This is a genomic window from Oceanobacillus sp. FSL K6-0251 (assembly GCF_038004725.1).
Lineage (GTDB): Bacteria > Bacillota > Bacilli > Bacillales > Amphibacillaceae > Oceanobacillus > Oceanobacillus oncorhynchi.
Genome location: NZ_JBBORS010000001.1, coordinates 1,180,072 through 1,233,260, shown reverse-complemented (window position 1 = coordinate 1,233,260; position 53,189 = coordinate 1,180,072). Strand labels below are relative to the sequence as shown.

The following is a 53,189-nucleotide window of genomic DNA, read 5'->3' as shown; positions in this document are numbered from 1 at the left end:
TGCTTCATAACTTCTGCATGAAGCTTATCACGATACGTTACCGTATTATTAGATACGCCTCCATTATAAATATAGTCCTCATAGCCCGTACCGCCTCCAGCATTAATGTGGATGGATACAAAGTAATCAGCACCCCAGCTGTTTGCATCATTGGTGCGTTGTGCAAGACTACGAGTTATGTCGCTTGTCCTACTCATACGAATGGTATGCCCTTCATAATCACGATTTAAAATGTCTCGTGTTTTTAGTGCGATTTTTAAAGTAAGCACCTTCTCCTGCAAGCCATTTGCAACTGCACCTGGATCTGTTCCGCCGTGTCCTGGATCTAAATAAATTTTTGACATAATTAAATTCCTCCTAAAATAATTTTTTATATAGAAAAAGAGCAGCTGTAGCTACTCTTTACTTGGTTAAATAATTTTTTTGCAATACTTCCTTCTGCTGCTTGCCTTTCCATGTAATATAGTTATTTTTAAACCATGTCCAGACCGTAACTGCACCAGCTAATACTTCTGCAATAATATCCTCGCTAACAACCGGAATTGGCTGTAACCCATAATTAGATAACAGCATGTTTACCCAAACAATTACTAATGCAACTGTTCTTATGATTGTTCCTTTGTCCATCTGTGTCACCTCCTTATATAAAAAATCAGCCCTTGTCTGGACTGATTGCATCAATTCTCTTATGCGCTTGTTTACTTGACTCTTCTACCCTAGTTACCCGTTCACCTAATGCGCCAATTTCTCTCGCATTGGCTCGCAAATCGATCCTTATGTTTTCAACGCCATTACCGATATTATCTAGCTTTGTTTCAATAACTGCCTCTCTCGTAGCATCATTTTTCACATTTTTTTGATGCTCTGTTTGTTGCTTTTGCTTATTTAATTGATATCCTAAAAAAGCAATAATAATTGATGCTATTGATATTAAAATACTGAATTCGACTGTCATGCTCGACCCCCTGTTTTCAGACATAAAAAAGAAGCTAGCACAGTGCTAACCTCTTTAAAAACACCAGATTATACTTTGAATTGGTGCTCAATAAATATTTATTTTTTAAGTTGTTTTTCGATTTCTCTCTCTGCTATCTCCATTAATTCCATTTCTGATGTTGAACTAATATTTTTTAAACCATGTAGATCATGTACTCCATCATATTTCATTACTGCAACTTGAAAAGGAATATCGGTTGCTGTAGTAAATGTTTCCATAACTACTAAATAATTATCTTTGTCAGTTATTTCTAAATCAATAATCTCGGAAACTATCAATTTAATCTTCATGCATTCCTTTCCTCTTTTTGTTCTTTGTTATAATTCGACAAAAAAGACGGAAATCCTGCATAAAAAATAACGCTTATTCAGCGTCGTTGTTTTCTTCCTCTTCATTTTCCTGTTCTCTGGCTGTCAATCGTTCCAGCACCTTTTCTTTAATCAATTCTGGCAAGTCACCATTCATTCCAGCTTGGAAATAATCCATCATTGGGACGATGATCGCACCGTCAATATTAAGACGCTCCCTGTCTCCACTGTCGTCCCTCGGTTCAGTACCGCGGAAATTAATTAATCTGACCTGTTCGCCATCGACTTCAATGTTGCGTGAGCTTGATTCAGTAAATTCGTAATTATTCATCACTATCATTCTCCTCCTCTTTGGTTTGCTCCTCTGCATTTTCAAAAGCATCTACTAAAGTAAAATGCGCAATAGCATCTTCGCCAACCAGCTCCTTCCCATAATCATTGACAAGCTTTTTGACGGTATTTAACGCTGATTGAAGGTTCTTATCATCAAGGACAAAATCCTCTTCTAACAGAGCAACTTGCGCCTTGTTGAAGGCACGCTTATCCTTAATGGCAGGCTGTCCATCATCAAGATAAACAACCTCACCCTCATCGTCCAGCTTGGCAAACTCTTTCATCAATTCGTTGGATTCTTCTGCCACCTGCTTTTGCTTTTCTTCCAGTGCCTTCACAACACGCATCCGATGAATTGACTTCTCCTTTTTCGGATTGAGTGATTGTACTAAAAAATTATTGATAATGCGGATATCTCCATAAGTTAATTTGATTGTCATGCTGATTCCTCCAATTGTGCTACTCTTTGCTTGAGCGCTTTGTTTTCTTTTTTTAATTTGGTTACCTCATTATTGATATATTGATACTCGATCCGTTGCCAGTTTAGTTCCTCGTCTATGCTATCTAAACGTCTTAAATTATCTTGGATAACATGCTGATGCATAAACAGGATATTATCTTTTTTGATCGTTTCCTCATCGTTTTTTACAAGATAGTCGTTCCGCATTTTCAAATCATCGATAATAAACCCGACTTGCCTGTCGTACATGGTCTGTGGATTGTCTTTGTTAAATTTCATCCTCTCATCCCGGCGCCAGTCAAAGGTCACTATCTTGGCATTACGGATAAATTCTAAGCTATCCGCTAAATCCATCGTGCCTTCGTTCTTTTTAAATTTACGGGCAGAGTTACCTTGCAATGCGCCATGCAGGTAGTTAGCACGCACAGAATTTACGTAAACATAGGTCAAATAATTAGATGACCTTCCAAGATTGTAGTTGTAACTTCCGGAGTTTAATCCAGTAATAAATAGATTTTCACCACTGTTCCAATCTGTGGAAAATGACCAACCACCCAGCCCATAAGCATCGCGTATTTGAACTGTGCTGTTACCTCTGATTACATTTACATACAGTTGATTAAATCTGTTAGCCGGTGTGCCTAAATCATAATTATACGCACCGCCATTGATTGGCCGGATAGTCGGTGAACCGTTAAAGTCGATGTCAATACCTTTATCAAAGTTGACTGCCTCGGCTCTAAACTGGAATCGATAACCACTGATACTATTTTCCCCGCCATCAGCGATTGCTCTAGTCGTATTCCAAATAGCGCCACTATAGTAAGGTGATAGCGTATCTAAGTTCGATGCCCCCGTTGTACCTGAATAAGCAAATGGATATCCTGACAATGATTTACCCACACCAAAACCAGAAGAACGAGTAACTCCGCCTTCTGTATCAGCGTACTGAATCCTGTTAGATACGTTTGTAAAATCAATTCTCGCCCCGCTGCCAAGCGTAAAATGTGCGTTACGCATGGTGAGGTTACCTGTATTAAGGTTTAAATCCATATTGTTATTATTGGATAGCAATCTGCCGGAACGAAGCGTACCCATGTTACCAGTAATCGCAGATAAACTAGCCGCGTTAACTTTATCGGCATTAACACTTGCAATTTTTGCGCTTGTAACGGCTAAATCATCTATCTGCGCTGTGCCTATGATGGCTCTTTCTAACTTAGCTCTCTCAATCGTGCCATCGGCTATATGGGCATTTTGGATAATTGCTTCATCGATAAGTGATAATCCGTTTAGGTGGATTAATGCGCCGGATAATCGTATGCCTTCACGATTGATGTTGATTTCAGATACAATTTCATCGACGTTTACTTTTAATAAAATGTCATCTTCAAGTTGACGTATGGTTGATTCTGCGACAACCATTCTACTATCCATATCTTTGTAATTTGGACTATAATCAGATACCTTATTGCCTTTTTCTATTTGGGCTCCCCAAACAAAACATCTCAACCAAAAATTAGCATGGTGTGTTCGAAATTGTATCTGAATTAGATTTCCATCATTTTTCTTACCTGTAAATACAATTCTTTTGGCTTCGTTACCATCCAATTCAAAAACAGGAATATTGTTGTCTTTATCAATCATCCCGTTAAATCTAACAGATATAGGATGTTCTCTATCATTTTTTACATAAATAGAAACAGTGTATTCCTCTCCTGAAACCATTCCTAAATCCCAAGCATCCCATTGAAAAAAAGCTTTTAAAGTATAAATTGAATTACCGGCATTGGAATAAACCTGTGTAGCATCACCAACATTCCATTCAGACACTTCTATATCTTGAGTTAAAGAAGGTGATGTTCCTGCTTCAGGATAACCCCGTATCTCCGTTATTGGATTAGTATTTGTTAATAAATTTCTCCCGCCAATCTCAATACTAGAAACCGCCTGCTCTATCCCCCACGCATACACTCCAACTTCAGCTATAGAATCCCTTAAAAACCGTGACTCTTCATTAAATTCTGTTTCAGTTACCCGGTTTATAATTTCGCGTTCGTTCTGTCGGATAAGACTTTCTTGATGTTCTAGATCTTTTACTATGCCTTCTTTATCCGTTTCATAAGTTGTGATGCTAACTGTATTTTCAAACATGTCATCGATATTTTCGATAGTATAAACATCACCAATATTGACCTTATCTACAAGTTGACCATCTATAAATTCCAAGTCATCTGCTATTTCACTGATATCTCGCATCACATCTTCTCGAGTAATCTGTATTTCCTCGTCTGTATAGATACGTGCCTGCTGATTAATTAAGTCTTTGGCTTCCTGCGATATTTGGTAAAAGTCTACGCCGTTTTCACCGATGATATCGCTGATACGGTGTAATTCTCGCATTCTTTCAGCAAGTTCTGGACCCCACATGATATCCTCTGTCAATACCCTGTGAGTTGCCGCTCGAACCTGTACAGACCAATCAGACGGTCTTCCGTGGTAATTGACCGCTCTCACGCGATAATACCAGACTTCATCTGTGCCAACCGTATGCGCAAAGGCGCTGACATCACCGCGCCATAAAAGATGCTGTGTATCTGGCACAAAGTCCTCGGTACGACTGCCATAGACCTCGTAATGCTTGATAAACATTTCATCAGCATACTGCCAGTAGAGCTGAATAACTTCCATACCACCATAGGCTTCCAAGTTAACAGGCATGGAGGGTTTTCGGTCTGGATAGCTACCTTCAGTAATCTGTTGCTTCGGAGGATTATTTTTTATATCCTCTATTTTCTTATTGAGGTCGTTAAAATCGTCTCCTAAATCAAGAAACTGTCCCATCTCAACAACCATTGTGCCTTCGATATCCATTAGGTCATATTCCATTGCAATAACACGCGCTTGAACTTCGATAGGTCTAGCAAACTTTCTATCTATCGCCTGGCATGTATCTCCTAGGCTGACTTTTTCGTCAACTAATTCAACGGATAATCGGTAATTAACTTCTGGTCTTTTGGCATCTTGCAAAGCCTCCCATGTTGCTTTTAATAGGTCTTCCGGGTCTTCATAGTCTTGATTGCTAAACTCTCCATCACGATGCCTTTTTACTCCATTTTCAAGTATTCCGTATTTATCTAGTGCTTCCGGGTCTCCTACCCATTTTTGACCTAACGGCTTATTAACAGGGTCTCCTCGAGTTGTACGCCATTCCACATCGCCAAAATCAATATACCTAGTATTGCCTCCGCCTTCTGTTTCAAGGCTAGCCCCGCGTCCATATAATGCTGTTTTGGGATAACTAAGCACTGTACGACCTATTTCAGTAGTATTATGGTCAATTTCCAAGCGCTGTCCTTGCTCCCTGCCTAAACGTTGAATAACCTTAACGTAGCACCCTTTTATATCATTGGTTATCTCGTCAAACTCAACTACATCTTTAAATTCTCCGCCCCAAGTATCTAAAGTTTCCCAAATCGCTTCTGCGCTGGATATATAATAAAAGTTGGTTGTAGCTCTGCCAAGCTCGACTTCAACACTTGATTGCCAACGTGTGCCATCAACTGCAGCAGTTAATGCAACATCCGCTGTTTGGTCAACAAAACGACGTTCTACTACGATATGGTCATTTAATTCAGCTATAAATGTTGGCTCGCAGGTTGCTATGGTAGTTGGTCCGTTGCTATCGTTACTGTCGTCAACTTCTTTAATTGTCATCAAACGCCAGTCGCCTTCGTGGTCCTTGAACACTACTTTATTTTCTTCTTTGACGTGTTTCGCTATCGGCTGATCAGATTCAATTTCAAAAGTAAAAGGCTCATCTGGTACACTGTTTACCTCTATACGGTAATGTGTTTCGATAAGCCCTGTAGATTCGGATATGACTGTTAAAGGTGTCTCATGCTGACTAAAAATATATAATTCTGCCATTGGTTTCCTCCTTTCTTGCAGGAATTTGAATTTTTGTGTCGAATCTATATAATCGGAGGTGCTTAGTTATGACACAAGAATTAAACATAGAATTTGATTACAAAGGAATTGATGAATCGGGTAGACCAGAGCAGATTCTTAAAAATCTAAATCAAGTTGAGGACAAATCGAGAAATATTTATCTCGAAAGATTACAGACGTTTAATAAAGAGACTCTTGAACAGAACCCTGAACCATTTAGATTTTTAAGGAAAGATAATTGCTCTATAATTGCTACCATTCTTCCTTATGAATTTGATATGAGTCAAGCAATACAAACATACATATTATCAACACCTGGACACAGAGAAGAAAAAAGTATTATTTTAAAACAAACTGACCTGCAGGATTTAGATAGTTATCAATACTCGTTTCAATTTTTACGTGAAAAGATTTTAGTTGCTAATGGATTTGATAAATCTCAAATCATGTTCGAAATGAGAGACTATTATACTGATATAGAAAGAAATCACAGTTTAGTCAGCAAACAGTTTGACTTAAAAAACTATATTCACATACAAAATCTCACAAGATTAGCATTTGACTTAATTAAGAACGAAATCACTCAATTCAAAACTGTAAACGAAACAAAGCTAAGCTATTTTGCAAAAGATGCTTATAAATTCCCTTTCTCTTTACTGGATTTAAAACCGTTAATAGCATTGGTTGACGATGACGATTTTTCATACCAACTAGACCAAGCCATGGCTGCGTATCACCAAAATCTCTTTTTACCATGCGCTGCCACTCTAGGAGTCGTTTTAGAGACTCTTTGTATTAAAATACTTGAAGAAAACCTAGTAAAAAAAGTAAAGGCTGGTGATACACAATTAGGTGTCTTGAAAGAAAAATTACACCAAGAAGGTATAACTTCCAGACGCGATAACACTCGACTAGAGGTTGCATATAAAATGAGAAACATGGCTTCTCATGCTAGTCCTGGAGTTGCATTAAAGGAAGATTGTCACTTCATGCTCAATGTTATAAATACTATTGCATTTGAATATTTAAAGGAAAATTAATATTTTCCCTCTTCTTCCATCGTGTTTAGAAATTTGTCTAGCTTCCTCTCTATTCGGTCTAATTGATCTAATTGAAAGGAAGCTTCCAAGTTTTTAAAACAAGTATCACCTTCTTCATTTACTGTATAATACTGTACCCTCGAATTTTCCTCCATTTCATCACTCCTCCTAATAAAATCTTTCATCATATTTCAATTCACATGCATGACTTGCTCTTATCTTGATTTCTCCTGGCTCCAACAACTCGTAATTTGACGCCAGTCTGATAGAGTGTCTTAAATCCCTATCATCATTCAGCCAGACCTCACGCCCCTCGTATTTAATGGTCAAGCGGTCGCCTTCGATAAACTCAAACCCAAGTAAAATATATAACCCTGAATTCGTCTCTAATTCAAATTTGTTTGTTTTCGCGGTAAATCTTAGTGATATTTCCCACGGTGCATTATCTTGTCCGGTGATGGTGTGAGTGGCATTAGAAGTTGTTACGTTGATTGTTTTCTCTACTCCCACCTTATCTAATACAAGAAAATCAACAGTGCATCGAGAAAAAGAAACCACTTCATCGACATCTATGCCACCATCAAGTAAGGCTATATAACTTCGATTCATTTCATCGCTGAATTGCAACGGTTTTTCATTTTTAGTGATAAGCCATGTTCCAATTTCTTCTGCTTTTTTCAACAAATCTTCTTTGCTATTTCCATCGATCAATATCTCAACAGGGATGGTCACCGCTTCATTTTCAGTTTTCACAAGTCTTTTTCTACCATTAGGCATTACCTGTACCTCACGACTAAAAGGCGCCCAGTAAGGACGCCCTTTTGACAATACAGTTACATAATCTTTGGTTACACCATCGAAATATAATTTAGTCATCGGCGGCCTCCTTTCTTGGGATTATTTTTCCGTTTTTGACGCTCTGTAATTAGTGGCTCTAGGATTCGTGCAGTGTCTCTATCTTGAAACACCAGATTCAAGTCACGTCCGGTTTCCACTGCATCAGCAATACGCATGAGCAACGATATAACCTCTTTTCCTGTCTTGTCATCTGATTTATCAATGAATCCAAGTTCACGTCCAGTTCGCTCCCATATGCCACGCTGACTTAATCGCTTGGAAGGGTCATGACTAATAATTGATTCAGCCCAACCTCCCGATTCAATCCACGATAAGCGCTTTTCAATCGCATCTATCCAGTCATTGACTTTGGACGGTTTGTTATATTCCGCTGGGATGACAGCTTCTCCTTTGTGCAGATACGCCGGCCCATCTTCTGGTACGTAGTTTGTACCCTGTTTATATTTACGTCCGCCTCTTGGACCCCAGCCACGGCGACCATATGGCAAATCACGGCGCCAAGTCCGGTTGTTAAAGAAGGCTAATAATTGATCATAACCGGAATAAATATTCTCGTGTCCTCTAACCTTGTATGCGTTAAAGGTTTGCGGTATATATTGAAGCAATCCACGTGCTGGATTCCCTGCAGCAGTATTAACATCCCATACAGCAGATGATTGCACGATACGCTGATTACCACCAGATTCACGGTTAATTTGAGCTAAAATACCGTTTATTTCTGTAGGTGACACTGTTTCACCCATTTGTGCTGCTGCACGTTGGATTTGTGACCGCCAATTACCTGCAGCACCAACTAATCCCATACCGCCACTAACGCCTTCGGGACCACCCATATTGAGTTGCTCTTTTGCCCACTCAATCGCTTTGTCCTTGATGGTTTTAAAAGCACCTTTAGCAAGGTCAATCATAGCTCCAACGCCATCAGGCATTATCGCACCAACTTTTTCAAGGGCGATATCGACTAACTTGTCCGGGTTACTAACATAATCCCATACGTTCCCAGTCCATTCACCGATTTTCTTTCCTGCTGCAATTGTGGTGTCTTTTGCATAGTTATAACCCGTTGATATTTTGTCACTTGTCCAACTTATTCCGTCGCCCACTACATCTACAGCTTTACCAAAGGCATCACCAAGTGCATATTTAGGTACGTCCATCAATTCCTTGGTTTTATTTGCCGGAATAACGGCAGTTCCTTTTGGTAAATTAGGGTATAAGGTCGGTTTATCAGCACTTAAGAATGATTGTCCGTTTGGTAATATGGTCAACTCTCTTCCGGCATTGCTGCCTTTTCCATCTCCTAAAACTGCATGTCCACCGGGGTGCGAGCCAGTACCTTTTGCATACCAATTAAGGCTGTCAGCCGGAACCCATTTACCGACAATATCATCCATTCCTAATTTTCCAGCAACCCAGTTTACTGCTGAACCAACACCATTTACAGCTAAGGCAATTCCGTCAACCATTTTCCTGCCAATAGCTTTAAAACCCTCTTTAACCTTCCCTGCTCCTTCAACGATTTTTTTCTTCATTTCACCAGGCATGTCTTTGACTTTTTGGACCATATCTGAAATCCAGCTAGTCACATCATCATAAATATTTTTAAAGGTTGTGCCAACGCTAGATTTAAAATCATTAAACTTCGTAATCGCCCAGTTCACGCCGTCTTTTACAGGATTTATAATATTATCCTTGATTTTATTCCAGATTGAGCGTGCTGTGTCACGTATCGACCCAAAAATATTTGATGTTGTATCACGTATATTCCTAAAGCTATTTCGAACAAAATTGTAAATGTTCGTTATAATCGGCTTCAGTATACTTCCCCAAATGAAGTTCCAAATTCTCGAAAGCACGTTTTGGATTGCGGTTGTAATGGAACTTATCGTATTTTGCATTGCGGCAAAACGATTTTTAACAAAATCAACAATCCATTTTATAACAGTTGAAAAGATATTTTTTATATTAGTCCACATGGTAGATAGGGAACCGGCAAAGCTTTTAACGAACACTAATCCACCTTTGATGATTTTCCCAAAGAAGGATAACTGGATGAAATTCCAGATAAACTGTACGGCGCCAGATAGGACTTGTTTTATTCCCTCCCACATACCAGACCAGTCGCCAGTAAAGAGACTAGAAAATGTCTTGACTAATCCCATAATGACATCTAGTGCACCGTTTATGACGCCTTGGATGTTACCCCATATCATTTTTACGATTCCAAAAGCAACATTTAGCGCTGTACCAATTATTGTTTTGATATAAGGGAAAGCCCATTGGATTAAGCTAACAATGCCGTTCAGAATCGGTTGCACTACCGACCAGATTCCGGAAAATACATTTTGAAATGCTTGGAGAATTTGCGCTCCATTTGTATCCCAAAATGACTTGATTTCAGCAAATTTCCCTTTTATAAAAGTTACAATGTCACTGATAAGTTTTTCGACATCGCTTCGAAAAACTACAAGTTTAACTGCGATATCATCTAAGACAGCAATGGTTTTATCAGATATACCTAAGCTGCTTAATATGTCTCTTCCGCCTTGTCCATCGTCTTTGAATAAGCCTTTTATGCCATCGATAAAATTAGCTACATTATTTTTAAATATCGCCAGTTTTTCAGCAACACCATCCACTTTTTCGATGAATTTATCAGAGAAACCAAGACTCGCTAATATATCCCTTCCGGATTGTCCGTCGTCTTGAAACAGGCCTTTGATACCTTCAACAAATTCCTCGATGTTTCCAAAAGCGATCTTAACCGCATCTATAATTTCATTTACGCCATTACGAAAGTTTTCAGATTTTTTGTAAGCTAAAGTAAAGATGCTTGCCAGTGTAGTAATAATCCCAATAACTATACCAACAGGTCCAAGCAAGAATGAAAATCTACTAGCTAAGGTTTTGATGCCACCTCCAAGGAATTTAGCAATGCCGCCTGCGTCTTTAACTCTTGCAATAAACGGAGCGAATAAACCAATCAGATTACCAATCCAACCAGCAAACATTCCTAAAACCATTAAAACAGGTCCTATGGCTGCGGCCATTGCGCCGAGGATGACAATCCATTTTTGATTTTGTTCAGAGATGGAGCCAAACCAGTTTGAAAGTTTCTCGATAGCTTGTTCAACCTTAGGCATGATAGCTTCGGCAAAATCTAGCATGATCTTGCCTATCGGTTCCATAGCCACTTGCACACGATTTTTCATTTCCATTATGCGCTCGCCCATTGTCTTGGTACGCTCGTTCTCGCGATCAATGAGTCCGGCGTTTCCTTCCAATGTTTCTCCTAATTCTTCAAGGCTCGGAAGTGTGCCATTTCTGACTGCTGTGGTAATACGTTGCGCGCCTTGGGAACCAAAAGCTTCAGACGCAATGTTTAATGCTTCGGTCTCCGTTTCAGCATTTTGCATCTGGGTAATCACATTTCCAAATTCCTCGCGAACGTTCTTACCTTCATCTGCCCATTTACGAAAACCTTGGTTTAAACCAGGCATAACACGCGTTACTTGGATTCCATTAGCTTCAAGTCTGGACATAAACTCCGCTGACTCGCCCATAGAAAACCCTGCGTTATTCATTACAGGACCAAATTTCCCTAGATATCCAGTCAGTGAATCTAAACCAATACCGTAATCTTGTGTCATCCGAAATAAGTTTTCTAACTCTGCCACGCCATCTTCTGCGGGTATCTGGAACTGTTCTAACGCTTTAGAGAAAGCCATAGAGTTAGCCACACCGTCCTCGCCAAGCATCCTGCTGACATCTAATATATTGACGGTTAAATCCTCTAATACATCGCCTGTGGCGCCTGTAATGGTATTAATATTAGAAATAGCATTAGATACCTCATCTGCACTGTTAGGCACTTCTTTCATGGCGTTTTTTAGCGTGTCTTTGAGTCCTTCCAGCGCTTCACCGGTAGCGCCTGTGCCGACAATGATATTGTTGTAAGCCTTGTCCATATCATACGCTGCAGTAAATGCCACTCCGCCTAATGCCATCAATGGTAGAGTGACGCCTTTAAACATGGTTTTTCCTTTTTTCTTTAATCCATCTCCGAAATCGGTGAACTTTTGGCTCATGTTTTTTGTAGCGTCTTTCGTTTTTTTATCCAAATCATCCATTTCCGATTTCATTCCAGAAACGGAAGATTTAAAACCTTGATATGAGCCCTCAAACTTAGCTAGCAGCTCCCTAACAGTTGCCATTGCTCAACCTCCCTTCATTAAGTATTTTGTTGCTCTATTAATTCCTGTGGGTCAAAGTCCCACTCGTATGTCTTATTTGTTTCTTTTCTTTCCTTTTGTGGGTTCAACATCTTCTCAAATTCTTTTCTGTCGCGTTCAAACTGCGGGTTTTTCCCTTCTTGCTTTTGGGAGTAAACATTTGATAGATACTGGATATACATTTTCGCCCGCTCATGCTCTGCCTCTGATTCTTCTTTCTCGAGCGCCATATCCATAAATTTGAGTATTTCATCGACTGGACTATCGACAACTTCTTTTCTGCCGCCTAACGATTTTCCCAGTTTGAAAATAAATGCTTCGGCTATGCTTGTTTCTGTGCTGTCGCTTCTACTCGTTTCCTCATAAACTTCGTCGCTTTCTTGGTGGCGGCGAAAGACTTTTTTGCTCGTTCTACGATTTTTTCAATGTCGTTTACCTCAAGAACTGCATCATAAATATCAAATACATCCTCCACTTTTTGTTCCATCAGTGTTTTCTTTTCGAGACCCGATAGCGTTGCAAGCAACTCAAAACCTTCATCCGGGATATTAATTAATACAGCTTCAAAAGCTCCAGCTGCCCTAGCTATAACGTATGTTACAGACAGCTCCTCATCTTGATTCTCCGCTGCAAACATATCTGTAAATGTTTGTTTTAAAGCTTCATCCTCATTGATGATTCCGATAATGTTTTTAATTCCTTTTAAAGTCTTTTGAAACTGAAATACATTGATGGATTGAACCTCATGCTGAATTGTCTCCACTGTGTTATCTTGCTTGACTTTAATATTTACTTTCATTGTCTAAAACCTCCTGATATAAATAAAAGAAGAGCAGGGAATCCTACTCTTCTGTACCTGGTTCTTGGCTTGGCCAAGGAATGTCTATTGTGTTTCCATTTGATAATTCGAATGTGATGTTTGTTCCATCAGATGTAGCATCAACTACGCTGACACCATCTGTACCGTCTTCTCCGTCACTGCCAGGAGATCCATCACTTCCAGGCGCCCCATCTTGACCAGGTTCACCTTGGTCTCCTTTTGGACCTTTTAATGATGCAAGCCATTCTTCTTCCGTTCCTTCAAACCCATTAACTACAGCAATTTCATAAGCTGATTTCCCATCAACGCCGCCTTGTATTCGCACCGGTAATGGATTTTGAGTTGAGATAACAACAGGGTTATCATCCTCATCATAATACTGTGGTAATCCTACCTTTGCGCCATAGACTTCGGTATATAAAACTTCCTTGTCTGATTTTGGCATACTATTCCTCCTTAGATTTATCGCCACTCAACTAAAAAAACTAGCTAATGATGGTTGTTGAATGGCGTTTATTGGTTTGGGGTTTCACCGTCGTTTCCGCTGTCTTCTTCGGCGTTAGGGTCAACAGCACCGCGATAGAAAAAGTTACCTGGTTTAGATGCATTGAAACCGTCACGTGGCATAGCTGTAAGATTGATTGTGATGCTTCCTTGTTCTGCACCGTAATTTCTCTCGAATCCTTCAGTAGAAGCCGCCTTATAAATAACCCAATCTCTTTCTTTAATAGAATCAGGTAACTCACGAGGATGAATACGCACCCTTCTTCCTTTCGGACTAGAACCGATAGGAGCATCCATTGCCCCGGATTCTCCACCGTCTGTGTTCGTGATAGGTGTTGTTGAGGCGAGCGCAACATCTAAAATTTTGGCGTCTTCCTGTGCTGCTGTAACGGAAATTTGTACGTCCCACCCTGTTAATCGGTTGTCGATAGGCGTTTCCCCGAAATCAATTACGTTAATAGGCGTATATTGAGGTGTGATTGTCAACGTACCACCTTCGGCTTGCAAATAATTTTCCCCATCAAAAGCCACTTGGTCTTCACCTTCGCCGATTATGATATCAGCTGGTCCAAACATGTATTCTTTATTGTCTGCCATTTATAATTCCTCCTTATTTTCAACTAACGTCACATCAAAATTGACGCTGTAATCCATCTTGTCGTTTGCCACTCCTAACGGCAGTGGCTCCGACGCTGCTTTCACTAAAAAAACGCGATAGCTTTTTGTCGCTACCACGTTTTCATCTTTCATAAATTCAACTGTTATAGGCTCATTAAATATTTTGTGTAATGTGTCATGTACTATCTGAGCCGCATACTTTGCAAAGTCCCAGTCAGATGATGATATATAAACCATATAGCGTGGATGTCTGATTGGTACGTCATAAATGCCAGGAGACCCGCCACCTTCATAATAAACGGTGCCTGTATTGTCATCAGCTGTCTTATAATCTACCGTCCACTCTAAGTCGGGAAGTACATTCTGTAACTTCTGCATTAAATGATATTGAATCAATTACTCCCCTCCCAACGTTTTTTCTAAGGCTTTTGCCATGATTTTCTCGAAATCGTCCTCCGTGATAGCGACGGCTCTTTCAAGATACTTTCTTCCAGGTTGTTCACCGCGCCATGAAGGTTTTTGGAGTGTTCGTAGCCCTTTTCCATCAGTGTAGTATTTAACTACCATCAATCCGTTATCATATTTATCACCGAATCCGGAACCATAAGGTTTTTCGTGTTGACGCAATGCATAAGCAAGATTGGAGCCACCTTCTGAAACAACTTTGTCCCCTTGGATGGTAGGCGGCTTGAACTGGATTGATTCTTCTAAATCACCAGAATCTCTAGGAGCAAGTGCTTTCGCTCCTTCTTCTGCCAGCATAATATATTCCTTCATGGCATCTAATAGATTCTTTTCCATCTGCTTGTCCATCTTGCCGAGTTCATCGCTAAATTCTTTGAACCCTTCCCATACGACTTGCACTTCATCTTTAGCCATCGCAATACACCGTCCTGTAGTAGACTTTGGTGCCCGACAGGTTAATAGCTTCATATTTCGAGATAAGCGTTCCAGTGGTGGTATTTCCGCCGTTGTCGGTGTATTTGTATCCGGCTCCTACTTCTGGATTGAATGACGTCGGTAAATCAACTTCGACGGAAGTACGCCTTTCCTCGCCTTTAGCATCTTTAACGATATTCGCTTTGAATTGCACTCGGGCTTTAGATTCTTTTGGTTCGGTTTTCGTTTTTCCGTATCTGTCCTTTATCGGATTCCCTTCACTGTCGTAGACCGGATAATCGAACCACACCTTTTGTCGCATTGGTGGCTTCATATTAATCTACCTACCTTCGCGCTTTTGGTTCTCGGTTCCCCTAAGATAGCGATGACAGAGGATGCGATTTCTCCACCTTCAAAAGTTACAGAGACTCCCTTCACAGAGTACGATTTAATGCCGTGTCGCTTGAGTTTGGCATACTCTTCATCTTCACCCTCAACAGAATATAAAACTTGCAGAGCGACTGCTCTATCAGTTATATCCGTATCCTTGTAGTGGTCTTTGAGTAATTCATGCGATGAAAAGATGATTTTATCCTGTTCGGCATCTTCTAAATCAAGCAAGGTATCACTACCTGGCATCTTCTTGAGATACGCTTTAATAGATTCAGTTGTAATCATGTGATCACTTCGTTTCTTTTTGTTCTTCTTTCTTTGCAGCTGTTTTAGAAGCAGCCCTTTTCACCTCAGTCACTTTATCACCAAGAAAATCAGCTTGTTTTGCAGTTAATTCAAGTTCCTCCCCTGGTTTAACAATTTTTCCTTTATGAGATAAATAAGCTTGTGCTGTATACTTCGGCATGGTGTGCCCTCCTTTTTGTAAATAAAAAGAGCGCCTGTACTAGACGCTCAATGTTACGATTGCTTTTTTGCGTTTCAATGCCGGGAATGCAGTTTCACCAACTCTAACTGATTGTTCTGGCGGATTCTTTTTAATTTCTGTGTCAGCAAATTTACCTGGCATATAGTTATTTTCTTCTGTTGGACCAATCATTGTTTTACCTAAATCAGTTCCCAATAAAACAACCTTGTTATCATCCAGTAATTGTTTTTCCTCATCATCAACAAGGACGACATCATCATTAATTTGGTAAGGTGGTAATCCCAAAGCGCTAAACACATTTTGGATATCCGATTTAGTTAGCAAACGTTTCCCGTTATCCGTTCCGTAAATTTGCGTGCGGATTTGTTCGTTATTCAGTAGTAAAGCTTCTGTAGCGCTGGTCATGTGCATAACAACAGGTTTTTGCTTTTGATTGCTTTTCTTATATTGTTCTACCGCAGCCTGAATGTCAGTTAGTGGAGTTGCTCCTTCATTACTCCATTGAGTAGTAGCAGTAATCTTATTTTCATTGGGGATCTTGAAATCAATATTTAAATGAACGTTATTTTTATTATCGTTATAGATAAGTTGTCCGTTATAAATAACTTGCGCGCGAAGGTATTCTTTAATATCTTCTACACCTTGCACTAGCTCATCAGTAGAAGTATAAATCCCCTCAATGACAGCATTGGCTTCTTGTTCTGCACGCGGGCGATTATATTGTAATAGCTGTGTTTCGTCTAAACGGAAACCATGTTGTAATTTTGCTACTTGACCAAAAGCGCGCTCTTGTTCTGCTGTGTCACGTAAAGGAGCACTTGCGTTCCATCCAGTGATAGATGCAGCTTGTGCGTATCTCCCGTTAATTACGTTATAAGCAAATTGGGTGTCATAAACAGGTTCTTCCGGCATGAAACTAGCAAGTAAATATTCTCTAGCAGGGGGTACGTTCTGAACGTATCCGGTTAATTGTGGTTGTTGAAATTCATTTAAATGTAATGGCATGTATTATTCCTCCTTCATTTACTTACGCATCAAAGCGTAAGTATCCTTTTACTTCTGCTTTAAATCCTTCTGTTACTCCTGTGCATTTGCCTTCTAATGGGTGTCCTGCTACAAGTATTCCGGAAATTGGTTTAGTACCTTTAACAAATTTAATATCATGAGATATCAAACCAGCACCTTCACGCGCCTCTGCATTTCCATCTTCATCTGTAGATGGGTCTTTCCATGGTACGTAAAAACCTTCTTCCCCAATATAGGTGGCAGTACCAGCTTTGATATAACCGTTTTCTGCTATTTCTTCGAATGCATCTGCGTCCAATGTCGCACCACCTGTTTTATATTCCGTTCCAACGTTGTTACGTAAAAATTCTTTTTGACCAAAAATCTTTTGGTAGGTTGGTTGTAAATTCATTTATTCTTCCTCCTTCTTATGTCGTTCTAATGCTTTTTGGCGCCCTGCAACATAAGGGTCAACTTCTTTGGGATTATTCGTTTTTTGAGTAGAGCCTGGTTTGAAATTAGAATTAGATGGCGGTGCTCCTTCTTCACTGGAAAAGAGATAGCTATCGCTTTCTTTCAGACCTTCCAGTTGCTCTGATAATCCTTTAATTTTGCCATCTTCATCAAGTTTGATTACCTCTGTGTCAAGCAATGCCCGAACAGCAACAGGGTTTCTTGCTTGAGCAGTCATAAGCTCCCTGTCCAATTCATAATTAAACTTCTGTTCTTTCAATTGCTTCTCATAAGATTCTTTGGCTTGCGTATTAGCTTCTTTAAGTGAATCAATAGTAGCTTGTAATTCTTCGTTGCCTTGAGCCTTACCTCGTAAATCTTCAAGTTGCGTATCACGTTCGGACAGTTGTTCTTTTAACGAATCTCGTTCTGACTGTGCACTGGTCAGCTCGTCCTTCGTTTGATTTACTGTCTTTCCATGTTCAGCCATGATTTTATCGATTGCTTCATCTTCTAACCCAATTTCTTTTAAAAATTCTCTATTCATCTTTCATTCCTCCTACATTTGATAACGTGGTATTGTCCACGATGGATTAGCACAATAACGCTGTGCGAGCGAATGATTGAATATGCACCTTGCTTATAGAAGGGTAGTAACACATACCACTTATCAATGAATGCTGTGTGACCTATCCATAAGGCTTACAGGAATGCATAATAAAAAGCCTTTTAATGACATGCTTAGGTCAATCTTCTGTTTCGATTACTTCATATTCATCTTTCAATATGACGTCATCATCAGATATGGAAGCAATTAATTCTCTGGTTTCTTTGTCAACGATGTTAATTATTTTAGACATGTTTTCACCTCACAATAAAAGCACCTAATGCTTGTCGGATAGTGCATGTTACTCCACTTCTAAATAAACTAAAGAATCAACTGGAGAACTGAATAATACTGCACCGTTTTTATCAGATAAAATGTATACTCCATCTTCAACTTTGACGTCAGTTACTTCTGTTACTTTTCTTTCAGTTTTCCAATCCCCGTCTGCTACTATTACTGAGTAGTTCACTTAACCACCTCCACCAATCTGTTGGGAAATACTGCGATACTCTGACTGCAATTCTTGAAATTTAACAGTGTCCTGTCTTTTCATACTCCTAAATGCACCTAAATTTTTGGGTGCATCATCGCCCATAACACCTTTCCAACGAGCGTACTGTTTCTTTTCCTCATTGGCACGCCTTCTAGCTTCTTGTTCCTTCTCGTAAGCTTTCTTCTGTTCCTCGGTGCGTGGGTCTTCTCCCTCTTCATATTCATCATTTCTTGCTATTGCTTGTTCTACTTCTTTACTACTTTTAAAGTCGATAGCATAAGGGGAAATTGTCCCTCTACAATTCGGATGATAAGGTGGGAGTTCTATTTCATCTATCGTCGGAAAACCTTCTGTCTCGCCAGTTAGACTAACTACTAATCTGTTGTGGTTAGCACAAACCGCACAGGAATCATCATTCTCAATGATTTGCACTAAATCCTGTTCATTCTCTTTATACCTTTGGACATTCCCTTGTACGGAAGCGTGGCGCATTTTAGATCGTGTCACTGTCATTGCATAAAAGTCCAGTGGGAGCTTTTTACCATCAGAAGTTATAAAAGCAGTCAATCCCTCTGCCTCAAACGACTTTGCCACATGTTGCTGAATAACCTTTCTTGGCTCACCTGTAATCAATCCTTTAGCAATATCACCTTGAACACTTTCCGTCGCATTTGTAACGGTAGAAATAGCACTCGCTTTAGCTGTTCTAATCGCTGCTTGCATGTCAATCAGTGTGTCATCCATTATTTCCTCGACTGCATTTTGGTGGATAACTCTACTAATCGGTTTGGGTTTGCTACCAATATCCTTCAATGCTTTTGTCGCTTCATCCACACCACCGAAATAATGATTTAAAACAGCCTCTGGCAAGACTTCATCTACTTGCAAACTGTATTGGTCTAATATGTGTCCAATCTCGCCTAGTAGCTTTTCTGCGCCTTTTTCTTTGGTTAGGTCAGCGATGGCAATTCTCCCAAGGATATTGGTGCTGATTTCACGAACATACTTTAAGAGTTGTTCTTCGTTCATTTTTCATCACATCCAGTATCCTTTAATACCGTTTCGGCGTAGGGATTACTTGCTCTATATCAGTCCTATATTCCACGGTTATTGTCAGTCTTGCCGTTCCATCTTCGCGGTAGTAATTCTTATCAATGCCAACACTTTCAACACCAATAATGTTCTCCGTTACGCTATCCAGCGCTTTTCTTGCTTGGGTAACTGTTTCGTGTTTATCATTCATCATCTTGTCCTCCATCATCGCCAACCTCCTTATTTGCTTTTATTTCCTTTCTTCCGATTAGTAGTCCGAGAAACAGCACGCAGATTCTTGCTTCCATTACCTCCACCTTTTGACAATGGCTTTATGTGATCCACTTCTCTTTTATCGCCGGGTTTTAATCCCGCCTTAAGTCTCGCTTGGTTACGCATAGAACGATTTTTGCGCTGTTCTGGCTTACCATGATAGTCGCGATACTCCTTTTTATAATCGCGTTTCTTCGTCGCCATCACCGTCTCCTCCTAATCTATTATCAAAGAAATTGTTCAACGTCTGCCTACCACGTAATAAAGAGGTGGTATCATCTGGTGTAGATTCCTCTTGAATTCTTGCTATCTCTTCCTGTATCCACTCTTCCGATGCATGAGGATTATTCCTTCTGACAGTCACTTCAAGCGATTGTGCGCCATTTGTGTAAGCCATATTATTCTCTTCGATTAGTTCCTTGCGAGAAATCGGAATCATAGCTTTCAGCTGTATCTCTGGCTGTTCGATAAGGATATTCGGGTCGTTCTCGTGCGCCAACCACAATGCTGATTCAAGCAGTTGCTTTAGAAAATAAATATATTCTTTTTGAAGTTGCTCAGCTTTAAGCAACGATGTAAATAAATCATAAAACTTTGCTACTCCAGATTGCGCAGAAGTCGAACCTCCATCCATGTAAAAGTCAACCGCTTTCTCTGATGTCTTGGTTTCCATCAGCATAAGTTTCATTAAGTCTTTAACCCATGAGATATCGCCTATCTTAGTAATATCAATCTGGATAATTTCCATGGCTTTTCCCTGTTCATTGAATGCTGTGATTTCTAAGTCTCTATGGTCAATTCGTGAAGCATCGCCATATCGTTCTCTTGCTCTTTCTTCCAATGCGTTCAGAATCTCTTGAGACACAGCGATTCTAGGCTTTCCGTTCCTTTCAAAGGTCAGCGCATTCCGTGTCAAAGTCCAGTTAATTTCATCTTGCTTGCCTTCCTGGTTCTTCAAGCAACTAACACCCATTGGATTCATAAACGTTTTCTCATTTGGCCAATACACAATAAAAAACCTTTCACGATTAGGGTAAAAGGTTTCTAACTCTTTCATATTCAATAATTTCTTTGTTTCTTCATCACTCAATGCCGTTGTCTTGCCAGTTTGATTCTGACTAAAAAGCATATGCGTTGCTCTCAGTCCACCTTTTTCTAGTCGCTCTCGATACACCTGTAAATAATCTTCATCATTAATCTCAACGGTATACGCAAGGTCTACACCCATTCCATCGGGATGGGGATAATAAACGTCTCTAGCCTTGAATTCTAGTCGTAATCCTCTGTCATCCAGCCAAGGTACACCAACCAGTCCACCGTCTACCTGCTGCTGCACGATATTTCCCCAATGTTCAAATTCAAGATGCGAATTAGATTCAATATCCCGGATAGCTTCTTGCTGCGTTGTAAGATTATCATAATTCTCGTCCTCTGCCCTGGTGTTGTCTTCTGAATCATAATCCTTTGACGACAAAGAAGTCTGTATATTCCCGATAGAACGACTTACAAGCATGGCAGGGATTTCCGGTATTAGCTTTGATACATTGGCTACAATGTAAGGTGTCTGTACGTTCTGACTTTCCTTTGTTCCGTATATAATTTCATCTACAATCTCGCCTTTTTCAATTAATCTCTTGGCACGAGAAAATAATTGCGAGTGATTACCTTCGTATAAATCACGATAGGAATGTACTTTTCCATGCGTTTTCGTTATTGTTTCCTCGTTAAACTCTTTCCAGTTTATTGTCATTGAACCCCTCCTTTACCATGCGCTAGCACCACTGATTCCTGCCTTTGGTGCAAATACAATTGTATTTATGAAGTATCTGTCGCCATCCATATGGTGATCATTTTCTTTAATTGGTTTATCTTCTCCACGTTTAGCTGCCTTTTCATCCCAAATATAAGAAGAAAACTCTCTGAACGTTTCTTCGCAGCAATCATTGTATTTAATCAATTCATCATTTAATGCAGTAGATACATTACGAATACCATCCAACACATCATTTTTCGCTTTAATAACATAGAATCTATTATTTTTCAGCAATGCGATAAATGATGCTGCAGACGGGTCAACAATAACCCCATTTAACCGAATGCCTTTCACAAAGTCCTGCAAGTCCTCTAAATATTCTTGGTCTGTCTTTTGTTTTGACTGTTCTCGACCACTGTAATGGTATTCCTTGACCTTATACCATGTATCACGATAAAAACCCCACAATCCAAAGGTTGTCGGGTTCTGCGTGCCATAGTCAATAGACACATAATATTTTGAGTATCGCCTTTGTTCTGGTGGAACAACATGTTTGTCTTTACTAAACATGTCATAGATAACGCCTTCTGCTAGCACCCACAGACCTAAAATGAAACGCTGATAAAATATACCGCTATACATTCTCCTGTATCTTTCTTTAATCTTTTCGGATAGAGAAAGATTATCATCCATTGTGAAATGGAGATGCAGCATGTTCTTTTCTTCTAAGTTATCCAGGTACTCTGTTTTGAACCAATGGTGTGGGCCTTCCGGATTGCAGTTGAACCACAGTTTTGACCCGTCCACAGAACAACGTGCAGTAGCTTGGTTGACGAATGATTCAGGCATTAAAGCTACTTCATCAAAAAACATACCGGCTAGTGTAATCCCTTGAATGAGGTCTTGAGAACCTTCATCTTTACCACCAAATACATAGAAATAATTAGTTGTACCGTTTTTAGTTACTTCTAACATGTTATCGGCACGGTGATCTTTTACTTTATATTTACGGGATCGCAGCATCCTTTTTAACGGCTTAACTACATTACGGCGAAAAGAACCGATTGTTTTACCAGCCATTCCGAGGTTTTCGTCTTCAAAAGTTTCCATCGCCCACATAACATAGGACAATGACATTACAACCGTCTTACCAGCACGAACAGAACCATCGCAAATAATTCCGTCTTTATCTTTATGCGGAGAATCTTCTGTCCACCAATTAAGGACCTTCAACTGCTTTTTAGAGAATGGTTTGAATTTGAACAGCGCCGGCTTTTTACTCATCGTCATCATCCCATATGCTTGTTGTTGATTTTATCGCATCCATGAATCCGTCATCTTCATATTCGGTGCCATCTTCGCCTTTTATTTTAGCTGTTTCGGCTTTTGCTTTATCGATAGCAACCTGCATTTTCTCAACTTCTAACAAACGGTAGTCATCTGCATGAGCCATTTCAATGAATTGTTTTAACATACTTCTTAACTCGCCCATGGCACGACTTTGCGATTTTAAAAAATTCGCCTGTTTATCCCAAGCGAATTGTATTTCGTATTCAGTTGATTCGAATCCGTCACCGCTGGCAGTTTTTTTTACTTCTTCTGTAGTATCGTATCTATCTTGAACAAACATAATCTGTTGCGCTCTCATGATAGAAGCAAACTGCATTTTGATATTCATCCATAGGATTTCTATGGGTGAGATAGAATCCATGCTATTAACTATTTCCAGTGTTTCTTCTGGTAAATACTTTGCAAACAATCCATGCGTTACAGCATTGCTATTTCCCTTCGGTGCTGCGCCGCCTTTGTTTCCCAGCGCATTTTTACTGCCTTTTGGCGCACCTCGTTTTTTTGTGTGCACACTTTCTTTTTCGGGTGCACCCTTATTTCTAATCCAACCATGACGTTGTTTCCAAGACTTGACCGTGTTTAAAGATACGCCATGCTTTTCTGCAATTTCTTTGTATTTCATGCCTTTTATATAATCTTTCTCGGCAAGCTTATGTTTTTCTGCCACTACATCATCACCCACCCCCGTTTGTAATTAAGTTTGTTTTGGACATAAGAAAAAGCACCCAGAAGGATGCTTTGAAAATTTTATTATTTATTTGGATTTCTTTACTAATTCACCAATAGTCTTGTCTTTGTCTTTCTCTGGTAAAGAATCGAAAAATGATTTATGCTTTTCATAACTCGCTTTTGCTTCTTTGCTAATCATCATTTTCCTGTTAATTAATGAAAAGTTTATAGATATTATACTTTCCCAAACAGATAAAACATAATTACTCTTCATAATATCCTCATCGCTTTTTAGTCTTTCCAATCTCTCATAAGCAGAAGTTGGGACTTCCATTCCCTCTTTTTCGTACTCTTTAATTACTTTTTCCTCTCTGACAATATTTTCCCCTCGTTCTGCGTTATAATTCTTAAGGCGTTCAGTTACGACGTTTATCAGTGAATCAATTAAAAACTGTTCATCTATGGAAACTTCATCTACTAGATATCTTATTCTTTCTTCCAAGTAGTCAAGTGTCCACTCTTCAACCTCGTATTTCATTTCTGCTCCAATTGTCATCCCGATCCAAGCTACAATATCATTAATTGTATGCTTCTTATCAGGCGTTTCTTCATCCCATTGTTTTAGTGAGTCCAAAAACTCTTTAGTCCAGCTCATATTATCCCCTCCTAATTATTTCATTCGCCAAAAGGAGACAATATTCCTGCTTATTACATAATATTTTTAGTGCTTAATCTGTATAGACCTTACGGTCTTTATATATAATTACAAATCTTAATTAGTGCTCTATCTAAAAAACCTCTTCTAACAATGCGGACTTCGTATGACAAATCGTATGACAAGCCATTATGAAGCTACCGCCAGAACCTTTTCTTTCGCCCGTTTGATATACATCTGAACAGAACTTTTTTTAATACCTAAACGGTCGGCTATCTTCTGCATTGAAAGCTGTTCGGCTTCATACATGATGTAACACTGTCTTTCACGATCGGAAAAATTACGGAATAATTTCAACAACTGATATCGCTGCTCTTGACTCATATACAAAGGCTCTCGCTCAATTTGCTCTGTAATATCCGGAATGATTTCCATTTCATCATACTGCATCGTTCGATAAGCATTTTTTCTGTCAACACCACGATATAAATCAGGCTGCCGTCCTTTTTCCATCCAATCAATGGAATATGTCATGCTGCCAATCATGCTATTAATCTGCTTTTTATCCTCTGATAATTCTGGTTCAAAATGCTTTAATTCTCTACGGCCCTCTTTATATTCACCCAGTAATTCATCCGCCCAATTCTCAATCTGTTCGCTTGTCATCATCATTACCGACTCCCCTCAAATAAAAAAGGACAGACTGGATTCCCTCAAATCCAAATCTGCCCTGATTGTTTCAGTAGCTTGTTATTTAATTAAAATTTGTATATCCTTGAACCTTCCACACAACTAGATATTTAAAGAAACCTACTTTTTGAATTGTTACTAATTCAACACTCGGATTTTCATACTCCGCCCTTTCTCTCGCTGACCTTTCAGCATCAAGTATAAATTCTGGTAAATTTCTTTTAAAAATACACGGGAAAATAGTATAAACGTGTCTAAATCCTAAGTCTTTGATAGTTTTCGCCCTCCTATTTCATCGTATAACTAACCTTTTTGGCGTGAATCTTCCCATTCTGCCATGTGATGCTTGTTTCCCCAAAACCACTATCAGGCTTAGGAATCCGTTGCACTTCCCCATTTTTAACTACAATTACTGCATCTTCCCTCAGATTGATTTCTACTTTGCTTGTTTCCACACAATCACCCTTGTTCCTTAGTTTTGACTGACACAGTTGACTCAAATTCTCCTACTACTTTGCAAATACGAATGTCGTTAGCTTTGATATTAGTGTTTTCGATAATTTCTCGGCACCTTGTTTCTGCTTTTGTGAAATTATCGAACTCATCTCCAGTTGCCCACTCTGGTTCGATTAAATTCCCACCTTCTCTTTGCCATATAGTTCTTGTCTGAATAAAGTACTTACTCATATAACCCCTCCTTACCAAATAAATGTCACACACGTTGCAGCAATTGCTATGCAACAAACCATCGCGCTGTTTTGTTTAGTGGATTTATCCTCCTTTGAATCAACCATCTTATTGACCATCATCATAATAATCATTATTAATACTATTTGAAATACTATTATCACTTCGTCACCCCTTCGCTTTTAACTGGTGGATTACGAATCAAATCCGAATCACTTTCTATTGCCTTTAACTCGTATTTCCCTATTCTCATATAGAATTTAGCTTGGTTTAGAAGAGTGTCTATATAATCCAACGGAACACCCCTCTTAGTCTGAATAACATCCACATTAACCACAAACCAGTCATATGGGATGCTTTTTCTTCCTCCTTGGGTTTGCCCCTCCCACCACTCAATAAACTTGTCTATCGGCATTACATAAGCTTCTTGGTGCTTTTCGAAATAGATGATGAAGAATGATATGCCGCCTTGGTCTTGGTGCTTAGTTAGATAATCCACTTGATGCTGCTCAACATTTGATAAAGGGAATCGTGTGCGCTCTTTGGTATTCTTGGCATCGAATGCGATTGATCGCCCATGACTAACTCCTACAAAGTCCACAGTGCCTTTCTTTTGTGGGAATGCCCTGGCTACTCTGCCGTTCTTCTTGTTGTAGCTAACACTCCATGGCGTAGGTACTTTATCAATAAGAGCGATACCCTTGTTTTTATAAATTTTATTGGAATACTCAATCATGTTTTCTAACGCCATTCCTCGCTTGCCTTGATTCACTTAACCACCTCTTTTACATAAACAGCCTCATACCAGCTAAAATTGTGCTGCATAGGCTTCACACAGATAAACCCCTCATCTTCCTTGTTCCTGCACATTTCCAGACATTTGACTTTGTCGACGTGTTTAACAATGCTAATTGCTCTCAATATCAATCACTCCTCGCTGAGTAATCTACCTTCCTTGCACTTAACGTCTATATAATTCCACAGGACAGTATAAAAACTGCAATCCTCTAGCTTTCTACCATCGCTAGTATGAAAGATTCCAAGGCGCCGAAGCCCTTTGATAAGTTCTGATTTGCGTTGCTGTACTTCGATGTCGCTCATGTCAACCCTCCATATCATCCTCATATTTCATAATTAATTTATCTAGCATGTGCAATGCCCCTCTTGCTAAATCTGTACCTAATCTCCCTTCTTTTGCTTTGCATAATATTATCTGTCTTTCGTCTTTTAAATCTTGTATAATTTTATCGTAACTAATCATGCTTTATCTCCTCCTGTACACTTAACCCCAGTCGAACCATATCCATTCACTCCACGATCTGATTCAGAAAGCTTGTCCACTTCTTCAAATTCTGTTCTAGCTACTGGAGCAAGTATCCCTTGTGCTATTCGGTCACCTTTATGAATAATATAAGTACCTGGCAGGATATCTTCTCCTCCATGCGTATCTGAAAATCCACCATCTATAGAGTTATAATATCCAATTCCACGTACATAAATTTTCTCTTCTGTATTATCCACTATCACTCCAACCTCACCACGATAATTGGAATCAATCGTGCCAAGTTGCACTCTCAATTTTGTTTTCAAAGTAATGCCGGATCGTGGTCTTACCTGTATTTCAAAACCATCCGGAATATCAAACGCCAACCCTGTTTTGATTAATTTAGTTTCTCCTGTTTCGATAACCACATCTTCCACAGCAACTAAATCAAATCCTGAATCGCCTTGTTGTGCGTATTTAGGTAATACCGCATCTGGATGCATCTTTTTGATTTTCATTGATTGACCTCCTTATTTTCCCGTAATAGATTCGACTGTTGACTACCTTCTCCAAATTTCTTTACCTTTTTCCATTCCTTTCTTGTAGCCGTGTTGCATACCGTTAGTGAATCCTACAAACCCTCCAAGAACAACTCCTAACAGATAAATCCATGTATGAAATTCCATCCTCATCCCCCCTATTTAAAAATCACATAATCATAATCCCTTACCTTGCTGTGATACGTTTTTACAACAATCAATACATCCTCATCGTGCGTTTTCTTGGTGGTTTCTTTGACATAGATTTTGCGCATCAATCAACCTCCTTGTCTAAATCGAATATTATCAACTTATCTCCGCCGTCCCTCTTAGCATTTGCCGGAGACATATAAAAAGTGAAGGTTCTTTTATTAATTCCTAGCTTTTGTATGATGTTCTCCCTAGTGTCGATGAATAAAAACTCTTCACCTTTATAAACTGCGTATTCAGGTGGTTTATCTATCTCAATCACATTGAACCCCTCATCATTACCGGCGATAGCTTTTCTTTTCCAGTAATAGAACCTGCTTTTCGTTATACCTAATTTATTAATAATTTGTGGCGCAGTACCCTCTGCAATCAGATCCGTTCCGTCATATGCTTCGTAGTGTTTCATAACTTACCACCAACTTTGCTCCGGAGCCTGCACTACTTTTCTTTCAAGATCCTTATCAAAACACTTATCACATAAGCTACTGCTATTGTTCCGTACTTCGTTTACTTTGCAATCAATGCATTTTTTCATGTAGATTCTCCTCTCAATGCTCGGCGTGCTTTCCCTCCGTTATCGTGATAAATCGGAGGTTCATATTCAAAATCTTCAATGCTGTCGCCGTGATTATTTGCATCCGCATAAAACTCCAAAGTCTTTTTATAGCGCAGGTTTTCTTTCTCCAGCTCCTTTACTCGTTCATATTGTTTTTGATACTGCATATATGCGTTTGCAAGGCTGTTATCTGTACGTTCAATTTCTTCTTCCAATTCCTGTGCCTTGTTTTCAAGATTCCTCGTATATTCCAATAAATCCGGAACAAACTTCGTATAGCCTTCCGACCATAATTGTTCATATTCTTTTATCCGTTCATCCATCACGATTCCTCCTTCGATTAATCCCTCGAACATTTATAAAGTTAGATGTTTAATGCTAATCGGCACCCTGTTTTCTTTCTAACTGATTATTCAACTGCCAATAAGCATCCAAAGCATTTTCTAAATCGATTTCCAGATTGATTTTATCTAGCAGCAAATCTGCGTTCTCTTGCTTTAATTGTTCATTCTCTGCATGTACTTCTTTGACTTCGTTAGCCATAACAAACATTGCAATAACAGCACTAACCAATAAAACAGCTAACCCAGCATCTAATATCTTTTGTTTCATGCTATCCCTCCAATGCATCCAGTACCTTTTGGTTTGATCCCTCTACCTGTTTTAAGTAGCTATTAAGTCGCTCACTGCATTTTCGTCAATCAGCCACTCTTTATTTAAGATTCCATACAACGCTTGTCTGATAGAGGCATAATAGCCTTTAACTCTCCATCTGTACTTTTCTTCTTTTGTGCGTGGGTCTTTTGTTAATTCGTTCCTCTCGACCAGTACATTTCTTTCGTCATATCCAACAACACGACAGTTATCAATCTGCATAAAAACATGTGATTCTCTCTTTTCTTTGGTTGTCATGAAATAACCCTCCATTTGGTTAATTTGAGACGTTTTAACATCTTTGTATATATTTAGTCTCGAATCTATTAATCTCTTTAAATAAGGTATCTCTCGTTGCTAATTTGGCGATCTAAACGCAAAAGGTCTTTTAAAAACCCTTCGCCTTGCTAAATGGATTAATCCAAGTAAAATTTCTAATTCCGGGCGACGCTCTTTTTCTGCGATATCTCCCCACTCATAGCCTGCTTCCCAAAGAAATGCTATGCGGTCCAGCTGTTTCTTGGTGAAGGTTAGTTCCAAATCCTCAAATGCGTACACATAATCTAATCCCGGCTTAAGATGCAACTCTCGTTTATCCGTTGGAATCATTTCAGCGCTCATTGGTTGCACCTTCTTGACAGTTTTCACAATAGACCCTACCTGCTCTTATTAGATATTTCTTCTCTTCTGTGACAATGTCTGAACAGTCGAAGCATTCATGCCACCAACCATTCTGGATCGATGCTTCAATAACTTCATCAGAATTATTTTCTAATCCATCTGCGTATTTAGCTCGTCTAGCTCTTACGTTTGTCCATTCACCTTCAAGTGAGTATGCTTCGCTTTGATTTATCGCCTCACTGCGTTTTTCCGCAAATACTATTTCTTGATGCTCACCTTGTGTATCTTGAACATGCCAGGCTTTCATCACGCATACCTCCTAAGATATTCTTGAGTCTCTTTTGCAAATCTGTTCATTGATCAAAACCTCCTAATTCGCTCAATCGTCTTTCGAGATAAATTTCTCCCCTTGAATGACCCGCGCTGTGACCTAACATGAATGACTTTTTCAACGCCTGTCTTAGTTGTATTTCCGTAAGTGCTTCTTGCCTAAATTCATTTGTGACCACTTCAACCAAGACATCAAATTCCTCTTCTTTATGCTCTGCGTGCCCGATTAAATTACCCATATGCAACCTCCTCATAGTTTCTAGCTAAACTCACAAACTCCCCATATTCCTTCAAGAAAGCTAATTCCACTGTTCCGGTCGGCCCTTGTCTTTGCTTGGATATGATAATTTCAATGATGTTCTGTTTCTCTGATTCCTTATCGTAGTAATCGTCCCTGTACAGAAAACCGATTAAATCCGCATCCTGCTCAATATTTCCGGATTCCCTAAGGTCTGACATCATTGGTCGCTTGTCTTGCCTTTGTTCAACGCCTCTGGAAAGCTGTGATAGTAAAATGATTGGTATATTCAGTTCTTGTGCTAACAGTTTTAAATCTCTGGTCATCGCTCCGACTTCAAGGTCCCGGCGCTCGTGTTTCCCTGTTGAAGCTATCAGCTGCAGGTAATCAATGATGACAAGATGTTTTTCATTCGGATTGTCTTGTACAGCTTTACGGATAGATGCTTTGATCTGATTGATTGTGTTTGTCTGCTTATAAATTTCTAGCTTCCAGTTAGATATAACACCAATAGCTGTCATCGCCTTGTCGTAATCCTCTTGAGAAAAAACCATTGACTGCCATTTTTGAATGTCCACACGGCCCTCAGTTGAAATCATCCGTTTCAAAAGTGCTGCCGGTCCCATTTCCAAACTGTATATGTGTGACATGCCGCCGTTTTTGCAGTGTCCAGAGCCAATATTCAAAGCAAATGCGGTCTTTCCAACGCTTGGTCGCGCAGCGATGATAATTAAGTCTCCCGATTGCGTGCCGCCTGTCATTTCATCCAAATCTTTATAACCTGTTGGATGCCCTTTACTTTGCGATTCATCCGGATGCATCAATTCTTCTGCAATCTCCATGAGATAGTCTTTCACTGTCTTTTCGTCAGTTTGGATGCCTTCATCCTTCACTTTGTCTAAATCCACCATGAGTTTATGAAGTGATTCCTCGCTAGGTGATTTCATGTACTCAGAGGCTAATTTCTGACTTTCTCGCAATCGATAATCCTCATAAATACTAGATTCATAGTTTTTGATTGGCGCAGTGCTTGGTACGGATTCAGCCAACTCAGTGAGGTAAGTTACACCGCCAACCTCGCTTATTGAATCACCTAATTCCGTTACGACAGTGACAACATTAATCTCAATCCCTTTAGCATCTACCTTCTGCATCGCTTCATAGATGCGTTTATGTCTCGCTGAATAGAAATGTTTTGATTCAATGGTTAAATTTCCAATCAGGCTGCCTTCCAGAAGTAAAGAGCCTATTACTGATTGTTCTGCTGTTTCGTTATAATTCATTTACTTTTATCCTCAACCAGTTTTTTTACAGCTTCATAGAATTCACGTTTTTTTGATTCCGGGACCTGCGCAGCTTCACGTTTCCATCTTTCGAACTTCTCTAGGTGTTCATTCTTTTCTGGTGCATAAGCTGATATTTCTGCGATAGTCGGCGGAAACTTATTCGTTGTTACGTGTTCCTTTGCCCTCGCCATCACTCTGTCGAAATCCATGCCTTTCATAACATCTGCCCACATATCGATTTTTTCTTGTGTTACTTCAAAATTTGGATATATGGACTTGATTAGTTTAAAAAGTTCTAATACCTCTGCTTTAGTCACTGATATCAAATCCTCCCCAATCAACGCCATTGGCTTTCTTCTTAGATGAAAAATCTACAATATTACTTGTGCGTTTGTTTTTTTCTTTCACATAAATCCTGGCCTCTTCTACTGTTTTTATATTGTGCTGAACCCATTCTTTGAAAATATCTTCCACGTATTTATAAGAACGGGCGTTATACTTAGCGCCTAACTTTATAGCTGCAATTACCAGGTCATCACCAAGATCTTCACACCAGTCAATCAAAGAATCTCTGTTTAATGGATTCAGCATGCAGATATTTTCTTCAAAAAGTTTGAACGGGCTCACCTCTTCTTCTTTCTTTACATTCTTATCATTCTTTACATTCTTGTTTGTGTTCATCTGTTGTTCATTTGATGTTCTTTTGTTGTTCATCTGTTGTTCATTTATTTGGTAGTCTCCCCATTTAGTTATTGTTACTACGCTGTATTTGTTTGTTTTTTTGATGTTCAACATTTCCTGTTTTTCGAGGTTGTTCAGATACCTCCACCATGAAATCTCACTTTGCCTAAATTTAGGTTTCATACCCTTATTGAGATCTTCTGCTAGAGATTTTCTTCCAGTAATGAATTGTCCAGGTTCAAGGGTGATGACTTGGTTTCCAATTAAAACTTCTCTTTCTTTATGCGTTGCTTTCATTAAACAAAACATCCAAAGTTTTAAATAATTTGGGTCATCCCAAACTGGACTATCCATGACTTTCCTATACAGTTTTATATAACCTTCCAATATCATCACCCTTTACCTGTATTGCTTAAATTACTTATCTAGATATCTCGCACACTGCAAATCTACCTTTAACCTCTAAAATGGTATATCCGGGATACCTACGCATATAATTTAGGATGCGCTGTTTTAGCTCCTGTTCGTTTTTAGATAGCTCCCAGATATGCTCCGGGAGCCTTACGTTTGATTTATTGTGCATAATAAGCTTCCAACTCTAATTTCTTTTGCATTCGCCATTCTCTGCCAGCTCTTGTATAATCAGCGAAGTTATGGCAAGTTCCTGTATTTACAGATGGTCCACAGAGTAAAACTAGATTGACAGGAACACTACCGGGCCCACCTTGTGAAGCTTGTACTAAATGACTGATTTCAAAGGCGTATGCTCTTGTTCTTCCGCACCTCTCACATTTACCTTCTGACCTTCTCAAAACCTCGTCACGTGCTTTATTTGTAATTCTGGTAATTTCTTTTTGGGTAGGCACTCTTCTTTTGTGTTTCGGCTTTGGAACTGCTGGCATATTATGCTCCTTTCTTTTCTTCTAATCTTTTGCAAATAGCATCATATTCTTGCTTGGTAAGTTGGTATGGGTCTGTTTTATTGAATAATTGATTAATAGCGCTTTTGACATCATTAGCTGCCACACTTGCGCTTTTAGCTATTGCGTACAATCGTTTAACTTGGTTTTCAGTTAAATTCCCTTTGGATTGAGAATTTTGATTGCGATTGAAGTTTTGTTGTTGATTATTTTGGTTGTTGCCACTTGATTCATTTGCATCATCGTCCTGGTCACTTGTGATGCCGAATACCGCCGATAAGCTATATCTTTTTAAATAAGTGATTAATGAACCTGCGCCTTGTGGTGTTTGTTTCTCAGCGTTTATAAACACCGGGTCAAACTCTATAAATTCACCAGATTCATGCATCAGCATAGTAGCTACGCCAACACGCCCGTTTTCATCATTTAAAGCCCACTGAACGAATGACAATCCATGATTAGGAGCAATACTGCTGATAGCTTCAACAACGTTCTCTAATGGAACATATTTGCTTTTAAAGAAAGGATTGTCCGCATCTTTTAGAGGCTGCTTTACCTCACCCTGAAATTTAGCTAATGCTTTGCTAATTTCGACAATGGATTCAGATTTATTCATCCCTTATTCACCTCATCTTTTTTATAGGTTTTAACCTCCCCGGATAATTCTTCACACAGTTTGTCAAATTCTTCTGATTCCATTGATTCATAATCGTTTTCTAATCTGACATGCACTTTATGGTTTTTGTAATTTTCTTCTGATTCTTCCCAATGATTCATGCCTGTTCCGACATAATGTCCTCCTAAATTACTTCGTGCCCCTCTCATTCCTTATCCACCTCGACTTTAAATTCATCTTCAAGGTGCTCTATTGTGACGCCGTCTACTACTTCGCCAGTGTCTGGATCAATAAGCTTGTCCTCATTGATAACAAATGCTTTTTTTATTTCTGCTTTTTTAGGTTCTTTGGTAACTTTTAATAAGTCCTCACGTTCTAATTCTTCAAGAAATTTCACTACTGATTCATCTTTATAGTTAAATTTAGGTTGCTTCTTAACAAACTTAATGCGGCCATTCGGTAATTTCTGAGACTTAAACTTGGGGTCTTTCTCTCTTTTTTTCACAGCATAATGTGCAAGCATCCCTTGGAAATAATCAATGTCTCTCTGTGCTTTTTCTCTTTCAGATTGATACCAAGCTTCAATCTTGTCTTGCTCTTCCGTTGCTAAGGCGTTAGCTTCGATTTGTTTCTGTTGCGCTTGCTTTATTTTCCTTAATGCCCAATTGGCTTTTTCATCGGTATCTACAACAAAAGACTCACGTTCTGTCTGCTCCTGCTCTTCTAAATACTGGTTCAAGCTAGACTGTAGCTCGTTCATTGAACATCTCTCCTAACTCTTTGATAATTTGGTCAAAATCTGCTCGTACATCATTCATATGAGCTATCTCTAATTCTTGTAAATCGTCAATAGTTCCGCCTTTCCAAGCGATTTTGCTAACAGTACGATTGAATGCTTCATCATCAGATAAACCTGATGCCATGTAATTCTTGTATATTTGGACAAAACGATTCATTGCCAAATCCTCCTTAGTGCCGTATAATAGGCACGTAAATAGTTTTCCACTATGATTGTTTAAAGCGCCTTTGCAGAGGTGCTTTTTTTATATCTCTCTTCAATATCCTTCATCCATTTAATCGGATCCCAATAATCTCCGGGCTTGTCCTCTAATCGTTTTTGTAGTGTTGGATATCCAGTGCGTAAGGTATTTTCAATATCTGGATGGTCCATATTAAGCACCCTTTCTTTGCGTTTTGTCATACCAAATTTGTATAAGAATCTCTTTGTGGCTGTCTTTAAGCGACTGCCAATTACCAGCTCTGATTTTCATTTCATTCCCTCCTATACGTTAATCATCATGTAATAAAGAAACGTCATTGCCCCTACAAAACCCAATCCATAGAACCACTTGATAAAACGTTCGCTTCTCATATCCGGGACCTCAATACTTCTCCATGTGACTTACTGATATTATTCAGCAATGCTTTAACAGCACGGTTCTTGCTTTCTTCTCCAATGTTTCTTAATGCGTTTAAAGATTTTTGAGCGTCTAGATAAAACTGGTCAGACTTCTCAAATTCTCCTTTTTCAATGGCTTGCATCCCTAACTTGCAGCAATCAATAAAACACTGACTTTGTTTTTCCAATCTTTCGATAATATCCATCGCATGTACCCCCCTAAATTTGCGTAATGATAATGAATAAAGCTAAAATAATTCCGATATAAGCAAGTCCGCTATCGCCTTTTTCTTTCACCAAATCCCTCCTAAAGCCATCAATATTGTTCCGACGCTGTTTATCGTGTCCGTGACGTTTGAAATTAGATCAGCTGCAATTGTCAAATCGATGTTACAAGCAATCGCTATTAGTACATCTTGCGAATTAGTCACCTTCGCCCATCGGAAATAATCTTCTGTTCGAATTGAAACTAGCCCTCGCTCAATTTTTGATAAATTTACTCTGGACATATGCAGCTTGGGAGCAAGTTGTTCTTGGCTCAATCCTCTCCTTTTACGCATGAATTTCAGTGATTCTTCAACATTCAATTTTTCTCACCTCCTCCGAATGTTCATGACGTGAACATGTTCAAAGGGAGACCAGTATTCATAGATTGATAGAGTTATAATGTAATTACCGACAACCCTCAGTTGGTTTCTAGTTTGCTTGTTTTAATAGGTTTACACGCTCGATGTTTTCGGACGCATTAGCCCACTTGATCACCTCGTCTCTTGGGTATCTTGCGTTCACAATTTTCGATTTTGGGAAACCACTCATACGAATGATGTTTTCCACAGACGCTTTAGAGACTTGGAAATAGTCTGCGACATCTTCTTTTTTAAACATTGGAGGATAAGATTGATTAGTACGTGCATCATCAAGACCTTGGTTGTAGGCTCGTCTGCATAGTTCTTTCAATCTTTCCTCGAATAATCTGGCTTCGAGTTCTTGGATTTCTTGAGACATTTAGATCACTCCTTTAAATTAATGTGATAATGCAGTAAGTCTCTTCGTCATTCTTTGAAGAAAACACCACAGAATCATTAGAAAGATTGGTATTGTAAATTTGACTGGAAAAATCAACGTTTGTTCCGTCAGCAAATCTTATACCGATAAAATTTTCTGTTTCGAAATCAAGAAATGAGACATATTCGGCTACGTTCAAGACAGATACAGATGGTTCCGACGGAACATCATGATGGTAATATTCAGCTAATACCTTTTGATTGGTGAAACCTTTTAATCTATTGAAACTAACCGGAAAACTGTTGAACTGTTTGATTTCAGCCATTAAATCACCGCCAATTCCGGCAATAATTTGTTTACAAAATAAATTTGACCTTTTCCTGTAACTTTAGTTGTCCTGGTTTGACGTATAGCGCCGCCGGTTCCAGTTCTTACGCCTTTCTTTATTGCCAATATTCCTAAATCGAGAGAACGCTGCGTCGGCAAGTTGTACATGTCTCCTGCTTTTCTGCAGACATAACCGTTATCTCTTAACCATGTATAAAATCGTATTTCTCCAGTTTCAAGGCCTTTTTGTTTCAGTAGATTTGCCATTTCTTTAACGGTGATTAGGTCATTAGAAACTTCATAGGCATCAGCGAAGACAACTTTTGGCTTTTGGGTTTCAATAGTAGTTACTAATTTTTGATTTTCATTCACTAAATACTTATTTTGTTCAAGTGTTGAAGCAACTGCATGTTTAGAATTCTCATCTAGTTGTGGTAACCAGGAATTAACAAAATCTATTGCTCTGTTTTCTTGAACGTACCCACCAGTTTTTCTAATTGAGGGTATGACATCAATTGCTAACCAGTCTTGAAATCTTTCAGCAATTTCGTTTTTAGCTTTGAATGCTAATTTGTAAACCAGTGGTTCTGGGATAAAATCACCTTTCGCCACTTGTGGCAAATTGTCAGGTAGATAAGAATTGACTCTTGACCACCGAATTGTTTCGTTGCCACTTCTGGCAACGGTAGTAAATCCTAGCGACCGAGCCACCTGTTCAACATCGAATGATGGTTCACCATTAATTATTTTTGCAGTAACCTTAAACAATTCATTTTCGAATACTTGTAATTGATTCATTTTGGTTCCTCCTGTATTTTTATTTCCATCCTTTTCTAGTAAACTGGTACTAGAAGGGAGGGATATATCATGAGTGAAAAATCAGCAGATGAAATTGCTGCAGAATTAACGATTGCTTTATTGGAACATAATTCAAAGTTAGTAAGAGCTAATGGGCAATCTACTAACGGGTTAGACAACGCTACTGGTGTGGCAAAAGATTTTTACTTCCTTCGCGAAGTTGTTCGCGGTAATGTAAATCCGTATCAAGAGAAGAAACAGAAATCAGATTAGATAATGCATTAACTAGCTCCGGTAAGAGTTGCAGCTCTTCGCTGGAGCTACTTTCAATAATTTTTTGAATATAGTTGGATAAAACAGTTATCGTTTCGTTTATTTGGTCCATATGTTTCACTCCTTAGAAGGTTTTCCCTCACTTCCTGTCGAATATTGCCGTTGGGGGGGGCAATTTTAGGAAGTAGGGGTTAATTGAGTAAAATTAATTTAGATTCATTAATTGGCGACGAAAAGGTCGATATGAATTGTCCGGGGTGTGGACATAAATTCAAAGTGAAATTTAAAAATATATCTAAATCTGGTAGCAAGGTTAAATGCCCAAAATGCCGAAGTAACATCACAGTAGAACAAGATAACAAAACAAAGAGAGACTTCCGGGAGACAAATAAAATACTGAAAAAATTCTAGTGAGTAATAATTAAATCAGTTGCCCCCTCCCATTTTTCTAAAATCTTCTTTTAAATCTTCCTTAAGCTCTGTTAGTCGCTCGACTTCTTTTGTTAATTTGCGAACCTCTTTTCGCAGTTGCTTTGCTTCTGCGTATAATTCGGTAATATCATCTTTCATTTTAGATATAGCGACGCTCATTTGTTGTTGGATTCTTGATACTGTATTTTTTCTTTTATGAAACATTGGTTAGCCTCATTTCTGTGTTTTTTTAGGGTGTTGGTTGATATATTGTTTCTGGAAATTTTCGTATAACATTTTTCTCACTAGATCATAGACTGTCTTGTATTTGACCAAAATCTGCATGAATGTTTATTAATAAAGTCATTTGATTTTTCGAGTTATCGATGCTGTAGTTTTCTATTCCGGCTAAAACATCTGGTTTTTCTGTTGGCATTTGTTGACCTCCCTCTATATACTTAAAATATCTCCGAAATGCTCTTGTTTTCTTAGAATTTCTTAAACATCCAATTTGGGGTTGGATAGTGGGGGTGGAGCGTTTGTCAGAATACAGAATATTCTAATGCACTCCTAGCCATCCTAACGACCAAACAGGTAGTATTTGGTAAAAAATGGTGTAACCATGCTTGGTAACTCCACACTTCTTATGGTCGCTCACCCTCCCATGTATCACGGGATTGGTATCCATACATTCCCTCGTCCTGCGTATCCACAAGGTGGAGGTCGGAATAAGCTCCTATGCTGGGTCTAGCCCGAATGGAAAAAATAAGCTCCGACTCCGCATTATTGGTGTTTGTGTATTCTAAGTTCCCAAGGTCATTTGTTGCTATTTCTTTCTTCTACAGCTTAAGCTGCCTGTAAAGTTTCTATCTGAGGTAAACCTTTCAATAACTTGCTTCCATCAAATTCACACTGTTTTTGACCAATGACAAACAAGGCACGTAATAATTTCCCACACAACGCAATCAATGATTGTTGTTTCTTTAATGGATTTTCCGGGCGGGTCGTGTAATACCTATGCAAGGTTTGAAACGTCGGATTATTCGCTACGAGCGGTCGTATCGCTAAATAAATCGCCTTTCGCAGTTTCTTCCGTCCGCGTTTCGTTATTTTCGTTTCCCCTTTGAATTTCCCGGAACTGTGCTCCCGCAACGATAAGCCGGCCAGATTCACGAGTTGTTGCGGATGATGATAATTTGATATATCTCCTACTTCCGCGAAAAAGGTAGCTACGGTTGTTACTCCCAGTCCTTTGATAGCCAGCATTTCTTTTGCTCCTGGTATCTCTCCTAAGAGCGCCTCTATTTCCAAATCCAGCTCTTTCAATTGTTCTGCATACAGCTCATATTGGTCTAATAAGCTGTGTAGCTCTTGTCTGGCAAAGCGTAAGCCGATTTCTATGCCAACACTCTTCTTCGCTTTGTCTACCAGTTTGGTTGCTCGTTTGATACCAACACCACGTTTAACGACCGTTTGCCATTCCTCCAGTACGTCTTCTGGCGTTTTATCACGAATATCAGATGGAAATGGAAATGCCCGTAACGTATATAATGCGGCCTTTCCATTCCATTGTTTAAATACATCCTGAAACTCTGGAAAATAGCGCTGCATGTTATTTTGTATACGTCCTTCCGTAACTGTCTGCTGTTTGATGAGTTGATCTCGTAGTTTCATGGCTTCTCTTAACTCGGCATAGATGCCGTCGAGAAGGTTTGGTATAGAGTATCTCCCATCCTTCACCAGCTGGGCAATCACGCGCGCATCTTTGGTATCATTTTTCGTTGGCGAGTTATCATCCAGTTCTTTTGCTTTCTTGACATGCATCGGATTAACCAATACAAAATCCGTATCCTTGCTGATCAGATAATAACCTAAACTCATCCAATAGTGACCTGTTGGCTCAGCTCCTATGATGACATGGTTTTTATCGTGTTCTTTCTGGAGCTTTGAAATCCATTCCAGTAGGATTTCAAAGCCTTCTATTCGGTTTTCAAAGATCAATCTTTTCCCAAATTCATAGCCTCTGTCGTCCTGTGCTCGTGCCACATGTTTGTCTTTGGCAATGTCTATTCCCACTACAAGTGTAGATGGTGTGATTTGCGATATTTTGTGATTTTGATTATAATTCATGGATGAGTCCTCCTTGGTATTTTTTAATTTCGGGGTCATTGCAATGACACCCTGTACTATACCAAGAGGGCTCTTTTTTGTTCAAACCTCAAATTTCTTCATTACAGGAATGCTCCTATAGGGTTTGTTAGAAACAATGTGTTCTAAAATAATTAATAGATATTCACTATTAGTGAATTAATTGGTATAATATTTTTGTTCAATACCTTAAACAGAGGGAGTGGTTTTTTTGTCCACATTTTTGAACAAAACTGTGATTCTATAAGCTGGTAATTCCGCTTGGTGATCGCCAGTTGTCACCCTTCGATGAGTCAGCATCGTAAAAATGATTATGAATTTTTATCTCACTAAAATCTTTACAACCGAGATAAAAATTCTAGACTGTAGGAATTAGAGTTTATACTCCTTGCAGTGCTGGGGACGATACCAGTGAAGTTGTGGTAGTTGCCCTTATCAGCTAGAATCTCTAAAAATTTCCGTGGCACTTTTCTAATAAGGGTAGAAAAGTGTCTTACTCAAAAAAGTTATTCATATCTACTTTTGAACCAAAAGATGCTTTTAATTTCTTTAAGAATTGGTAACTCGGCTCTTTGAAATCACCTTCAATTTTTGAATAATAGGAAATCGATACACCGATTTTTTCAGCCATCTCAGTTTGAGATAATTGCAAGTCATTGCGTAGTTGCTTCAGTTTTTTTATTGAAATCACCTCCTATACGATTTGTTTTTGTTTGTTGGACGAAACGTCCAAATCTTGATTAAAAAAAAGATCATCTACTGTAGAAGATAGAATGTCAGCTATCTTTTTAGCTAAATCAACATTCGGTCTTCTAATACCTTGCTCAATTTTGTAATAATAAGATGCAGAAATATCCAGTTTTTCGGCGAATAACTCAACATCTTTATAGCCTTTTTCAATCCTGGTAACTCTTAAATTTTTTCTCATTTTTCTCACCGCCTTTCTGGACGTTTTGTCTTATAAATTAATAATAATGGACAATACGTCTAATGTCAATAAGTTTTTATCCATTTCGTCCAATTTTATTTATTTATTGGACATATAGTGTAAAATAGAAGTTAATTGGAGGATAAAAATTATGAAATTTAGTGATAGATTAAAACAATTAAGAAATGAAAAGAAACTGTCTAGAAAGGACATGGCCAAAAAAATTGGAGTCTCTTACTCAGCTATTGCAAAATACGAAACGGGCATTAGAGAGCCTGACTATGACACATTAATTAAATTTTCCAGGTTTTTCGATGTGACTTCGGACTATTTGTTAGGACGAACAAACGACCCTGATTTAACCGCTGTAGATGAGAAAGACATCGCTAAAAGAATGGCGATAATAAAAAAAGATTTAGAAGAAGGAACTGGAGAAGATGGATTGAATTTTATGGGCGAACCAATGAGTGAAGATGCAAAAGAATCTTTATTGGAAGCACTTGAATACGCTGAGAGACAAGCTACTAGAATCAATAAAAAATACGCCCCAAACAAACACAAAAAGAAACAGTAACTTACCAGGGGGTCTATAAATGTGGATTAAGGAAACTGTAGAGAACATAACAAAAAAGTATAAAACTAACAATCCATTCGAAATAATTGCTGCAAAAAACATAATTCTCGTCGAAAGAGATATGGACGAAGAAATTTATGGTTTTTATAAGTATATAAGAAGGAATAAGTTTATTTTTCTCAATTCCAAATTGAACAATCCTACCAAAAGGTTTACCAGTGCGCATGAATTGGCACATGTGGAATTGCACACTAAGACTAACACACCCTTTCTACGCAGAAACACTCTGCTTTCTGTTGATAGAATAGAGCAAGAAGCGAACAGGTTTGCTGTAGAATTACTATTGCCGGATGAATCAATTTATCGATATAAGGATACGAATTTGTCTATAAAAGAAATCGGTGGCATATACAGTGTTCCAGAAGAAGTGACTCACCTTAAAAAATTTTAGTATTAAAATAGGTATATATAACTCGAAGCCTGCGTTCTTAGTTCTGTTGTATTTAAAAATACGATAATACATACATAGCCATTGGCATTAATATAGATAAAAATTAATTGAGGGGTCGATTGAGTTGGAAAACGAATCAAAAAAGATGATTAATTTAACAAAACTCGCTAAAAATCATCTAATGGAAGATGAAAGTATTAAACATAAGATTCTTGGGATGCTTGATGGGAATGTTAAAGAAAAGAAGGTTGCTATTAACGGAATCTTCCTTGCAACGAATATGAGATTGTTTTTTTGCAATAAGAAAGAAAGCGTATCGTTTGAATACAACAAAATAAGCGCTGTTGAACTCGTTGAAAAGAAGTTGACTAGTCCTACCATAAGTTTTTTATACAATGGTGATAAAACAGGAATTAAATTCGCTGAGCAAGGAGATATCGACGGATTCGTTCAATTTCTTGAGATTCCTAAGATTGATAAAATGATAGATTTTTCTCAATTGGAGACTGAACAAAAAAATGAGAAAAAAACGTCTACCACAAAGCAAATTAAAGAGACTAAATGCACCTGTTCAGCGTGCGGAAAAGTATGGTATTACGGGAAAGAGGAATCTATCAAAAACTATGGAGAAAAATTAGAAAGCTTTGGCGCCTCGATGAGCAATGCCGGTAAAGATATGATGTGCTGTACAGGGTGTTTGCCAGCTCTTTTTATGCCTCAAAAACAGGAAAAAGAGGTAAAAGACTTGGATAAATGCCCCGATTGTGGTTCAAAAGCCGTAAACAAAGAATTGGTTGTTCACAATGTTGAGTAAGATATTGATATCATTTGTAAGATTTTATCAATTGTTTATTTCGCCTATTAAACCAAAAAGAGTTAAATGCAGATTTTATCCAACGTGCTCCAAATACGCTATATTATCAATTCAGAAATATGGAGCGATTAAGGGAGTTAAAAATACTATAAATAGATTAAAACGCTGTCGCCCGGATAATACAGAAAGCTGTATAGATTATCCGTGAAATAGATAAAAAGAAATTACTGAAAGAGGTCGATAGTTTGAAGAAATTATTTTTTGTTTTTGCACTTATTTTATTACTCGCTGCATGTGGTGGTGAATCAGAAAGAGAAAAACAAGTAGCATTAGACAGAGATGGAGACGGAAGCACGGAAACCGCTGATGAAGACAACGGCGCAGAAGAATTTGATGAAAATGATAGGGATGGCGATGGAAAGACGAATTCTGCAGAAGAAGAAATTTCAACTAAAGTAGAATTGGAATCAAATGCTGAAATTGATGGGAATTCAATTGTTATAGAAGGTGAAACAAACCTTCCTGATGATACATTGATTGCTTATGAGGTTACGCATGAAGAAGACTTTGAATATTTTGTTGATGGAGAAATGAAAGTCTCGGATGGAATTTACACAGAAGAAATAGATGTCAATGATTGGCCAGAGGGCGAATTAAGGGTGTGGACTTCATTTCAAACAATTCTAGGAACTTCCGTTGAACAACCTGAGGAAATAATAGAAGTTTTCGGGGAATCTGGAGAAAATATTGAAGGTGATAATGTAACCGAAGGCGAAATAATAAATAGCGTTGAATCTATCCAAACATTAAATAAAAATTAAATAATCAACTGAGGGCGTATTTAGGTACGTCTTCAATTATACCCCGAAATAGAACATACATTCTAAATAAAGCACTTTATAAAGGATGAAGGTGATTTATAATGGCGAGCTTTAAAAAGTACAAAACTAAAAATGGCGAAAAGTGGTTGTTTAAACTCAGAACTGTTCATGATCCGATAACAGGCAAAAAGAAACAAACTACAAGGAGAGGTTTTGATACCAAACCAGAGGCGGAAAGAGCTGCAAGAGCATTGTTAAGCGACCTCGATTTAGGAAAAATGGTATATGATAACCCCATTACTTTTAATGAGTTTGCGGAAAAGTGGCTGGATATCTATGAAAAAGAACGAAGTGTTAAACCAGGAACAATACGTATAAGGCAGCACGAAATCAATAATCTTAATAAGCATTTGGGAAATATTCGTATGATTGATATTGCATGGAATATATATCAAAAAGCATTACATGATTTACAAGAAAAATTCTCTTACAAAACGGTACAAGGTATCCATACTACCGGAAAAATGATATTTAAAAAGGCGATACAATTAGAAGTAATTAAGAAAAACCCTACAGAATACGCCTATTTATCAAAGAAAAAGAAAACCGTTGAAGAATTAGAAACAACGAATGACTTACCTAAATACATGGAAAAAGGGAAACTGGCAGATTTTTTACTAACTGCTAAAAAGGAAGGTATCGATCTTGATTATCAAGTATTTTTAACATTAGCCTATTCAGGGCTGCGCGTTGGAGAAATGTGCGCTTTAAAAGAAACAGATTTAATAAATGAACATGACCATCATTTTATAAAAATAACTAAGACTTATTACAACCCTAAAAATAATATTATTGATTATCAGCTGGTAACACCTAAAACGGAAAGCTCTGTGAGGACTATCGATATTGACCCAAAAGTAGCCAATGTACTCCTCGAAACAATCGAATTGAATCATCAGTTAAAAGAGGAAGTTGGAGAAACCTATCACGACGAGAAATTTATATTCGTTAATCGAAATAACTATTATGGATATCCTATCTATCCTAAATTGATTGACTCACGAATGAAACGGCTTTTGAAGAAAACAAAGGAATTGAATCAAGATTTATCTCCGCATTCGTTGAGACACACACATACCTCTTTGCTGGCAGAAGCTGGTGTTGCTTTAGAGAGAATCATGGAGAGATTAGGTCATTCTGATGATAAAACAACAACTAACATTTATTTGCATACAACAGAAGAAGTAAGAAAAAGAGACTCCGAAAAATTCGGAAGTCTCATGAATAATTTGCTTGATTTTTAATGAAATGTGGTCAAAATGCGGTCATTTATATTACTAGACCGTTCAAACCATTGCTGTATCAGCGTTCAGCGAATGACTTACATCATCCCAGGCATACCGCCCATGCCGCCCATATCAGGCATTCCGCCGCCTTCATTTTCATCCGGCTTATCTGCTACGACAGCTTCTGTAGTTAAGAACATTGCTGCAACAGATGCTGCGTTTTGAAGCGCGTAACGAGTTACTTTCGTTGGGTCTACGATTCCAGCCTCAACCATGTTTACCCATTCGTCTGTTGCTGCATTGTAGCCGATGCCTACTTTTTCGCCTTTTAGACGCTCTACAATGATAGAACCTTCCAGTCCAGCATTATGAACGATTTGACGAACCGGCTCTTCTAGTGCACGAAGTACGATGCTCGCACCAGTTGCTTCGTCGCCTTCTAAGCTAAGTTCGCTTACTTTTCCGTGGATGTTCACAAGGGCAGTACCGCCACCAGGAACCATTCCTTCTTCTACACCTGCACGCGTAGAGTTCAGTGCATCCTCAATGCGAAGTTTACGTTCTTTCAATTCTGTTTCTGTAGCTGCACCAACTTTAACGACAGCAACACCGCCAGCTAATTTTGCCAGGCGCTCTTGTAATTTTTCTTTATCGAAATCAGAAGTTGTTTCTTCTGCTTGTGCACGGATTTGTGCCACACGGCTGGAGATTGTTTCTGGGTCTCCTGAGCCTTCTACGATTGTTGTATCATCTTTGGTTACGACAACTTTAGAAGCACGTCCTAATTGCTCAATGCTTGTTGATTTAAGATCCAGTCCAAGGTCTTCTGTAATTACTTCTGCACCAGTCAGTACAGCGATATCCTCAAGCATTGCTTTACGGCGGTCACCGAATCCTGGAGCTTTCACAGCTACCGCGTTGAATGTACCGCGTAATTTGTTTACTACTAAGGTAGCAAGTGCTTCGCCTTCAACATCTTCTGCAATCATAAGAAGCGGTTTGCCTTGTTGAACAACTTGTTCTAACACTGGCAGTACTTCCTGGATATTTCCAATTTTCTTATCTGTAATCAAGATATATGGATCTTCTAGTACAGCTTCCATTTTATCTTGGTCAGTAACCATATAAGGAGAAGAGTATCCGCGATCGAATTGCATCCCTTCTACTACTTCAAGCTCTGTGTTGAAGCCTTTTGATTCTTCAATGGTGATAACACCGTCATTGCCTACACGTTCCATTGCTTCTGCAATCAATTGACCTACTTCGCCGTCGCCTGAAGAAACAGCTGCAATTTGGGAAATTGCTTCTTTGCTTTCGATTGGCTGAGAAATGCCTTTTAATTCTTGCACTGCCAGCTCAACTGCTTTTTCGATACCGCGGCGGATTCCAACTGGATTTGCACCGGAAGTTACGTTTTTAAGTCCTTCACGAATCATTGCTTGAGCAAGTACAGTTGCTGTAGTTGTACCGTCACCTGCAACGTCATTTGTTTTAGATGCTACTTCGGATACAAGCTGCGCACCCATGTTTTCAAATGCATCTTCTAATTCGATTTCTTTTGCAATGGTTACGCCATCATTTGTAATTAATGGAGAACCGAATTTTTTATCTAAAACCACGTTGCGGCCTTTTGGTCCTAAGGTTACTTTTACTGCATCTGCTAAGGTGTCCACACCACGCAGCATTGCGCGTCGTGCGTCTTCACTAAATTTAATGTCTTTAGCCATGTTAATCTTCCTCCTTCAAATTGATTCACGGTTTCATTAAAGATTCATCGTATATTTTTGATTAGCCTACAATCGCTAAAATATCATTCTCACGAAGAATTAAGTATTCTGTACCTTCATATTTCACTTCGGTACCAGCAAATTTAGAGAAAATAATGCGGTCTCCTTCAGAAACTTCCAGTGCCACTTTTTTCCCATCTTCCACACGTCCAGATCCTACTGCAACTACTTCACCTTCTTGCGGTTTTTCCTTTGCAGAGTCTGGAAGTACGATTCCGCTTGCTGTTGTTTCTTCTTGTTCAACAAGTTTGATAACAACACGATCTCCTAATGGTTTAATCATGTAGAATTGCCTCCTTAATCCCAAATCATTTTATTTTTTATTAGCACTCTATACACTTGAGTGCTAACTCCAATTATTATAATAATTAATTCTTGGAAAAAATGCAAGCACGATGATGATGAATTTTTAGAAAAACTTGTATTCGCTTGTTCTTCAGCGAATCCTTCGTTTTTCTTATACTGCTCCATCGTGTTAGAAAAACTTAGATTCGATTGCTTTTCAGTGAATCCTCAGTTTTTTTATACTGTTCCATCGTGTTAGAAAAACTTGTATTCGTTTACTTTTTGAAGATAACTTCTACTTTTCACTTTCTGCTTTCTTATTTTAACCCTTGTTTATTTTCTTTTTCAATGTTTCATGCATGATTTGATGTACTTTTGATTATAATTTTCAGTAACAGTTGTGTTAGAATATATCCTATGGCGATAATAGTTGAAGGAGCGTTTTTATGACTCGAAGATATACATATGTCATTCTCACATATATCATTATGCAATTTTCTGTTTTACTTATGGCCCCGCTGATTACATCCATATTTGGTGTAAACCTTGCGCTTGCCAGTATTTATTGGTCTGTCTTTAGTTTCACTCTTGGCCTTGTTATTGTTCTCTGGCTCTTAAAGCCTGATATGCAGGTCCGGGCTCATCCAGATGCTGTCGGGATCGGCGGTATTATTGTCTGGTCTGTTCTGGGAATTATTATGGCCCTTCTTTCACAAGGGCTGGCTGCCACCATTGAAATGGAGCTATTTGGAATCGATCCCGGTTCAGAGAATACCCAAGGCATTATGAACATGGCACGGGCTGTGCCAATTTTTATTGTTCTTCCGGCAATTTTAGCGCCTATTTTAGAAGAAATCATTTTCCGGAAAATTATATTTGGTTCGCTGTATAAAAAAATGAACTTTTTCTTTGCGGCTTTAATTTCTTCTCTTATTTTTGCCGTGATTCATACAGATTTTCTGCATATACTAGTATATGCTGCGATGGGCTTTGTTTTTGCATTCCTTTATGTACAAACAAAACGAATTCTTGTACCTATCATCGTACATGCCGGGATGAACACCCTTGTCGTGCTGGCTCAGCTTTCCTTAGATCCAGAAGAAATTCAAAAACGACTTGACCAATTACAACTCATATTCTTTGGAGGTTAACATGCATCAGCCTTATTTAATAAAAGCCATTCTTTATGTTTTATTCGGTGTTTTATTTATTTATGTCGGGGTTCTCAGCAAGGGAGAATCCGTCTGGGATACAGTTCCCCTTATATTCGCCGGATTTGCAGCTTTAACCTTCTATGCCGGCTTCCGGATGCTGCGATTCTATTTTAAAGTAAAGAATAAAAAATAAAAAACTAGCTCTTAGGCAGGAAGCTTCTTAAATTTAGAAGTTCTGTAAAGAGCTAGTTTTTTGCAATTAGAAAGCAGAAGATTGGTTAAGAAAACATTATGGAGCTTCTGTGCATATCCTACTCCTCTTCTAAGGAATAATGCTTCAAAAAGTATACAAGTGATTGCAATTCTACTGTTAAATCAATGTGATGGACACGAATATAGTTTGGAACGGTAATACGTGCCGGCGTGAAATTAAGAATACCTTTAATACCGAGCTCCACAAGGCGGTTCGCAGCGGCATCTGCTTCTTCTGCAGGTATTGTTAAAATAGCAACTTCAATTCCGCTTATTTTATCCTCTAATTCATTCACATGATACACGGGAACACCGCCAACTTCCGTGCCTACCTTGGAATCATCCGTATCAAACGCCATCGTGATACGAATATTATTGTTCTTTAAAAAGTTATAATGCAAAAATGCAGTTCCCAGGTTTCCAACACCAATTAAAGCAACATTCGTTATCTCATGCTGGTCCAGTGTACTTTTAAAGAACCCTAATAGATACTCCACATTATATCCGTATCCTTTTTTCCCAAGTGCACCAAAATAGGAAAAGTCTCTGCGGATCGTTGCAGAATCTACTTTAACAGCCTCACTTAACTCTTTGGAAGATACACGCATCTTCCCTTGCTGATATAAATTATTTAAAAATCGGTAATATAAAGGCAAACGCTTTGCTGTTGCCTGCGGGATTTTATTTTGTTCCATTTGAAACGGCCTCTCTTCAATTACTAATGTATAGGAAAACTTACATGTTAAATTATTTCATTTTTTGTACATGGATACTGCCATAATTTTACACGTTCGCTTTCATTATGTTGTAAATAACGCATTTATTCAATAGTACACACTCTATTATATAATTTTAACAGAAATACAGCCAACATAGCGAACTTTATTATAATTTTATTGTAGCTTCTATTTGGATACGTTACACTGATAGAAGGTATTACTTTCCTTTTACAGGATGGTTCAAGAAGACAGGATAAGCAATAACATGCTCGTCACCTTATTTTCATGTGCTTTTTGAACAGCTTTTTTTACGAGTCAGAAAGGATGGCAACGATGATTTTAATGCAACTAAATGGAATCTCTAAATCCTTTGGAGCAGAAGAGATTCTAGCTAATATAAAAATGGAAATAAAAGATAATGAACGGATTGCAATAGTCGGCCGCAATGGAGCCGGAAAGTCAACACTTCTCAAAATCATGGCAGGAGAAATGCCTTATGACGGCGGTGAGATCTTCCAGCCGAAAGACCTGACATTCGGCTATCTCTCACAGCATATGACGTTAGAGTCCGGAAAAACCATCTGGCAAGAGATGCTGGATGTATTTTCGCCTCTGCTTGCCATGGAGAAAAAATTACGTGAACTGGAAGCACAGATGGCAGACGCCTCCAATATGGAAGCATCTGATTATCAACAGCTGCTCGAAAGATATGATACGCTTCAAAATGAATATCAATCAAATGGCGGATATACGTATCAAGCGGAAATAAAATCTGTGCTCACCGGGTTGTCCTTTGGTGATTATGATTACGATACATTAATTACCGATTTAAGCGGCGGACAGAAAACAAGACTTGCCCTCGGTAAGCTTCTACTGCAAAAACCGCAGCTGCTTATTCTCGATGAACCGACGAACCACTTAGATATTGACACACTTACATGGCTCGAAGGCTATTTAGTAAGCTATCCAGGTGCTATCATTATTGTTTCCCATGACCGCTACTTTTTAGACAAAACTGTATCAATTGTTTATGAAATTTCCAGACATCATTCTAAAAAGTTCCACGGAACATACAGTAACTACTTAGCTCAAAAAGCGCTTGATTATGAGCAGGAGAAAAAAGAATTTGAAAAACAGCAGACAGAAATTAAACGGATGGAAGATTTTATTCAGCGTAACTTAGCACGCGCTTCTACGACGAAACGTGCCCAGAGCAGACGGAAAAAGCTTGAAAAAATAGATCGTCTTGATCACCCAGCCGGTGATGAATCCTCCGCATCAATTTCCTTCCAAGTGAACCGGCAGAGCGGAAATGATGTATTAAAAATAAAAGATTTAACCTTTCAATATCCTGATACGGATCAGCCGATTTTCAAAAACATCACGCTGCATGCTAACCGGGGCGACCGTATCGCATTGGTAGGCCCAAACGGTGTCGGCAAAACCACCTTATTAAAAAATATTGTCGGCAAGTATCTGGCAAATCAAGGTGAGATCCAGCTCGGGACCAATGTTCAAATCGGCTACTACGATCAGGAGCAGGCAAACCTTCACTCAAATAAAACTGTTCTGCAGGAGCTGTGGGATGATTATCCATTGATTAATGAGAAAGACATTCGTACAATCCTCGGGAATTTTCTATTCTCTGGCGAGGATGTCTTAAAACCTGTGTCCGCCTTAAGCGGCGGTGAGAAATCAAGGCTTGCTCTGGCAAAATTAAAAATGCAAAAAGCAAATTTGCTTATCCTTGATGAGCCGACCAACCATTTGGATATCGACAGCAAAGAAGTATTAGAAAGTGCTTTAATTGATTTTCCAGGAACTATTCTTTTTGTTTCTCATGACCGTTATTTTATTAACCGGATTGCCGATCAAGTTGCAGAAATGCAGGCAAGCAGTGTAAAAATATATCTTGGTGACTATGATTATTATTTAGAGAAAAAAGCAGAGGAAGAGGAACGAAGGCTGTTACAGCTGCAAAATCAGCAGAAGGTAACAGAAGAACCGGCAGCTTCAGCAAAAAAACGCAGCTTTCAGGAAGAAAAACAGCGTCAGCGGGAGGAACGCAAACGCAAGCGCCGTATTGAAGAGCTGGAAACAAGCATTGAACAGCAGGAAGAAACCATTGCAGCCATTGAACTGGAGATGACCAAGCCAGACGTCTTTGATGACCATAAAAAGACAATGGAACTAACCAATAAATTATCGGCTTTAAAAGAAGAGTTGGATCAGTTCATGGAGGAATGGGCAGAATTAGAAGAGAATTAAGCAATTGATATAATTTTCAGATTGTTGTATACTGAAAACAGGCAGAACCAATGCCTGTTTTTTTACTTAAATCAACATAGTAAACTATTCAATTCGATAAACGGAGGTTGTTATCCCGTGGCGATACCCATCGTTACTTTTTTAGTTTTCATTCTTGCCAGTTTGATGTACTATGCTATCAAAGAAACAATGCTGTCTCAATCAACCGCAGCAGAAGTACGTTCCCATTCCTTTCTTCGTTTCCTTCGTTTTGCCGTGATATTTATCGGCCTTTTCAGCAGTGTATGGCTTACTGCGGCTGTCACTCTTCCGCTTGGTCAGGCTTTCTTTCACTCGGTTTTACCTTTTTCACAAAATCTAAATGAGTTTATGATTCTTTTTGGCTCCAGTCTGCTTTTATTTGGCTTGTGGGTCAGCTTAGGACATCTTTTGCCTAAATGGCTGGCAAATCATCATTCTCAGTTTATTGCACAAGGATTATCTCGGCTGATTCCCCATACCTTTACGAATAAAATGAGTGAGGAAGCAACATGGTCAGATAATCATCAGGAAGCTCAAAATATTATCGAATTCAGCGGCAAGGATGTAGGTGAAATTGCAACGCATCGTACGGATTTAACCGTTCTGCAAATAGATGCAACCATGGAAGAAGTATTTGCTGCTGTGCAAGAAACCGAATTTACAAGAATACCAGTTTATGATGAAGATATTGACGAAATCGCTGGGATATTACATGTAAAAGATTTCTTTCGAAGTATGAAATCAGGTGGATCTCCTGCTTTCTTTACTCTTCATCATATTATTCGCCCTGCTGTATACATCAGAATGAATCAAGAAATGGATGAAGTTTTTAAGGATATGAGGGAAAGAGATTACAGCATCGCCATTGTTCTCGATGAATTTGGAGGAACATTTGGGTTAATTACTTTGGAAGATATTATCAGAGACATAGCGAAAGACTTGTTAGGAGAACAGAAGTCAATGGCAACAGAGTCAAAGGACATTCTGCCGCTTTCCGGTAATCGTTATCTGATTAACGGGTCGGTCAGCCTGTTTATATTAGAGGGAACACTTGGAATCACTTTTCCAATCGATACACCGCATCAGACGTTGGACAGCTTTTTATCGGAATTAATGAAACAGCAGCCTGACAATCCAAACACGATACACTATAAGCATTTATTATTTACTGTACATTCTGCAAAGGACAATCCTATTGAATCTGTGGTTGTTACAGTATATGATGAGGATTTGATGGGACAGCAATTTACCGGCTGATTTTATATAAAATAGAAAGAAGTGCTTGGATATGGTATTCCAAGCACTTCTTTCTATTTTAATTACATGTTCAAATTTTGTTCCTGATGCCATCCTTTTATTTAAATAAATAGTCATTCTGTATCGTTTCTTCCACAGCAACGCGATAAACGACCGCCATACCCAGCATGGTCGACATCACCGAACTTCCTCCGTAGCTTATCAGAAGCAAAGGAATCCCGGTAACTGGCATGATTCCTACTGTCATGCCAATGTTTTGAAAGACGTGAACAAGCATCATGCTCAAAAACCCAAAACAGAAATAAGCGCCAAATGGCGAGTGCTTATAAATATTTAAGCCGAGCGTTACCAGTTTATATAAAAGCATAAAATAAAGCAGAACAACAAAAGCGCTGCCGACAAAACCAAAACTTTCTCCAATAACAGAGAAGATAAAATCAGTCTGGGCTTCCGGATAATTTACTTCCACGCTTCCTATTCCCTTACCAAATAATTGCCCTGACCCGAGCGCCATATGTGAGCGTTCAAAGTGATAATTAGCATCTGGTGACTGCTGTGACGGGTCAAACCATGTCATTACACGATCAATTTGATAGGGCGCTACTCCAATTGTCTCTTCCGCAAATTCCGGAAATTCAATGATAACGAATAAAGCACTGGCTATAACAGCAACTCCTACAATAATTAGAGAAAAGATGATTCTCCAATTAATCCCGGATAAAATAATCAGCATGCCGGCAATAAATAAA

General features: G+C 38.7%; 80 protein-coding genes (2 of these 80 only partly in view). 13 read left to right on the top strand and 67 right to left on the bottom strand.

Annotated elements, in window-relative coordinates; translation table 11 throughout:
• The 7 genes from MKY45_RS06355 to MKY45_RS06325 form a co-directional block, all read right to left on the bottom strand.
• On the bottom strand, window positions 1-344 hold the beginning of the coding sequence (locus MKY45_RS06355) for an N-acetylmuramoyl-L-alanine amidase (RefSeq protein WP_341172714.1). 436 nt of this gene lie to the left of the window's left edge; the window shows 344 of its 780 coding nt (coding positions 1-344); its start codon is at window positions 342-344; its stop codon lies off the left edge, out of view.
• Window positions 345-402: 58 nt separating this feature from the next.
• Window positions 403-627 (bottom strand): phage holin, encoded by a 225-nt coding sequence (locus tag MKY45_RS06350; RefSeq protein WP_341172713.1) that lies wholly within the window; start codon window positions 625-627, stop codon window positions 403-405.
• A gap of 25 nt (window positions 628-652) precedes the next feature.
• A complete protein-coding gene (locus MKY45_RS06345; protein WP_341172712.1) occupies window positions 653-955 on the bottom strand; it encodes a hypothetical protein in 303 nt (100 codons plus the stop codon).
• A gap of 98 nt (window positions 956-1,053) precedes the next feature.
• Complete coding sequence (locus tag MKY45_RS06340; protein WP_341172711.1) at window positions 1,054-1,287, bottom strand: hypothetical protein; 234 nt, start codon at window positions 1,285-1,287, stop codon at window positions 1,054-1,056.
• 73 nt (window positions 1,288-1,360) lie between these two features.
• Window positions 1,361-1,636: a hypothetical protein gene (locus MKY45_RS06335; RefSeq protein ID WP_341172710.1), complete on the bottom strand. Its 276-nt coding sequence runs from the start codon at window positions 1,634-1,636 to the stop codon at window positions 1,361-1,363.
• The gene (locus tag MKY45_RS06330; RefSeq protein ID WP_341172709.1) at window positions 1,629-2,078 is read right to left on the bottom strand and encodes a hypothetical protein; all 450 of its coding nucleotides are present in this window, start codon (window positions 2,076-2,078) and stop codon (window positions 1,629-1,631) included. Before MKY45_RS06330 ends, MKY45_RS06335 begins: the two co-directional genes overlap by 8 nt.
• Window positions 2,075-6,028, bottom strand: coding sequence for a phage tail protein (locus MKY45_RS06325; RefSeq protein WP_341172708.1), 3,954 nt, complete (start codon window positions 6,026-6,028; stop codon window positions 2,075-2,077). The genes MKY45_RS06330 and MKY45_RS06325 overlap by 4 nt, the downstream gene beginning before the upstream one ends.
• A 68-nt stretch (window positions 6,029-6,096) precedes the next feature.
• Between MKY45_RS06325 and MKY45_RS06320 the strand changes: the two genes are divergently transcribed.
• The gene (locus MKY45_RS06320) at window positions 6,097-7,089 is read left to right on the top strand and encodes a hypothetical protein (RefSeq protein WP_341172707.1); all 993 of its coding nucleotides are present in this window, start codon (window positions 6,097-6,099) and stop codon (window positions 7,087-7,089) included.
• Here MKY45_RS06320 and MKY45_RS06315 read toward each other — a convergent pair.
• The 51 genes from MKY45_RS06315 to MKY45_RS06065 all read right to left on the bottom strand — a co-directional run bounded on the left by MKY45_RS06315 (window position 7,086) and on the right by MKY45_RS06065 (window position 36,991).
• Window positions 7,086-7,244: a hypothetical protein gene (locus MKY45_RS06315; RefSeq protein ID WP_341172706.1), complete on the bottom strand. Its 159-nt coding sequence runs from the start codon at window positions 7,242-7,244 to the stop codon at window positions 7,086-7,088. The genes MKY45_RS06320 and MKY45_RS06315 overlap by 4 nt on opposite strands.
• A gap of 13 nt (window positions 7,245-7,257) precedes the next feature.
• Window positions 7,258-7,965, bottom strand: a complete 708-nt coding sequence (locus MKY45_RS06310) for a distal tail protein Dit (RefSeq protein ID WP_341172705.1) — start codon at window positions 7,963-7,965, stop codon at window positions 7,258-7,260.
• The gene (locus tag MKY45_RS06305) at window positions 7,962-12,161 is read right to left on the bottom strand and encodes a phage tail tape measure protein (protein WP_341172704.1); all 4,200 of its coding nucleotides are present in this window, start codon (window positions 12,159-12,161) and stop codon (window positions 7,962-7,964) included. Before MKY45_RS06305 ends, MKY45_RS06310 begins: the two co-directional genes overlap by 4 nt.
• Window positions 12,162-12,178: 17 nt before the next feature.
• The gene (locus MKY45_RS06300; RefSeq protein ID WP_341172703.1) at window positions 12,179-12,415 is read right to left on the bottom strand and encodes a hypothetical protein; all 237 of its coding nucleotides are present in this window, start codon (window positions 12,413-12,415) and stop codon (window positions 12,179-12,181) included.
• 86 nt (window positions 12,416-12,501) lie between these two features.
• Window positions 12,502-12,978, bottom strand: a complete 477-nt coding sequence (locus tag MKY45_RS06295) for a hypothetical protein (protein WP_042530363.1) — start codon at window positions 12,976-12,978, stop codon at window positions 12,502-12,504.
• A gap of 43 nt (window positions 12,979-13,021) precedes the next feature.
• Window positions 13,022-13,444, bottom strand: coding sequence for a collagen-like triple helix repeat-containing protein (locus MKY45_RS06290; protein ID WP_341172702.1), 423 nt, complete (start codon window positions 13,442-13,444; stop codon window positions 13,022-13,024).
• Between the two features lie 68 nt (window positions 13,445-13,512).
• Window positions 13,513-14,100 carry a hypothetical protein gene (locus MKY45_RS06285; RefSeq protein WP_341172701.1) on the bottom strand — a complete coding sequence of 196 codons (588 nt, stop codon included), beginning with the start codon at window positions 14,098-14,100 and terminating at the stop codon, window positions 13,513-13,515.
• Window positions 14,101-14,517, bottom strand: a complete 417-nt coding sequence (locus MKY45_RS06280; RefSeq protein WP_341172700.1) for a hypothetical protein — start codon at window positions 14,515-14,517, stop codon at window positions 14,101-14,103. It abuts the gene before it with no gap.
• Window positions 14,518-15,000 carry an HK97 gp10 family phage protein gene (locus MKY45_RS06275; RefSeq protein WP_341172699.1) on the bottom strand — a complete coding sequence of 161 codons (483 nt, stop codon included), beginning with the start codon at window positions 14,998-15,000 and terminating at the stop codon, window positions 14,518-14,520. It lies immediately after the preceding gene.
• Window positions 14,993-15,334 carry a hypothetical protein gene (locus MKY45_RS06270; protein WP_341172698.1) on the bottom strand — a complete coding sequence of 114 codons (342 nt, stop codon included), beginning with the start codon at window positions 15,332-15,334 and terminating at the stop codon, window positions 14,993-14,995. The genes MKY45_RS06275 and MKY45_RS06270 overlap by 8 nt, the downstream gene beginning before the upstream one ends.
• The gene (locus MKY45_RS06265; protein WP_341172697.1) at window positions 15,331-15,678 is read right to left on the bottom strand and encodes a hypothetical protein; all 348 of its coding nucleotides are present in this window, start codon (window positions 15,676-15,678) and stop codon (window positions 15,331-15,333) included. The genes MKY45_RS06270 and MKY45_RS06265 overlap by 4 nt, the downstream gene beginning before the upstream one ends.
• A gap of 4 nt (window positions 15,679-15,682) precedes the next feature.
• Entirely contained in the window at window positions 15,683-15,859 is a 177-nt protein-coding gene (locus MKY45_RS06260; RefSeq protein WP_341172696.1) for a DUF7210 family protein, read from the bottom strand.
• Window positions 15,860-15,898: 39 nt separating this feature from the next.
• On the bottom strand, window positions 15,899-16,885 hold the full coding sequence (locus MKY45_RS06255; protein WP_341172695.1) for a major capsid protein: 987 nt from the start codon (window positions 16,883-16,885) through the stop codon (window positions 15,899-15,901).
• A gap of 22 nt (window positions 16,886-16,907) precedes the next feature.
• Window positions 16,908-17,297: a hypothetical protein gene (locus MKY45_RS06250; RefSeq protein WP_341172694.1), complete on the bottom strand. Its 390-nt coding sequence runs from the start codon at window positions 17,295-17,297 to the stop codon at window positions 16,908-16,910.
• On the bottom strand, window positions 17,298-17,885 hold the full coding sequence (locus tag MKY45_RS06245; RefSeq protein ID WP_341172693.1) for a phage scaffolding protein: 588 nt from the start codon (window positions 17,883-17,885) through the stop codon (window positions 17,298-17,300). It lies immediately after the preceding gene.
• Window positions 17,886-18,246: 361 nt separating this feature from the next.
• Window positions 18,247-18,414 (bottom strand): hypothetical protein, encoded by a 168-nt coding sequence (locus MKY45_RS06240; protein ID WP_175297013.1) that lies wholly within the window; start codon window positions 18,412-18,414, stop codon window positions 18,247-18,249.
• The gene (locus tag MKY45_RS06235) at window positions 18,415-19,467 is read right to left on the bottom strand and encodes a phage minor capsid protein (protein WP_341172692.1); all 1,053 of its coding nucleotides are present in this window, start codon (window positions 19,465-19,467) and stop codon (window positions 18,415-18,417) included. It abuts the gene before it with no gap.
• Window positions 19,468-19,489: 22 nt separating this feature from the next.
• Window positions 19,490-19,699 (bottom strand): hypothetical protein, encoded by a 210-nt coding sequence (locus MKY45_RS06230; RefSeq protein ID WP_341172691.1) that lies wholly within the window; start codon window positions 19,697-19,699, stop codon window positions 19,490-19,492.
• 11 nt (window positions 19,700-19,710) lie between these two features.
• Window positions 19,711-19,947, bottom strand: a complete 237-nt coding sequence (locus MKY45_RS06225; protein ID WP_341172690.1) for an HNH endonuclease signature motif containing protein — start codon at window positions 19,945-19,947, stop codon at window positions 19,711-19,713.
• Window positions 19,922-21,493 carry a hypothetical protein gene (locus MKY45_RS06220; protein ID WP_341172689.1) on the bottom strand — a complete coding sequence of 524 codons (1,572 nt, stop codon included), beginning with the start codon at window positions 21,491-21,493 and terminating at the stop codon, window positions 19,922-19,924. The genes MKY45_RS06225 and MKY45_RS06220 overlap by 26 nt, the downstream gene beginning before the upstream one ends.
• Before the next feature lie 12 nt (window positions 21,494-21,505).
• Window positions 21,506-22,780 carry a PBSX family phage terminase large subunit gene (locus tag MKY45_RS06215; protein ID WP_341172688.1) on the bottom strand — a complete coding sequence of 425 codons (1,275 nt, stop codon included), beginning with the start codon at window positions 22,778-22,780 and terminating at the stop codon, window positions 21,506-21,508.
• Entirely contained in the window at window positions 22,773-23,513 is a 741-nt protein-coding gene (gene terS / locus MKY45_RS06210) for a phage terminase small subunit (protein WP_341172687.1), read from the bottom strand. The genes MKY45_RS06215 and terS overlap by 8 nt, the downstream gene beginning before the upstream one ends.
• An 87-nt stretch (window positions 23,514-23,600) precedes the next feature.
• Window positions 23,601-24,170, bottom strand: coding sequence for a hypothetical protein (locus tag MKY45_RS06205; protein WP_341172686.1), 570 nt, complete (start codon window positions 24,168-24,170; stop codon window positions 23,601-23,603).
• 189 nt (window positions 24,171-24,359) lie between these two features.
• Entirely contained in the window at window positions 24,360-24,842 is a 483-nt protein-coding gene (locus tag MKY45_RS06200; RefSeq protein ID WP_341172685.1) for a sigma factor-like helix-turn-helix DNA-binding protein, read from the bottom strand.
• A gap of 305 nt (window positions 24,843-25,147) precedes the next feature.
• Entirely contained in the window at window positions 25,148-25,315 is a 168-nt protein-coding gene (locus MKY45_RS06195; RefSeq protein WP_341172684.1) for a DUF3954 domain-containing protein, read from the bottom strand.
• Window positions 25,316-25,319: 4 nt separating this feature from the next.
• Window positions 25,320-25,547: a hypothetical protein gene (locus tag MKY45_RS06190; protein ID WP_341172683.1), complete on the bottom strand. Its 228-nt coding sequence runs from the start codon at window positions 25,545-25,547 to the stop codon at window positions 25,320-25,322.
• Window positions 25,548-25,707: 160 nt separating this feature from the next.
• Window positions 25,708-26,319 carry a Holliday junction resolvase RecU gene (recU, locus tag MKY45_RS06185; protein ID WP_341172682.1) on the bottom strand — a complete coding sequence of 204 codons (612 nt, stop codon included), beginning with the start codon at window positions 26,317-26,319 and terminating at the stop codon, window positions 25,708-25,710.
• Window positions 26,320-26,649: 330 nt separating this feature from the next.
• Entirely contained in the window at window positions 26,650-26,808 is a 159-nt protein-coding gene (locus MKY45_RS06180) for a hypothetical protein (protein WP_341172681.1), read from the bottom strand.
• Window positions 26,805-27,329, bottom strand: a complete 525-nt coding sequence (locus tag MKY45_RS06175) for a dUTP diphosphatase (protein ID WP_341172680.1) — start codon at window positions 27,327-27,329, stop codon at window positions 26,805-26,807. Before MKY45_RS06175 ends, MKY45_RS06180 begins: the two co-directional genes overlap by 4 nt.
• Before the next feature lie 42 nt (window positions 27,330-27,371).
• Window positions 27,372-27,497 (bottom strand): hypothetical protein, encoded by a 126-nt coding sequence (locus tag MKY45_RS06170; RefSeq protein WP_341172679.1) that lies wholly within the window; start codon window positions 27,495-27,497, stop codon window positions 27,372-27,374.
• 127 nt (window positions 27,498-27,624) lie between these two features.
• Window positions 27,625-27,966 carry a hypothetical protein gene (locus tag MKY45_RS06165; RefSeq protein WP_341172678.1) on the bottom strand — a complete coding sequence of 114 codons (342 nt, stop codon included), beginning with the start codon at window positions 27,964-27,966 and terminating at the stop codon, window positions 27,625-27,627.
• 125 nt (window positions 27,967-28,091) lie between these two features.
• The gene (locus MKY45_RS06160) at window positions 28,092-28,439 is read right to left on the bottom strand and encodes a hypothetical protein (protein WP_341172677.1); all 348 of its coding nucleotides are present in this window, start codon (window positions 28,437-28,439) and stop codon (window positions 28,092-28,094) included.
• Window positions 28,440-28,494: 55 nt separating this feature from the next.
• Entirely contained in the window at window positions 28,495-28,728 is a 234-nt protein-coding gene (locus MKY45_RS06155) for a hypothetical protein (protein ID WP_339183273.1), read from the bottom strand.
• A 51-nt stretch (window positions 28,729-28,779) separates the two neighbouring features.
• Window positions 28,780-29,028, bottom strand: coding sequence for a hypothetical protein (locus tag MKY45_RS06150; protein WP_341172676.1), 249 nt, complete (start codon window positions 29,026-29,028; stop codon window positions 28,780-28,782).
• A 99-nt stretch (window positions 29,029-29,127) separates the two neighbouring features.
• On the bottom strand, window positions 29,128-29,391 hold the full coding sequence (locus tag MKY45_RS06145; RefSeq protein WP_341172675.1) for a hypothetical protein: 264 nt from the start codon (window positions 29,389-29,391) through the stop codon (window positions 29,128-29,130).
• Complete coding sequence (locus MKY45_RS06140; protein WP_341172674.1) at window positions 29,381-29,698, bottom strand: hypothetical protein; 318 nt, start codon at window positions 29,696-29,698, stop codon at window positions 29,381-29,383. The genes MKY45_RS06145 and MKY45_RS06140 overlap by 11 nt, the downstream gene beginning before the upstream one ends.
• A 46-nt stretch (window positions 29,699-29,744) precedes the next feature.
• Window positions 29,745-29,960, bottom strand: a complete 216-nt coding sequence (locus MKY45_RS06135; RefSeq protein ID WP_341172673.1) for a hypothetical protein — start codon at window positions 29,958-29,960, stop codon at window positions 29,745-29,747.
• Window positions 29,953-31,242, bottom strand: a complete 1,290-nt coding sequence (dnaB, locus tag MKY45_RS06130) for a replicative DNA helicase (protein ID WP_341172672.1) — start codon at window positions 31,240-31,242, stop codon at window positions 29,953-29,955. Before dnaB ends, MKY45_RS06135 begins: the two co-directional genes overlap by 8 nt.
• Entirely contained in the window at window positions 31,239-31,562 is a 324-nt protein-coding gene (locus MKY45_RS06125) for a replicative helicase loader/inhibitor (RefSeq protein WP_042530298.1), read from the bottom strand. The genes dnaB and MKY45_RS06125 overlap by 4 nt, the downstream gene beginning before the upstream one ends.
• Window positions 31,555-32,313 (bottom strand): DnaD domain-containing protein, encoded by a 759-nt coding sequence (locus MKY45_RS06120; protein ID WP_341172671.1) that lies wholly within the window; start codon window positions 32,311-32,313, stop codon window positions 31,555-31,557. The genes MKY45_RS06125 and MKY45_RS06120 overlap by 8 nt, the downstream gene beginning before the upstream one ends.
• A 185-nt stretch (window positions 32,314-32,498) precedes the next feature.
• On the bottom strand, window positions 32,499-32,828 hold the full coding sequence (locus MKY45_RS06115) for an HNH endonuclease (RefSeq protein WP_341172670.1): 330 nt from the start codon (window positions 32,826-32,828) through the stop codon (window positions 32,499-32,501).
• A gap of 1 nt (window position 32,829) precedes the next feature.
• Window positions 32,830-33,462, bottom strand: a complete 633-nt coding sequence (locus MKY45_RS06110; protein ID WP_341172669.1) for an ERF family protein — start codon at window positions 33,460-33,462, stop codon at window positions 32,830-32,832.
• The gene (locus tag MKY45_RS06105) at window positions 33,459-33,671 is read right to left on the bottom strand and encodes a hypothetical protein (protein ID WP_341172668.1); all 213 of its coding nucleotides are present in this window, start codon (window positions 33,669-33,671) and stop codon (window positions 33,459-33,461) included. Before MKY45_RS06105 ends, MKY45_RS06110 begins: the two co-directional genes overlap by 4 nt.
• On the bottom strand, window positions 33,668-34,222 hold the full coding sequence (locus MKY45_RS06100) for a host-nuclease inhibitor Gam family protein (RefSeq protein WP_341172667.1): 555 nt from the start codon (window positions 34,220-34,222) through the stop codon (window positions 33,668-33,670). The genes MKY45_RS06105 and MKY45_RS06100 overlap by 4 nt, the downstream gene beginning before the upstream one ends.
• The gene (locus tag MKY45_RS06095) at window positions 34,203-34,418 is read right to left on the bottom strand and encodes a hypothetical protein (protein WP_341172666.1); all 216 of its coding nucleotides are present in this window, start codon (window positions 34,416-34,418) and stop codon (window positions 34,203-34,205) included. Before MKY45_RS06095 ends, MKY45_RS06100 begins: the two co-directional genes overlap by 20 nt.
• Before the next feature lie 59 nt (window positions 34,419-34,477).
• Entirely contained in the window at window positions 34,478-34,633 is a 156-nt protein-coding gene (locus MKY45_RS06090) for a hypothetical protein (RefSeq protein WP_341172665.1), read from the bottom strand.
• A gap of 197 nt (window positions 34,634-34,830) precedes the next feature.
• Entirely contained in the window at window positions 34,831-35,067 is a 237-nt protein-coding gene (locus tag MKY45_RS06085) for a hypothetical protein (RefSeq protein ID WP_341172664.1), read from the bottom strand.
• An 87-nt stretch (window positions 35,068-35,154) separates the two neighbouring features.
• Window positions 35,155-35,448: a helix-turn-helix domain-containing protein gene (locus MKY45_RS06080; protein ID WP_341172663.1), complete on the bottom strand. Its 294-nt coding sequence runs from the start codon at window positions 35,446-35,448 to the stop codon at window positions 35,155-35,157.
• 109 nt (window positions 35,449-35,557) lie between these two features.
• Complete coding sequence (locus MKY45_RS06075) at window positions 35,558-35,866, bottom strand: hypothetical protein (RefSeq protein ID WP_332094315.1); 309 nt, start codon at window positions 35,864-35,866, stop codon at window positions 35,558-35,560.
• A 13-nt stretch (window positions 35,867-35,879) separates the two neighbouring features.
• Window positions 35,880-36,191, bottom strand: coding sequence for a hypothetical protein (locus MKY45_RS06070; protein ID WP_339236813.1), 312 nt, complete (start codon window positions 36,189-36,191; stop codon window positions 35,880-35,882).
• Window positions 36,191-36,991, bottom strand: a complete 801-nt coding sequence (locus tag MKY45_RS06065) for a phage antirepressor (protein ID WP_341172662.1) — start codon at window positions 36,989-36,991, stop codon at window positions 36,191-36,193. The genes MKY45_RS06070 and MKY45_RS06065 overlap by 1 nt, the downstream gene beginning before the upstream one ends.
• Window positions 36,992-37,060: 69 nt before the next feature.
• On the opposite strand from MKY45_RS06065, the gene MKY45_RS06060 reads away from it, so the two are divergent.
• Window positions 37,061-37,264, top strand: a complete 204-nt coding sequence (locus MKY45_RS06060) for a hypothetical protein (RefSeq protein ID WP_332094320.1) — start codon at window positions 37,061-37,063, stop codon at window positions 37,262-37,264.
• A gap of 243 nt (window positions 37,265-37,507) precedes the next feature.
• Window positions 37,508-37,675, top strand: coding sequence for a DUF7836 family putative zinc-binding protein (locus MKY45_RS23255; protein ID WP_445667635.1), 168 nt, complete (start codon window positions 37,508-37,510; stop codon window positions 37,673-37,675).
• A 15-nt stretch (window positions 37,676-37,690) separates the two neighbouring features.
• Here MKY45_RS23255 and MKY45_RS06055 read toward each other — a convergent pair whose 3' ends face one another.
• The 5 genes from MKY45_RS06055 to MKY45_RS06040 form a co-directional block, all read right to left on the bottom strand.
• Window positions 37,691-37,900 carry a hypothetical protein gene (locus MKY45_RS06055; protein WP_341172661.1) on the bottom strand — a complete coding sequence of 70 codons (210 nt, stop codon included), beginning with the start codon at window positions 37,898-37,900 and terminating at the stop codon, window positions 37,691-37,693.
• Window positions 37,901-37,985: 85 nt separating this feature from the next.
• Window positions 37,986-38,111 (bottom strand): hypothetical protein, encoded by a 126-nt coding sequence (locus MKY45_RS06050; RefSeq protein ID WP_341172660.1) that lies wholly within the window; start codon window positions 38,109-38,111, stop codon window positions 37,986-37,988.
• 410 nt (window positions 38,112-38,521) lie between these two features.
• On the bottom strand, window positions 38,522-39,805 hold the full coding sequence (locus MKY45_RS06045; protein ID WP_341035585.1) for an IS110 family transposase: 1,284 nt from the start codon (window positions 39,803-39,805) through the stop codon (window positions 38,522-38,524).
• Window positions 39,806-40,316: 511 nt separating this feature from the next.
• Window positions 40,317-40,514, bottom strand: a complete 198-nt coding sequence (locus MKY45_RS23250; protein ID WP_445667620.1) for a helix-turn-helix domain-containing protein — start codon at window positions 40,512-40,514, stop codon at window positions 40,317-40,319.
• A 3-nt stretch (window positions 40,515-40,517) separates the two neighbouring features.
• Window positions 40,518-40,751 (bottom strand): helix-turn-helix transcriptional regulator, encoded by a 234-nt coding sequence (locus MKY45_RS06040; protein ID WP_341172659.1) that lies wholly within the window; start codon window positions 40,749-40,751, stop codon window positions 40,518-40,520.
• Window positions 40,752-40,902: 151 nt separating this feature from the next.
• Here MKY45_RS06040 and MKY45_RS06035 point away from each other — a divergent pair, with 151 nt between their 5' ends.
• The 6 genes from MKY45_RS06035 to MKY45_RS06010 all read left to right on the top strand — a co-directional run bounded on the left by MKY45_RS06035 (window position 40,903) and on the right by MKY45_RS06010 (window position 44,715).
• A complete protein-coding gene (locus MKY45_RS06035; protein ID WP_341172658.1) occupies window positions 40,903-41,325 on the top strand; it encodes a helix-turn-helix domain-containing protein in 423 nt (140 codons plus the stop codon).
• A 19-nt stretch (window positions 41,326-41,344) separates the two neighbouring features.
• A complete protein-coding gene (locus tag MKY45_RS06030; protein ID WP_341172657.1) occupies window positions 41,345-41,776 on the top strand; it encodes an ImmA/IrrE family metallo-endopeptidase in 432 nt (143 codons plus the stop codon).
• Window positions 41,777-41,900: 124 nt separating this feature from the next.
• Window positions 41,901-42,590, top strand: a complete 690-nt coding sequence (locus MKY45_RS06025) for a PH domain-containing protein (protein ID WP_341172656.1) — start codon at window positions 41,901-41,903, stop codon at window positions 42,588-42,590.
• Window positions 42,580-42,798 (top strand): membrane protein insertion efficiency factor YidD, encoded by a 219-nt coding sequence (yidD, locus tag MKY45_RS06020; RefSeq protein WP_341172655.1) that lies wholly within the window; start codon window positions 42,580-42,582, stop codon window positions 42,796-42,798. The genes MKY45_RS06025 and yidD overlap by 11 nt, the downstream gene beginning before the upstream one ends.
• Before the next feature lie 37 nt (window positions 42,799-42,835).
• Entirely contained in the window at window positions 42,836-43,411 is a 576-nt protein-coding gene (locus MKY45_RS06015) for a hypothetical protein (protein WP_341172654.1), read from the top strand.
• A gap of 101 nt (window positions 43,412-43,512) precedes the next feature.
• A complete protein-coding gene (locus MKY45_RS06010; protein ID WP_341172653.1) occupies window positions 43,513-44,715 on the top strand; it encodes a site-specific integrase in 1,203 nt (400 codons plus the stop codon).
• 77 nt (window positions 44,716-44,792) lie between these two features.
• Here the strand turns inward: MKY45_RS06010 and groL are convergent, their stop codons facing one another.
• Both groL and groES read right to left on the bottom strand, forming a co-directional pair.
• Window positions 44,793-46,424, bottom strand: a complete 1,632-nt coding sequence (groL, locus tag MKY45_RS06005) for a chaperonin GroEL (RefSeq protein ID WP_042532537.1) — start codon at window positions 46,422-46,424, stop codon at window positions 44,793-44,795.
• Window positions 46,425-46,485: 61 nt separating this feature from the next.
• Window positions 46,486-46,767: a co-chaperone GroES gene (gene groES, locus MKY45_RS06000; RefSeq protein ID WP_042532535.1), complete on the bottom strand. Its 282-nt coding sequence runs from the start codon at window positions 46,765-46,767 to the stop codon at window positions 46,486-46,488.
• Between the two features lie 448 nt (window positions 46,768-47,215).
• Here groES and MKY45_RS05995 point away from each other — a divergent pair, with 448 nt between their 5' ends.
• Together MKY45_RS05995 and MKY45_RS05990 are read left to right on the top strand one after the other, a co-directional pair.
• On the top strand, window positions 47,216-47,920 hold the full coding sequence (locus tag MKY45_RS05995) for a CPBP family intramembrane glutamic endopeptidase (protein WP_042532533.1): 705 nt from the start codon (window positions 47,216-47,218) through the stop codon (window positions 47,918-47,920).
• A gap of 1 nt (window position 47,921) precedes the next feature.
• The gene (locus MKY45_RS05990) at window positions 47,922-48,116 is read left to right on the top strand and encodes a DUF4305 domain-containing protein (protein ID WP_042532532.1); all 195 of its coding nucleotides are present in this window, start codon (window positions 47,922-47,924) and stop codon (window positions 48,114-48,116) included.
• 118 nt (window positions 48,117-48,234) lie between these two features.
• Here MKY45_RS05990 and MKY45_RS05985 read toward each other — a convergent pair whose 3' ends face one another.
• Complete coding sequence (locus MKY45_RS05985) at window positions 48,235-48,870, bottom strand: redox-sensing transcriptional repressor Rex (protein WP_042532530.1); 636 nt, start codon at window positions 48,868-48,870, stop codon at window positions 48,235-48,237.
• A gap of 357 nt (window positions 48,871-49,227) precedes the next feature.
• Between MKY45_RS05985 and MKY45_RS05980 the strand changes: the two genes are divergently transcribed.
• Together MKY45_RS05980 and MKY45_RS05975 are read left to right on the top strand one after the other, a co-directional pair.
• On the top strand, window positions 49,228-51,162 hold the full coding sequence (locus MKY45_RS05980) for an ABC-F family ATP-binding cassette domain-containing protein (RefSeq protein ID WP_042532528.1): 1,935 nt from the start codon (window positions 49,228-49,230) through the stop codon (window positions 51,160-51,162).
• A 117-nt stretch (window positions 51,163-51,279) separates the two neighbouring features.
• Complete coding sequence (locus MKY45_RS05975) at window positions 51,280-52,440, top strand: CBS domain-containing protein (protein ID WP_341172652.1); 1,161 nt, start codon at window positions 51,280-51,282, stop codon at window positions 52,438-52,440.
• 97 nt (window positions 52,441-52,537) lie between these two features.
• Here MKY45_RS05975 and MKY45_RS05970 read toward each other — a convergent pair whose 3' ends face one another.
• A protein-coding gene (locus MKY45_RS05970; protein ID WP_042532526.1) for an FtsW/RodA/SpoVE family cell cycle protein crosses the window boundary here: on the bottom strand, window positions 52,538-53,189 show its 3' portion. The gene runs 521 nt beyond the window's last position; only the last 652 of its 1,173 coding nucleotides appear in the window; its start codon lies beyond the right edge, outside the window; the stop codon is at window positions 52,538-52,540.

What these genes read in the sequence shown, in the direction of transcription:
- MKY45_RS06190 (WP_341172683.1), bottom strand. Translation starts at nt 25,547, where the DNA reads ATGAGTAAGTACTTTATTCAGACAAGAACTATATGGCAAAGAGAAGGT.
- MKY45_RS06030 (WP_341172657.1), top strand. Translation starts at nt 41,345, where the DNA reads ATGTGGATTAAGGAAACTGTAGAGAACATAACAAAAAAGTATAAAACT.
- MKY45_RS06090 (WP_341172665.1), bottom strand. Translation starts at nt 34,633, where the DNA reads ATGGACCATCCAGATATTGAAAATACCTTACGCACTGGATATCCAACA.
- MKY45_RS06040 (WP_341172659.1), bottom strand. Translation starts at nt 40,751, where the DNA reads ATGAGAAAAAATTTAAGAGTTACCAGGATTGAAAAAGGCTATAAAGAT.
- MKY45_RS06060 (WP_332094320.1), top strand. Translation starts at nt 37,061, where the DNA reads ATGAGTGAAAAATCAGCAGATGAAATTGCTGCAGAATTAACGATTGCT.
- MKY45_RS06100 (WP_341172667.1), bottom strand. Translation starts at nt 34,222, where the DNA reads ATGAACGAGCTACAGTCTAGCTTGAACCAGTATTTAGAAGAGCAGGAG.
- MKY45_RS06070 (WP_339236813.1), bottom strand. Translation starts at nt 36,191, where the DNA reads ATGGCTGAAATCAAACAGTTCAACAGTTTTCCGGTTAGTTTCAATAGA.
- MKY45_RS06065 (WP_341172662.1), bottom strand. Translation starts at nt 36,991, where the DNA reads ATGAATCAATTACAAGTATTCGAAAATGAATTGTTTAAGGTTACTGCA.
- MKY45_RS06225 (WP_341172690.1), bottom strand. Translation starts at nt 19,947, where the DNA reads ATGGCGACGAAGAAACGCGATTATAAAAAGGAGTATCGCGACTATCAT.
- MKY45_RS06085 (WP_341172664.1), bottom strand. Translation starts at nt 35,067, where the DNA reads ATGGATATTATCGAAAGATTGGAAAAACAAAGTCAGTGTTTTATTGAT.
- groES (WP_042532535.1), bottom strand. Translation starts at nt 46,767, where the DNA reads ATGATTAAACCATTAGGAGATCGTGTTGTTATCAAACTTGTTGAACAA.
- MKY45_RS06325 (WP_341172708.1), bottom strand. Translation starts at nt 6,028, where the DNA reads ATGGCAGAATTATATATTTTTAGTCAGCATGAGACACCTTTAACAGTC.
- yidD (WP_341172655.1), top strand. Translation starts at nt 42,580, where the DNA reads ATGTTGAGTAAGATATTGATATCATTTGTAAGATTTTATCAATTGTTT.
- MKY45_RS06300 (WP_341172703.1), bottom strand. Translation starts at nt 12,415, where the DNA reads ATGGATATGGCGCTCGAGAAAGAAGAATCAGAGGCAGAGCATGAGCGG.
- MKY45_RS06335 (WP_341172710.1), bottom strand. Translation starts at nt 1,636, where the DNA reads ATGAATAATTACGAATTTACTGAATCAAGCTCACGCAACATTGAAGTC.
- MKY45_RS06075 (WP_332094315.1), bottom strand. Translation starts at nt 35,866, where the DNA reads ATGTCTCAAGAAATCCAAGAACTCGAAGCCAGATTATTCGAGGAAAGA.
- MKY45_RS06115 (WP_341172670.1), bottom strand. Translation starts at nt 32,828, where the DNA reads ATGCCAGCAGTTCCAAAGCCGAAACACAAAAGAAGAGTGCCTACCCAA.
- MKY45_RS06215 (WP_341172688.1), bottom strand. Translation starts at nt 22,780, where the DNA reads ATGAGTAAAAAGCCGGCGCTGTTCAAATTCAAACCATTCTCTAAAAAG.
- MKY45_RS06250 (WP_341172694.1), bottom strand. Translation starts at nt 17,297, where the DNA reads ATGAATTTACAACCAACCTACCAAAAGATTTTTGGTCAAAAAGAATTT.
- MKY45_RS06230 (WP_341172691.1), bottom strand. Translation starts at nt 19,699, where the DNA reads ATGATGGAGGACAAGATGATGAATGATAAACACGAAACAGTTACCCAA.
- MKY45_RS06160 (WP_341172677.1), bottom strand. Translation starts at nt 28,439, where the DNA reads ATGGATGAACGGATAAAAGAATATGAACAATTATGGTCGGAAGGCTAT.
- MKY45_RS06180 (WP_341172681.1), bottom strand. Translation starts at nt 26,808, where the DNA reads ATGATTAGTTACGATAAAATTATACAAGATTTAAAAGACGAAAGACAG.
- MKY45_RS06295 (WP_042530363.1), bottom strand. Translation starts at nt 12,978, where the DNA reads ATGAAAGTAAATATTAAAGTCAAGCAAGATAACACAGTGGAGACAATT.
- MKY45_RS06095 (WP_341172666.1), bottom strand. Translation starts at nt 34,418, where the DNA reads ATGAATCGTTTTGTCCAAATATACAAGAATTACATGGCATCAGGTTTA.
- MKY45_RS06135 (WP_341172673.1), bottom strand. Translation starts at nt 29,960, where the DNA reads ATGGGTAATTTAATCGGGCACGCAGAGCATAAAGAAGAGGAATTTGAT.
- MKY45_RS05985 (WP_042532530.1), bottom strand. Translation starts at nt 48,870, where the DNA reads ATGGAACAAAATAAAATCCCGCAGGCAACAGCAAAGCGTTTGCCTTTA.
- MKY45_RS06205 (WP_341172686.1), bottom strand. Translation starts at nt 24,170, where the DNA reads ATGAGCTGGACTAAAGAGTTTTTGGACTCACTAAAACAATGGGATGAA.
- MKY45_RS06345 (WP_341172712.1), bottom strand. Translation starts at nt 955, where the DNA reads ATGACAGTCGAATTCAGTATTTTAATATCAATAGCATCAATTATTATT.
- MKY45_RS06320 (WP_341172707.1), top strand. Translation starts at nt 6,097, where the DNA reads ATGACACAAGAATTAAACATAGAATTTGATTACAAAGGAATTGATGAA.
- MKY45_RS06110 (WP_341172669.1), bottom strand. Translation starts at nt 33,462, where the DNA reads ATGAATAAATCTGAATCCATTGTCGAAATTAGCAAAGCATTAGCTAAA.
- MKY45_RS06315 (WP_341172706.1), bottom strand. Translation starts at nt 7,244, where the DNA reads ATGGAGGAAAATTCGAGGGTACAGTATTATACAGTAAATGAAGAAGGT.
- MKY45_RS06245 (WP_341172693.1), bottom strand. Translation starts at nt 17,885, where the DNA reads ATGAATAGAGAATTTTTAAAAGAAATTGGGTTAGAAGATGAAGCAATC.
- MKY45_RS06350 (WP_341172713.1), bottom strand. Translation starts at nt 627, where the DNA reads ATGGACAAAGGAACAATCATAAGAACAGTTGCATTAGTAATTGTTTGG.
- MKY45_RS06270 (WP_341172698.1), bottom strand. Translation starts at nt 15,334, where the DNA reads ATGAAGCCACCAATGCGACAAAAGGTGTGGTTCGATTATCCGGTCTAC.
- dnaB (WP_341172672.1), bottom strand. Translation starts at nt 31,242, where the DNA reads ATGAATTATAACGAAACAGCAGAACAATCAGTAATAGGCTCTTTACTT.
- MKY45_RS06340 (WP_341172711.1), bottom strand. Translation starts at nt 1,287, where the DNA reads ATGAAGATTAAATTGATAGTTTCCGAGATTATTGATTTAGAAATAACT.
- MKY45_RS06140 (WP_341172674.1), bottom strand. Translation starts at nt 29,698, where the DNA reads ATGAAAGCCTGGCATGTTCAAGATACACAAGGTGAGCATCAAGAAATA.
- MKY45_RS06175 (WP_341172680.1), bottom strand. Translation starts at nt 27,329, where the DNA reads ATGAAAATCAAAAAGATGCATCCAGATGCGGTATTACCTAAATACGCA.
- MKY45_RS06290 (WP_341172702.1), bottom strand. Translation starts at nt 13,444, where the DNA reads ATGCCAAAATCAGACAAGGAAGTTTTATATACCGAAGTCTATGGCGCA.
- MKY45_RS06255 (WP_341172695.1), bottom strand. Translation starts at nt 16,885, where the DNA reads ATGCCATTACATTTAAATGAATTTCAACAACCACAATTAACCGGATAC.
- MKY45_RS06145 (WP_341172675.1), bottom strand. Translation starts at nt 29,391, where the DNA reads ATGAGCGCTGAAATGATTCCAACGGATAAACGAGAGTTGCATCTTAAG.
- MKY45_RS05980 (WP_042532528.1), top strand. Translation starts at nt 49,228, where the DNA reads ATGATTTTAATGCAACTAAATGGAATCTCTAAATCCTTTGGAGCAGAA.
- MKY45_RS06170 (WP_341172679.1), bottom strand. Translation starts at nt 27,497, where the DNA reads ATGGAATTTCATACATGGATTTATCTGTTAGGAGTTGTTCTTGGAGGG.
- MKY45_RS06260 (WP_341172696.1), bottom strand. Translation starts at nt 15,859, where the DNA reads ATGCCGAAGTATACAGCACAAGCTTATTTATCTCATAAAGGAAAAATT.
- MKY45_RS06275 (WP_341172699.1), bottom strand. Translation starts at nt 15,000, where the DNA reads ATGGCTAAAGATGAAGTGCAAGTCGTATGGGAAGGGTTCAAAGAATTT.
- MKY45_RS06220 (WP_341172689.1), bottom strand. Translation starts at nt 21,493, where the DNA reads ATGACAATAAACTGGAAAGAGTTTAACGAGGAAACAATAACGAAAACG.
- MKY45_RS06265 (WP_341172697.1), bottom strand. Translation starts at nt 15,678, where the DNA reads ATGATTACAACTGAATCTATTAAAGCGTATCTCAAGAAGATGCCAGGT.
- MKY45_RS06150 (WP_341172676.1), bottom strand. Translation starts at nt 29,028, where the DNA reads ATGACAACCAAAGAAAAGAGAGAATCACATGTTTTTATGCAGATTGAT.
- MKY45_RS06045 (WP_341035585.1), bottom strand. Translation starts at nt 39,805, where the DNA reads ATGAATTATAATCAAAATCACAAAATATCGCAAATCACACCATCTACA.
- MKY45_RS06165 (WP_341172678.1), bottom strand. Translation starts at nt 27,966, where the DNA reads ATGAAACACTACGAAGCATATGACGGAACGGATCTGATTGCAGAGGGT.
- MKY45_RS05990 (WP_042532532.1), top strand. Translation starts at nt 47,922, where the DNA reads ATGCATCAGCCTTATTTAATAAAAGCCATTCTTTATGTTTTATTCGGT.
- groL (WP_042532537.1), bottom strand. Translation starts at nt 46,424, where the DNA reads ATGGCTAAAGACATTAAATTTAGTGAAGACGCACGACGCGCAATGCTG.
- MKY45_RS23255 (WP_445667635.1), top strand. Translation starts at nt 37,508, where the DNA reads ATGAATTGTCCGGGGTGTGGACATAAATTCAAAGTGAAATTTAAAAAT.
- MKY45_RS06050 (WP_341172660.1), bottom strand. Translation starts at nt 38,111, where the DNA reads ATGCCAACAGAAAAACCAGATGTTTTAGCCGGAATAGAAAACTACAGC.
- MKY45_RS06105 (WP_341172668.1), bottom strand. Translation starts at nt 33,671, where the DNA reads ATGAGAGGGGCACGAAGTAATTTAGGAGGACATTATGTCGGAACAGGC.
- MKY45_RS06155 (WP_339183273.1), bottom strand. Translation starts at nt 28,728, where the DNA reads ATGAAACAAAAGATATTAGATGCTGGGTTAGCTGTTTTATTGGTTAGT.
- MKY45_RS05995 (WP_042532533.1), top strand. Translation starts at nt 47,216, where the DNA reads ATGACTCGAAGATATACATATGTCATTCTCACATATATCATTATGCAA.
- MKY45_RS06010 (WP_341172653.1), top strand. Translation starts at nt 43,513, where the DNA reads ATGGCGAGCTTTAAAAAGTACAAAACTAAAAATGGCGAAAAGTGGTTG.
- MKY45_RS06200 (WP_341172685.1), bottom strand. Translation starts at nt 24,842, where the DNA reads ATGATGATGACAAGCGAACAGATTGAGAATTGGGCGGATGAATTACTG.
- MKY45_RS06055 (WP_341172661.1), bottom strand. Translation starts at nt 37,900, where the DNA reads ATGTTTCATAAAAGAAAAAATACAGTATCAAGAATCCAACAACAAATG.
- MKY45_RS06330 (WP_341172709.1), bottom strand. Translation starts at nt 2,078, where the DNA reads ATGACAATCAAATTAACTTATGGAGATATCCGCATTATCAATAATTTT.
- MKY45_RS06310 (WP_341172705.1), bottom strand. Translation starts at nt 7,965, where the DNA reads ATGACTAAATTATATTTCGATGGTGTAACCAAAGATTATGTAACTGTA.
- MKY45_RS06035 (WP_341172658.1), top strand. Translation starts at nt 40,903, where the DNA reads ATGAAATTTAGTGATAGATTAAAACAATTAAGAAATGAAAAGAAACTG.
- MKY45_RS06305 (WP_341172704.1), bottom strand. Translation starts at nt 12,161, where the DNA reads ATGGCAACTGTTAGGGAGCTGCTAGCTAAGTTTGAGGGCTCATATCAA.
- MKY45_RS06285 (WP_341172701.1), bottom strand. Translation starts at nt 14,100, where the DNA reads ATGGCAGACAATAAAGAATACATGTTTGGACCAGCTGATATCATAATC.
- MKY45_RS06235 (WP_341172692.1), bottom strand. Translation starts at nt 19,467, where the DNA reads ATGAACGAAGAACAACTCTTAAAGTATGTTCGTGAAATCAGCACCAAT.